Raw genomic sequence first — 57,482 nt, 5'->3', positions numbered from 1 at the left:
TCGTCCGGTCCGACCGCGGACGCGAGGGAGGGATCGACGTACACCGGCGAGGTGCGCAGTGCGTCGGCGATCTTCTGCCCGGGGCTCGGCGCGGCGGTGGCGGACCCCGCAGCGGCACCGAGCAGTGCGACGGAGGCCGCGCCCACGGCGAGGACGGACCGCAGCGAACGGCGGCGACGAAGGTCAGTTGACACCGAAGGACTCCCGTACCTCGCGGGTGAGTTGATCTATGCCGGTCCCCTTGGCGAGCGTCGCCAACGGACCGGGGTGCCCCGGGTAGGGGCTGTGGCCCCGGCGCCCGGACGCGTCCGGCTCCGGGAGCCGCAGCATCTCGCCGGGCGTCTCCCGGCATGCCGCGCACACCGGCCGCGGCACCGCTCCGCGGCCACCGGCCGGCCGTTTGCCCGCCGGGCCGGCGGCCGCGCCGTGCAGCGGATTGCGGTGGCAGACGTGGGTCGCGGCGGACGGATCACTGGCCGCGGTCCGGCCGACCCGGGCCAGCACGATCGCACAGGCGAGGCTGGCGGGGGTGGCGTCGTCGTCGATCAGGCCGTCGCTGTCGCCGTCGATCAGGAGCGCGGCGGCGTCCAGGCACTCCCACGCCCGGCGACGCGCCGCCTCCGACAGCTCCGTGGCCGGCTCCAACGCGACCGTCAGGGCGGCCAGTTCCTCCCGAGCGGTGCGCCGCAGCCACGCCGGTCGGGGCTCGACCGGTGCCGCCGCGGCGGCCGCGGCCCGGGCGCCCCGCCGGCCCACCGCCCGCAGGATCGCTCCCACGGCCACCACCAGCCCGAAGAGCAGCAGCGCCGCGAGCGCGCCGATGAACAGCCCGGGGTGGAAGTCCCCGGTGAACAGACCGGGCAGCTTCCGCTGGGCGACCGGGTCCTCCACGGGGGACGGCGGGAGCGGCGCGCCCGCCGTCTCGGTCTTCGGGGCCTTGGCGACGGAGGCGAGGAGTTTGTCCAGGCGCGGGCCGAGGGTGCTGAGGTCGCGCTCACCGGCCGCGGGATCGCGGGACGCGTCGTAGAGCGCGCTGGTGTCCACGTGGGTGCCGTGGTTGGCGACCGAGACATAGCCGCTGGGCAGCTCGGCCGTCACGAACAGGGCGTCGCGGTGCAGCCGGTCGTGCAGGGCCGCGGCCAGCCGTTCCTGGTCGCCGCCGGACTCGTCGTCCATCGAGCTGGGCAGGGCGACGACCAGGACCGGGACGGGCAGGGCCGCCAACCGCTCGCGCAACTCGGCGCGCTCGGCGGCGTCCAGAGGCGACGGGCTCTCGGGATCGACGTAGAGCGGGTCGTGCCGCAGTCCGGCGCTGACCCGGTCGATCCGGGCCCGCAGGTCGGCGGCGGTCGGCACCGAGCCGTCCCCTGTGCTGGTGTCGGAGAAGACCTGCGAGGCGGCCAGGGCCAGCAGGCCGGCCAGCACCACCGCACCGACCGGCAGCGGCCAACCGCGGCGCGGGACGGACCCGGGTCGGGGCCGGCGCCGGCCCCGCGCGTGGTGCGTGATCAGCAGTGCGCTCAGCGGCACCCCGGCCACGAGGGTGCCGGTGAGGAAGCTCTGGTTCTCCCGGTCGGTCTGCGTGGTGTGCAGCGCGGGCGGTTCGTGGCTGTTGTCCGCACCGCCGTACGCGGCGCGGGCGGCCTCGGCGCGCTGGTGGGCCCGCCCGGAGGTGAGCAGGTCGACGAAGTGCCGGAACACCTCGCGGGGCGTGGCGTCGTAGGGCAGTTCGTACAGCGTCGCGGTCTTCGCGTCCGCGGCGCCCGGGACGCTCACGCCGTAGCTCTGCACCTCGGACAGGCCCGTCTCGGAGACCGCGACGTAGAGCCCCTTGCGCCCCAGGTGGTCGTGGATCGCGGCGAGCAGGCCGGAGCCCGAACCGGAGGAGGTGAACGGCAGGACGACGACGTACGTCGGGACGCGCAGCCGCTTCGCCTGCGCGGCGAAGGCGGGGGCCGTCGACCGCGGCACCACGCGCGGCATCTGATCGCTGACGTAGACCGGGGCGTGCCGGAGCTGCTCGGCGAGATAGGCGGGCTGGCTCGGGGCGTCCGCTCCCGCGGGCGCGGCCTGCACCGCACCGGCGGTGAACAGCACCGCCAACCACCCCAGCACCAGCACGATTCCGGCGCGCCGCACCACTGCCACCACCCCCCGTTCGCTCTCGACGCCATGACGCTACCGCTCCGGCGGGCCGGTCGGGGAAGCCTGTGGATAACGTCCCGGCAAAGCCGTTGGGGGTGGTGATCTGGGGTTTTGCCGGGCGGGGCGGCCTCGTTGCGGCGCGTTCGTCGTAGCGGCCTGGACGGCGGACGGCGGACGGCCGGCAGGGGGAGCTCCCGGGGGAGGAAAGCATCGGGGTGCCGACCGTGCACCGGTCGACACCCCGCGAGGTCGGCCCCGAGGGCCGTCACGTCACCCCTTGCTGACCGCCGCCAGGATCTCCGGCAGCCGGGCCACCACCCGGGGAGCCGCCAGCTTCAGCCCCAGCGTCGCGATGCCCAGCGCGTACGCCGCGCCGACCGGCAGCAGCACCCACAACAGGCCCTGGAGGCCCGCCACATGGAGCCAGACGGTCAGCGCCAGCAGCGGCGAGGCCAGCACCGAGGCCACCAGGAACCCGCCGAACAGGCTGATCCAGGCGATCCCGGCCTGACCGGGCGCCACGCTCTTGTTGCCGTCCGACGGGATGGAGTACGGGAACAGCGCCGACGCCATCGCCCCGGTGGCGAACAGTCCGCCCAGCAGGCCCAGCGAGAGCCCGTAGACCTGGAAGAAGTCCGACCACGGGCCGATGAAGGCCGCGGTGCCGACGACGACCAGCGTCACGTACGGCACGGCCACCAGCGCCAGGGTCAGCGCCCGGGCCCGCAACTCCTCGAAGGCGTCCCGGGGGGTGGCGATCGTCGAGGCCACCATCCAGAACGCCGAGGTGTCCTGGCCGAACTGGTTGTACATCTGCAGGCCGAGCAGCGCCGACGCGGAGAACGAGGTGTAGATGCTGCCGTTGCCCTGCGCGGCGTAGAGGATCGGCACCAGCAGGCCGAAGCCCAGGGACATCGCCCAGGACATCTTCGACTTCGGGTCGCGCCAGGCGTAGCGCAGCGTCCGCAGCATGACCGTGCCCGTCCGCCCGCCGGGCAGCAGCCGGGCGAGCCCGCGCTCCTCGCCGCCGGCCCGGCGCGCGCTGTCCTTCTCCACGGCCTGGAGGGTGGAGGAGTCCGGCGCGGTCATCAGGGTGGTCAGGGTCCGCTGCCACCACCACAGGAGCAGCCCCAGGGCCAGTGCCGTCAGTGCCAGGCCGGCCGCCGCGCGCCCGTAGGCGCCGTGCCCGACGTCGTCGACGGCGCCCAGGGCGGCGGCCGGCGGCACCCAGCGCAGCACCCCGCCCATCGGCTCCAGCACGGACAGGCCGTCGGGGCCGCCCAGCCGCTGCGCGACGATGTTGATGCCCTGGAAGCCGAGGGCGACGAACAGGCCGCCCAGCACGGCGAGATCGCGGCCCCGGCGGCTGGTCAGCAGCCGTACCGAGGCGGTGGCCACGGCCCGCGCCAGGGCGACGCACACCAGCACCACCAGGACGACGGCCAGGACGCCGACGAGCGCGGCCGCCGTCCCGTCCGCGACCGCGACCACCGCACCGGTCACCACGGCGAGCGTGCCGAGCGGGCCCACGCCCACCAGCGACGTCGCCAGCAGCGCGCCGATCAGCGGGCGGGGCCGCAACGGCAGCATCACCAGCCGGGTCGGGTCGAGGGTCTCGTCGCCGCTGGGGAAGAACAGCGGCATCACCGCCCACCCCAGGGTGAGGAGCGCGGTGAGGATGACGGTGAGCGCGCCGGCGTGCGCAGTGCCGCGCAGCGCCACCAGGCCGAGGACGACGCCGGCGGTGAAGAGCAGGCCGAAGACGGCCGAGACGATGTAGGCCACGGTGCGCCCGGTGGACTGGCGCAGGCCGTTGCGCAGCAGCGTCAGCTTCAGCCGGACGAAGACCGGGACCAGCGAGGGGGGAGCGGCGGCGGTGGCGTGGGTGCTCATCGGGCGCCGCCGCCCAGCCAGTCGAGGTTCTGCCCGGCGGCGCGGCCGCGCGCGCCGACCAGTCCGAGGAACGCGTCCTGGAGGGAGGGCGCCTCGCCGCGCACCTCGGCGAGCGGGCCCTGTGCGCGGATCCGGCCGGCGGCCATCACCGCGACCCAGTCGCAGAGCGACTCGACCAGCTCCATCACGTGACTGGAGAAGATCACCGTCGCCCCGGAGGAGGTGTAGCGCTCCAGGACGCCGCGGATGGTCTGCGCGGACACCGGGTCGACGCCCTCGAAGGGCTCGTCCAGGAAGAGGATCTCCGGGTTGTGCAGCAGCGCGGCGGCCAGGCCGATCTTCTTGCGCATGCCCGTGGAGTAGTCCACGACGAGCTTGTGCTGTGAGCCGGCCAGGTCCAGCACGTCCAGCAGCTGGGCGGCGCGCTTGTCCACCTCGGCGCCGGGCAGGCCCCGCAACCGGCCTATGTAGGCGAGGAGTTCGCGCCCGGAGAGCCGCTCGAACAGCCGCAGGCCCTCGGGAAGCACCCCGATCCGGGACTTGACCGCCACCGGGTCCCGCCAGACGTCGTGCCCGCCGATCTCGACCAGCCCGGAGTCCGGCCGCAGCAGGCCCGTCACCATGGACAGGGTGGTGGTCTTGCCCGCGCCGTTGGGGCCGACCAGCCCGATGAAGTGGCCCGCGGGCAGCGTCAGATCGATGCCGTGGACCGCGGTCTGCTCGCCGAACCGCTTCCACAGGCCCTCGATGCGGACCGCGGGCGGGCCGGTGACGGCGCCGCCCGGGGTCGCGGACGACCCGTCCTGCTCTTGCTTCTCTACCGGTTCGCTGGCCACGGCCTGCCCTTCGACGTCCCCGCAGGGGCCTGGTCCCGGCCCCCGTCCAGGCGTCCCACGATACGGGCAGGCGCTGACAAACCCGCTCGGCCGCGCGTCAGCGGGCGCGCAGCGCCGCCGCGTCGCGCGCGCAGGCGTACGCCAGCGGGCTGATCAGCTCCTCCGCGTCCGGCAGCCAGCGGTTGCTCGCGGTGGGGCGGCGCGCCCACTGCACCGCGCCGTGCGGGCCCACCCGGGTCGGCGGTGCGGCGATGTACTCGCCCTCGCCGCGGCAGATCAGGTCGAGTGCGGCCGGGGCCCAGCCCAGGGTGCGCACCAGGACCGGGACCTTCGCGGCGGCGCCGGGGAGGACGAGGAAGAGCATCCGGCGGTCGGGGGTGCGGGTGACCGGGCCGAGCGTCACGTCCAGTCGCTCCATCCGGGCCAGCGCCAGGCAGCCCGCCGTCTCGGGGACGTCGAGCGCCTCGAAGGTCCGACCGGTCGGCAGCAGGATCGAAGCCCGCGGGTGCTTGCCCCACATCCGACGGAGCGCCGTGGCGCTGCCGGTGGCCGTGCCCGCCCAGCCCGGTGCGGTCGGATGGGCGCCCGGCGAGGGGCAGTTGACGGCGCTGCACGAACAGCGCGGGCGGTCGCCGTCGTGCTCCAGCCATGCGCCGGGGAACACCTCCCAATGGCGTTCCTCGGCGTAACGCACCGCAGTGTCGATGAGCTGCTCGCCGCGCTGTTTGGGGATCTGCGGGGCTCCTGTGACTCCGATGGTCTCTTCCACGCAGAGGACAACTCCCCTTGTCACCAAGGGTTACGGCCGAACGGGTGACAGCCCCGGCGCATCATTCCGGCACGTGGGGCGCATGGATGCACCAGTGGGGGCGCGTGTGCGGATGGGGCCCGGGGAGCGGGTAGCCACCTGCGTGACGGGCGGAGAGGCCGCCCGACGGTCGGCCGCGGAGCACCAGGGGAGCCCTGCGCCGCGGCGCCGTGACCGGTGCACGGACACCGCACGCCCCCCTTCTCGTGGACCAGCCCTTCGCGGTGCGGACTTCGGGACGCCGCGCCCCGCACGACGATGCACGGGCATCGGGCACATCGCACGCATCCCGGGCATCCACTGCGAAGCGCGTCCCTCACTCCGTACCACGCATATCCCGGATTTCTCGGATATCCGGGATATGTACGGGGAATTGATCGCGAGGACGGCGTTCGCCGGTGAACGTGCAGCAGCAGTACAGGGGGTACCACCATGGCCGCCAGGCCACTCGTCGCGCGCCAGCCCAACGAACGGCTGCAAGCGCTCATCCAGGAAGCCGGCTGCTCCAACGCGGGGCTGGCCCGCCGCGTCAACATGTGCGGCGCGGAACACGGACTCGACCTGCGCTACGACAAGACCTCCGTGGCGCGCTGGCTGCGCGGGCAGCAGCCACGGGGCCGCGCGCCGGCCATCATCGCCGAGGCGCTGGGCCGCAAGCTCGGCCGCGCGGTCACCATCGACGAGATCGGGATGGCCGACGGCAAGAACCTCGCCTCCGGGGTGGGGCTGCAGTTCTCGCCCACCGTCCTGGGCGCCATCGAGCAGGTCTGCGAGCTGTGGCGCAGCGACGTGGGGCGGCGGGACTTCCTCAGCGGGTCCACGGTCGCCGCCTCCGCGCTGGTCGAGCCCAGCCGGGACTGGTTGATCACCGGCGCGGACAGCCAGGTGTCCCGCAACGCCGGTGCCAGGGTGGGCGTTTCGGACGTCGCGGCCGTACGGGCGATGACCTCGGCGCTCAGTGAACTGGACCACCGGTTCGGCGCCGGGCACGTCCGGCCGGTCGTCGTGCACTACCTCAACAGCGTCGTCTCGGGGCTGCTGGCGGGGTCGTACCGTGAGGCGGTCGGGCGGGAACTCTTCGCCGCGGTGGCCCGGTTGACCGAACTGGGCGGTTACATGGCCGTCGACACCGGTCAACCGGGCCTGGCGCAGCGCTACTACATCCAGGCGCTGCGGCTGGCGCAAGCGGCCGGCGACCGCGGGTACGGCGGTTACGTGCTCGCCGCCAGCATGAGCCACCTGGCCGCCTCCCTGGGCAATCCGCGGGAGATCGCGCAGCTCGCCCGGGCCGCCCAGGAGGGTGCGCGGGGGCAGGTCACGCCCCGGGCGGAGGCGATGTTCTTCGCCGCTGAGGCGCGCGGTCACGCCCTGTTGGGCGACGCCCGGGCCTTCCAAGCGGTGGCGGGCCGGGCGGTCTCCGCGATGGAGCGCGCCGAGGCGGCGGCCGACACCGGTGACGACCCGGACTGGATCGGTCATTTCGACCCGGCCTACCTGGCCGACGAACTCGCGCACTGCCATCGCGATTTGGGCCAGCCGGCGCCGGCCGCCCAGCGGGCGCAGGAGGCGTTGGACGGCCATCCGGCGGGCCGGGCGCGGCGCCGCGCCATCGGGCTGGTGCTGCTGGCCAGCGCCCAGGTGCAGCAGCGGGAGGTCGAGTTGGCCTGCCACACGGGCACGCGGGCGATCGAGCTGTTGGGTGGTCTGCGCTCGGATCGCGGTGCGGAATACCTGGAGGACCTCCGGCAACGCCTGGAGCCGTATCAGGACGAACCAGTCGTAAGGGAATTCGCCGCACGGATGGAACTCCGCGCCGCAGCGTGAGCAATGCCTCAACCCACGCCTCAAGGGGCATGCCGACGGTGTCCGCCGGTGGGGGAAAGGGGGGACGGGCCGAGGTGCGTTCGGCCCTGTGGCGCCGGGGCGGGCCGGGTTTCCGGCCCGCCTCCCGCGCGTTCGGCGGCGCCGACGGCGCTCGGTGTCCGGGGCCGGCGCGGTGACCTGGACACATGGTCGAACGTTGCTGCGAACCGGTAGCGTGCAGCCGACGATTCCGTAGGTCTGCACGATGGTAGGAGTCCCGGTGACGCAGAGCGGACAGGGTCACGACCCGCAGAATTCTGCGGCCGGACCGGCCAGGGAGGGCATAGTGCTGCCCGCCGGCGGCGGCGACGCATGGGCGCCCGACCAGCAGGCCGCGCCGCCCGCCGGGCAGCCGTGGGGCCAGCCCTGGGGGCCGGGCCAGCAGCCGTCCGCGCAGCAGCCGCCCGCCGTGCCCGGCGGGCCGCAGACCTACGGACAGGGAGTGGGCTACCCGGCCGAGCAGTCGCCGGCCCCGCAGGGCCCCGCCCCGTTCCAGCAGCCCGCCGCTCCGCAGGCGCTGCCGCCGCAGAACCACGCCTTCGCACCACAGGACCAGGGCTTCCCGCCGCCGGCCCACGGGCAGCCGCCGATGCCGGCCGCGCCGCCCTCGATGCCGCCGCAGGCGCCCCAGCCGGGTGCGCCGGCCGCCGGGCCGCTGCCGCCGATCGCCACGGCCCCCGAGGCGCCCGCCGGCCTCCCCTTCGGCGGCCAGCCGGGCCAGCCGGGCCAGCACGGTCAGCCCGCGCCCGGCGCCCTGCCGCCCCAGCAGACCCCCTACGCCGAGCAGCCCACGGGCCCGTCCGGCGAACTGGTCCGCGCGACCCCGCAGACCGGCGCGCCACTGCCGCCGGTCGCGAACGCCTCGGAGGCGACCACGGTCCTGCCGCCGGTCTCGGGGGGTGCCGCCCCGCCGGTCGGCGACGCGGCCACCCAGATGCTGCGGCCGATCAAGGCCGACCAGGGGCCGCCGCGGCCCGGCCAGCCCCTGCCGCAGTCCCAGCCGATGCCCGGGGCCGACGGTTCCGAGGCCACCCAGCTGATACCGCCGGTCGGCGGTGCCGCGGGTGCCGGGATGCCCACGCCGCCGCCCGGCGGGCCGTTCGGCGGTCCGCCCGGGGCGCCCGCCGACCGGCCGACGCCCGCCGAGTTCGACGGCCTGTTCCGTGACGGGCCGGGCGCCCCCGGTGCCGTCCCGGCGCCCGACGCCACCGCCCAACTGCCGCGCTTCGACGACCAGGCCCGTCCGCCGTACGGCGGGCAGCCCGGCCCCGGTGGCCCGTTCGCCCCCGCCGGCGGGCAGGACCAGTACGCCTCCTACGACGACGGCGGCGGCCGTCGCAAGCTGCCCCCCGCCGCGATCATCGGGGGGATCGTGGTCGTGCTGGCCGGTGTCGGCCTCGGCGTCGGCTGGGCGCTCAGCGGCGGCAGCGACGACGGCGGGCAGAAGAAGGACCCCGGCACCAGTGCCGCCAAGTCGGCCAAGGACGACACCTCCAAGCCGGCCGGCAACCCGGCGGGCGATCCGGCCGAGGGCCAGGCCAAGGGGCTGGACGCGTTGCTCGCCGACAGCAACAACAGCCGCTCGGCGGTCATCGGCGCGGTGCAGAACATCAAGACCTGCACCAACCTCGACGGCGCCGCCAACGACCTGCGGTCCGCCGCGGGGCAGCGCAACGACCTGATCAAGCGGCTCCAGCAGCTTCCCGTGGACCAGATACCCAACAACGCCCAGTTGACCGCCGCGCTGACCAAGGCGTGGCAGTCCTCGGCCGCCGCCGACAACCACTACGCGGCCTGGGCCGACAAGACCGCCGGCAAGGGCGGCTGCGACAAGGGCCACGCCAAGGGCGGCAAGGAGCCCGCCCAGGGGAACGCGGCCAGCGGCGCGGCCACCCAGGCCAAGCAGCAGGCGGCCGCCCTGTGGAACCCCCTCGCGCAGAAGTACCACCTCCGGGAGCACCAGCCCGAGCAGCTGTGACCGCCGGCGGCGGTGCGGGCGTCACTCGTCGTCGGTGCGCCGCCGCTCCAGCGTCGTGGTGACGTCGACGAACCCCTCCTGGGCGGCGACCAGTTCGCCGTGCCGGACGACCTGGTACGTCACGTCCGCGTTGACGATCCGCGGGAAGTCCGCGACGGCCAGCATGTCGTCGTCGCGCCAGCGCAGCTTGGGCGTGAGTCCGCCGGTGTCGATGGCCTGGTCGCCGCGGTCCAGGGTGGCCTGGAGGGCGTGCGCGGTGACGTCGCTCACGCTGGCGTCGGCCAGTTGCTGCACCGCCGCGTGCAGCACGGTGTAGGCGATCCAGGTCGTCTGGACGCCCTGGTCGGCCGGGTCGAGGCGGGCGTCGTCGAACGCCTCCTGGGTGATCACCTGGCGCATCGGCCGCCACCGCGGATCGCTGGCCACCGGGTACCAGCCGGTGACGTCCGCGCCCTCCAGCGGGCCGGAGGCCCCGCCGCTGCGGTTGACCATCGACTGGTCGACGCTGCCCAGGACGGACCCCAGCTGCACCGTGGGGCGGGACTCCTGGAGGCGCCGGAACGCGTCGAAGAAGGTGTCGGTGCCGTCGCCGAGCGAGGCCGCCACGCAGGAGCCGGGCGCCTGCCCGCCGGTCCTCGCCGTCCCGTAGGCGGCGGGATCCGCGCCCACCGCGTCGAGGGCGGCGGCGACCTGCGGCGAGTAGTCGGTGCTGACCTCGGGCGCCTTGACGTCGGCGGCGCCCTTGCGGCCCCCGCCGTTGAGCCCGGCGTCGAGCAGCCCGGTCATCTGGTCGCCCTGGATGGTGTCCGGACGGACCAGCGCGACCCGCCGGCAGTCCGCCGCCAGCTGGCGGCCGTTCCCGGCCAGGAGCGCGGCCTGGCCGCCGTTGACAGGGTAGGAGAGCGGGCTGGCGAACTCCTCGGCGGAGGCGCCGTACCCGCCGATGAACGGGATGCCGGCCACCTCCAGCGGGGACATGAACGAGCGGCCCCACTGGCTGTACGAGCCGACCACCGCGACCGCCCCGGCGTCCACCGCGCGCTGGGCGCACTTGGTGGCCTCCGCCGAGTCGTTGTGCTCGTTGCAGGTGAGGACCTTCAGGGGGTGGCCGGCGAGGCCGCCGCGGGAGTTGACCCAGCGGGCGTACGCCTGCGCCATGGCCGGCATCCCCGGCATGTTGGTCGTGCGGGTGCCCTCCGGGGCCCACGTCATCACCGTGATCGGCTCCTGCCCTCCGGCACCCGCGCCGGGCAGGGAGCCGCAGCCGGACAGCAGCGACGCGAGGACCGCCGTGCACGCCGCCGCGGCGGTCGCGGAAGCGCGTGGGAAGGGGCGGGGGGAGGAGCGTCGCCGTCCGGTCATGGCCCCGCAGCCTTCCGCTGCGGCCGGAACGGGTGCGTGACGGGGGGACAACGGATGGTGACGCCGCGGTGAACTCCGGGGGGCCGATCGAGATCAATCGGGAGGAACGTACGATCGCTTGCTGTGCAAGGTTCGGAGAAGTCTTCCCGTCGCGGCCGCCGCTCGACCACCATGGACGGCATGCCGTTCTCTGACATGCCGTGGTGGCGCTGGCGCAGCAACGTGCGCTCCGCGCTGCACATGCTCTCCGACCCCGCCTTCCAGCAGCACACCTGGCTGACCGGCCGGCCCGGGTACGGGGACGTCACCGACGCCGTCTACCGACTCGTCGAGGACACCTGGTTGGACAACTGGTCCGCCGAGAAGTACGTCGGCACGATCTTCCGCGACGCCCAGGAGGCCCAGCTGGTGGACCTCGCCGTCCTCCGGGTGCTGCGCATCATGCACCAGGTGGGGGCGGACGCGCCGGTCACCGCCTACATGGCGCACCCGGGATGGCCGGACGCCGTGCGGGCCGCCCGCGAGGCGCACGTCCACCTGGCCACCGCGGACGGCGAGGACCCGGACACCGCCCCGCACTCCCTCGACGCGCTGGCCGCCCTGACCGGGGGACCGCCGGCCCCGGCGTGAGCGCGCCCGGGGGCCGCCCTGGTCCGACCTGCCCGGCGGATATGGGACCCTATGAGGTCATGAGCGAGTCGCAGCCCACCCAGCCCGATCAGCGCGATCGGAACGATCAGTACGTCCTCACCCTGTCCTGCCCGGACAAGAAGGGCATCGTGCACGCGGTGTCCAGTTACCTCTTCATGACCGGCTGCAACATCGAGGACAGTCAGCAGTTCGGCGACCGGGACACCGGCCTGTTCTTCATGCGGGTCCACTTCACCGCGGAACCGCAGGTCGACGTCGCGAAGTTGCGGGCCAGCTTCGCGGCGGTGGGCGACTCCTTCGGCATGGACTGGCAGATCCACCGGGCCGACGAGAAGATGCGCGTCGTGCTGATGGTGTCCAAGTTCGGGCACTGCCTCAACGACCTGCTCTTCCGCTCCCGGATCGGCGCGCTGCCGGTCGAGATCGCGGCCGTGGTGTCCAACCACACCGACTTCGCCGAGCTGGTCGGGTCCTACAACGTGCCGTTCCACCACATCCCGGTCACCCGCGACACCAAGGAGCAGGCCGAGGCGCAACTGCTGGAGCTGGTGGAGAAGGAGCACGTCGAGCTGGTGGTGCTCGCCCGCTACATGCAGGTCCTCTCCGACGACCTCTGCAAGGCACTGGCCGGCCGGGTCATCAACATCCACCACTCCTTCCTGCCGAGCTTCAAGGGCGCCCGCCCCTACCACCAGGCGCACGCCCGCGGTGTGAAGCTCATCGGCGCCACCGCGCACTACGTGACCGCGGACCTCGACGAGGGCCCGATCATCGAGCAGGAGGTCGAGCGGGTCGGCCACGACGTCACCCCGGACCAGCTCGTGGCGATCGGCCGCGACGTCGAGTGCCAGGCGCTGGCGCGGGCCGTGAAGTGGCACAGCGAGCGCCGGGTGCTGCTCAACGGCACCCGCACGGTCATCTTCGCCTGACGCGGACGACCGTGTACGGCCGCGGCGCGGGGCGCCGCGGCCGGCCCGGCGGCGTCCCGCCTCACAGCCGGGACAGCGCCGCCGTGGCGAACAGCACCTCGCGGATCGCCTCGCGCTCGCCGGTCTGACCGGCCGCGGCCTCCTCCGGGGAGATGTGCCCGGCGGCCAGCTGGCAGAACTCGTCGCTGTCCAGCGCGATGTGGGCGACGGTGTACTCGGGCGAGCCGACCGCCGCCGGCGAGTCCAGGGCTATGTACCAGTCCCCGCCGCCGCTGCCCTCGACCTCCAGGTGCAGCGAGCGGCCCGGTGCACCGGCGGCGACCAGCCCGTGTGCGGGTGCGGCCAGCCCGGCCTGCCGGCGCTGGGCGAGCGTGCTCGGCAGCAGCCGGGCGGCCAGGTCCACGAGCCGGTGGAGGTGGCCGGCGGCGGGCGGTCGGTACGGGTAGTCCACCGCTTCGGCGATGTCCCCGGCGTGCACCCACGTCTCGAAGGCGCGGTCCAGGAACGCGTCGCGCAGCGAGAGGCTGAACTTGCCGTAGGGGACGGAGAGTTCGGCCACCCCGCCGCCGGCGAACGACGCCGTCCTGATCAGTGCCTGGCCCTGCTCGCGCCACGGGTCGTGCGGTGCGTGCGGGTCCGCGTCCTCGCCCACGGCCTGCCAGTACGCCTCGGTGCGGCGGCGCGGACCGGGGTGTTCCGGGGCGGCGGCGCCCAGCGGGTCGGGCAGCCCGAGGGCCGTCGCGACCATGCCGTCCACCGCCATCAGATGGCCGATCACCCCGGCGACCGTGGTCGGGTGCTCGACCGGCTCCCGGCCGTCGAACCAGCGCAGCCGCACCGGGGCCCGCCACTCCGCCTCGCCCATGTCGCGCAGCAGGGCGTCCAACTTGGCGGTCTCGGCGTCGTACGGCGTCACCCAGTCCGGCACCGGGATGCGCGCCGGCCGGCGGCCCAGGCACCCCTCCAACACCCGCGACCGCAGCAGCGGATCGAGGTCGAGGCTGTCGGCGGGGTGCAGCAGCCCCACCGCGTCGCGCAGTCGCAGCGCCTCGTCGGCGCAGGTGGCACAGTCCGTCAGGTGCTCCTCGACGGCGGCGGTCTCCTCCGGCGAGCAGGCGGACAGCGCCCAGGCACCCAGCAGCGACTTGAGCACCTTGTGGGACGGGGCGGCCGGTGCCGGGTGGCGCGGGCCGGTGGCGTCGCCGGTCACGGGGGCGTCATCGCTTTCGTACTCCGCGGGGACGTGGTGGGGCGGGGCGGGATCCGGGACGGTGCCTGGCGGGTCGGTGCGGACGCGGGCGGCGGACGGCAGGTCCGGGAGCGGGCCGTGGTCCTCCGCGGCGGGGCGCGGGCCCGGTATCCGGGGGCGCTCGCCGGAGCCGCCGGGGCGCCCGCGGTCGTCCCACTCGTCGGGGCCCCTCACAGCGACCGTCCGTGGCCCGGGCCGGGCGGGGCGGAGTGCGGCGGTCGCGGGGCGTGCGGCCCCCGGGCGGCGCGGCGCATGGGGACCGCCGGCAGGGCCTGGTGGTTGTGGGCGGTGGACAGCAGTTGGAGGCCCAGGCGGAGCCGGCGGCGCGCCTCGTCCTCGGTGACGCCGAGGTCGGCGGCGGTCTGGCGGTAGTCCCGGCGCTGGAAGTACGCCAGCTCCAGGGCCTCGCGCAGCGGGGCGGGCATGGAGGTGACGATGTAGTCGGCGCGGGCTGCGGTGGACGCCTCGTGGATCTTCCGCTCCAGCGCGCGCTCCGACTCGGCGGTCGCGGGGCCGTCCTCGCCGTGGTCGCGGGCGGAGTCGGACTCGGTCTGGCGCAGCCGCTGGACGGCCTGGTGGCGGGTGATCCCGGCCACCCAGGAGCGCAGCGAACCCTGCTTGGGGTCGTAGGAGTCCGGGTGCTCCCAGACGTAGGCGAACACCTCGCGGGTGATGCGGTCGGCGGCGCGCTCGTCCTCCAGGACGCGGTAGGCGAGGCTGTGCACGAGCGAGGCGAACCGGTCGTAGAGCTCACCGAGCGCGGCCGCCTCGCCGCGGGCGAGCCGCTGCTGCATCCGCCTGTCCCAGCGCGGTGGTGCGTCGTGTGCCATGGGACCCCCATCCCTGCCCGTCGCGGCCGGGCTCACACCTCGGCCGGCGCTCTGCCGGGACCTCGGCCGCGTGTCGTACGACGGCCCCGGTCCCTCCGGGGCCGCGCTCGGTCGGGCCCCGTGCTGTCACTCCCGCCCACTCTCGTACCCTTCCGTACCCCTCCGCTCACGATCGCCGGGCCGTCACTCGATCCGGCGGTCGCCGGTGCGGACGGTGTGACGCCGGACGTGCGCACGCCGTGACGGGCGCCGTGTCCTCGAATGTAGTGGGCGGGTCCGACAACACAGGCACCTTTGCGGCAAAGCTGGTCGGAACGGTGTTGCGGATGGTAAGGGCGGCATGACGTTGTGGCGGATCTGGTGACGCTTCCTGCTCGAAGTGGACCGGTGCGGACCGTTCGTGCCTGTATCGACGCATGCGTTATGCGGGTGTGACCGGTTGCGGGCGAAAACCCGCCGCGCTCTGGGCATAGCCTTGGGGAGGGTTGGCCCGCCGCGCCATGGAATCGAAAGCGTTTCACGGGGGAGAGGCCGGGCAGTCGAGCCGGGAAGGGTGGGTTCCGTATTGCAACCGGGACACATCCGGTCCGAAAGCGAGCGAAAGGCTTCGAGCGCGTGTCGTTGAAGGTGGCAGAGGACGAAAAGGGCCCCTGGGCCGTACTCCAGGTCTCCGGAGAAATGGACCTGGTCACATCGCCCGCGGTGCGCCAGCACGTGCACGACGCGGTGGCCGACGGCCGGCGGTCCCTGGTGCTGGACCTGTCCGAGGTCCGGTTCTGCGATTCCAGCGGGGTGGGCGTGCTGATCGCCGCCCGCCGCCTGATGCGCTCCTGTCAGGGGCGGCTGAGACTGATCCTGCCCGCCCAGGGCGCCGTCGACGGCTCGCACGTCAACCGCGTACTCGCCGCCCTGGGTGTGCGCCGGCTCTTCGAGGTCTACCCGGACCTGTCCACCGCGGTGGACGAGGCGGCAGCGCCCCTGTCGGCCTGAGGCGGCCGGCGCCGGCCGGTCGCGCGGTGCGCGGGCCCACCCCGGCCCCCGCAGCGGTTGCCCCGCCCTCACCCCGCCCCGTACGGCAACTCCGCCCGTACGACGAAGCCCCCTTCTGACGTGGGGCGCGCCTCCAGCGTCCCGCCGAGGCTCTGCGCCCGTTCGCGCAGTCCCACCAGCCCGTGCCCGCCGCCGGGCAGTCCCGGGACCGTCGCCGTCGCGTCCGGCGGCCCGTTGCGGATCTCCACCCGCAGCCCCTCCCGGGCCCGTTCCGCCGCGTCCGTGCCGGCCGGTGCGCCCAGTTCCACCGCGTCGACCCGGACCCGCACCCGCGCGCCCGGCGCGTGCTTGCGGACGTTGGTGAGCGCCTCCTGGACGGTGCGGAACGCGGCCCGCTCGACCGTCCTGGCGCCGCGCGACCGGCCCACGCCGGACCCGCCGTCGTGCGCCGCGGCGAGCCCCTCGTACGTCACGTCCAGCGCGCTCATCTCGATCAACCGGGGCAGTTCGTCCAGGTCGGGCTGCGGGGCCAGTTCGCCCGCCACCCGGGCGTCGCCGCCGGCCGCGCGCAGGACGCCGACCATGTGCCGCAGCTCCTCCAGGGTGCGCACGGACAGCTCCCGGATGGTCCGGGCCCCGTTGCGCGCCGTCTCGTCCTCGGTGCTGACCTGCACCGCCCCGGCCTGGAGGCTGATGAGGCTGACCTGGTGGGCCACCACGTCGTGCATCTCGCGGGCCAGCCGGGCCCGTTCGGTGGCCTTCACCCGCTCCGCCAGCAGCCGGTCCTCGCGCCGCATGCTGCGGGTCAAGTCCTCGACGCGGGAGGCGAGTTCACGACGGGTGCGGACCAGCAGGCCGAGCGCGATCGGCGCCGCGGAGGTGACGCAGGCGTCGATCAGGACCAGGGTGTTCTCGCGGTACGCGGTCGGCTCGAAGTCCGAGATCGGGTACGGCAGGAAGTGCGCGGCGACCAGCAGCAGCGCACAGACCCCGAGCCGGGCCGGACCGGGGGCGCACCGCCGCCGCACCGGTCCGGCGGCGGGGGAGGCGGCGAGGGTGTACAGGGCGATCATCGGCGCGAACCAGATGTAGCCGATGTAGAGCCCCGGCAGGGTCACCAGGAACACCAGCAGCGGCCAGCGGCGCCGCAGCAGCAGGGCGGTCGCCGCGACCACCGAGACGCCCAGCTCCAACGCCATTTCCAGGCCGTTGACCAGCAGCGCGTCGGCGATCGCCAGCAGTACCGGCACCACCACCGGGACGATCCGGCGCAGCCGGCCGGCCAGCGGCGTGCGCAGCAGCCGGCGTGCGCCCCGGCGCAGCCGCGCCCGGGCGGCGGCCCGGCCGGGGTCCGTCGCGTCCCGTGCCGCGCCGCCCGGGCCCGCCTCGCCGTCGGATCTCACCCGGTCCCCCGCGGGGCCCCGGCCACCAGGCCCGCCCGGTCGGCGACGATCGCCGCCTGCACCCGGTTGATCCCGCCCAGCTTGGCCAGGAGCGCCCGCACGTGGTCCTTCACCGTGCTGGGCGCCAACCCCATCCGCTCCGCGATCTGCGCGTTGCCCAGCCCCTCGCCCAGCAGCGCCAGCACCTGCGACTCGCGCGGCGTCAGCCCGCTCACCGCCCGGGCCGCCGCTGCCTGGTCCTCGGCCGTCAGGTAGCCGCCGATCACGGCCCGGGTCACGCCGGGGTCCAGGACGCTGCCGCCCGCCGCCAGCGTCCGCACCGCCCGCACCAGTTGCTCCGGGTCGGAGTCCTTGAGCAGGAAGCCGGCCGCGCCCTCCCGCAGCGCCGCCGTCAGGTACTCCTGGGCGTCGAAGGTGGTGAGCATCGCCACGGCCGGCGGCTCGGGCGCGGCGCGCAGCTGGCGTAGCACGGTCAGCCCGTCCACGTCCGGCATCCGGATGTCGAGCAGGACGACCTCGGCCGCGCACCCCAGTACGGTCTCCGCGGCCTCCGCGCCGCCGCAGTCCGCCACCATCTCGATGTCCGGGGCGGTCCCCAGGATCATCCGCAGTCCGGACCTGACGAGCCGTTCGTCATCCACCACAGCGACACGGATCACCGGCCGCCCCTTTCTTCCACACACCGTCCGAGCCCGGAACCGCCCGGCGCTGCGCGACTCCGTTCCCCTGCCGCCGGGTCCCCCTCCAGAGGGTCCCGCACCCCCGCCGACCGGCGGGGGTCCTCGCCCGACCTGCGGACGATGGTGCGGGGCGGACCCCGCGGGCAGAGTGGTTCTCATGCTGCACCACTGAAGAGGCCACAAGCCCGGGAGGCGTTGCAGTTCACATCGACGGCCGCCGCGGCCCCCACACGCGGCGGACGTCCCCGGCGTGCGGGGGCGGCCCGGCGGGAGACCTCTCCCAGCCGGTCGCGGGGGCCTACGAGGCCCCGTCGCTGCCGCCCTCGCCGCCGTCCTTCCGCCCCGCCGGCCCGTCCGCGCGCCCGGCCGCCTCGGTCACCTTGGCTCCCTCGGTCACCTCGGTCACCTCGACCGCCTCCGTGCCCTCCGCGCCGTCGCGCCACCGGTACTCCGCCAGCAGGTCCCCGCGGCTCTCCGCGACCCGTACGGCGTCCCGCAGCGCCGTGCTGAGCTGCGCCGACAGGAACCGCAGCTGCCCCGCGTCGGCCGCCGGATCCTCGATCAACGGCTCGGCGTGCTCCAGCAGCCCGAGGCCCATCGCCAAGTGCACCTCCTCCACCTGGTCGGCATGGCGGGACACGCGACCGGCGCCCGCGCGGTCGGAGAGCAGGTAACAGGTCTGGCCGTCGGGCCCGGTCCAGGGCAACAGCCGGGCGACGGGGCGGTCGGAGAGGTGCGACACGTGGCCTGCCTTTGTGGGGTGGGGTGGCCGGGGGCCGGGGGCCGGGGCCGTCGGCCTGACGGGCCAACACGCTAGGCGGCTGCGGACCGCGCGGACAGGGACGCCCCGTGCCACTTCGCCCCGGGGGTAGGACGCCGCGTCCCACCCCCGGGTCGCGGCTACGCGTCGAGGTCGAGGCGGTCGGCGAGCTCCGCCAGCGGGGAGGTCCGCCGCCGTTCCCGCCCGCGGAGTTCGGACACCAGGCGCAGGCTGGTGGAGTGGTACCGCATCCACTCCGGGGCGGTCCGCTCGGCTGTCAGCAGGGCCGTCACCGCCGCGTCGTCCTGGTTCAGGTCGGCGTGGGCCAGGGCCCGGTCGACGTGGAACCGGGCACGCCAGGTGGGCGGCAGCGCCCGCAGCTCCGGTACGGTCCGCGCGGTGCGCAGGGCCTGCGCGCTGTCCGCCATCTCCACCAGGAAGTTGACCTTCGCCACGCCCACGTTGGTGGGGCCGAACGGCGTGGCGTAGTCGATCCGGTCCGCCCCGAGGCCGGCCGCCGCCGCATCCGTCAGCGTGAGCAACTGCCGCACGGTGTCGTGGCGCTCCCTGCGGACGGCCGCCGTCGCCGCGCGGAGCAGCAGGATTCCCCACAGGGCCAGTTCCACCGGCGGGGAGCGGAAGCCGGGCTCGATGCGCTCCGCGGTGCCGAGCGCGACCCGTTCTGCGTCGGCCAACCGGCCCTGCTTGGTCAGGACCCAGGCGAGGCTGGCGAAGCCCACCGTCTCCAGGTGCGGGTCGTCCCCCTTGGCCGCGGCCGTCCGCGCCCGTTCGAGCGCGGTGAACGCGGCGTCCTCCTTGCCCAGTGCGGCCAGTGTCGTCGCGGCGATCTGGTACGCCTCGGCCAGCACGGACTGGGCGGCGGCCGCCGTGTCGCCGGTGGAGGCGTGCGCCACCGCCTTGGCGTCGCGGATCAACTGCGGGAGCAGCGTACCGATTTCCGCCATGCGGCCTTCCCGGCGGATGCGTTCCGTCGAGTGCAAGGAGGCCCGCAGCGACGCGAGGTCCGGCGGCTCCTCGGGGTCGGCTTCGTCCCCGAGGAGTTCGGACACCGGAGCGACGGCCTGACGCAGCGCCAGTACGGACGGCTGCTCGCCGTCGCTGCGCACCTCGAAGGTGGCCGGCTTGCCGACCAGCGTGGACGTCTCCACGTCCAGTGCGGCGGCCAGGGCGTTGAGCGTGCTCAGCCGCGCCGTCCGGCGCACGCCCTGTTCGAGTTTGCGCACGATGTCGACGGACAGCCCGGCCCGCTCGGCGAGCCCTTCCTGCGTCAGCCTGCGCCGTGCGCGCAGCCGGGCGATGCGCTCCCCGATGTCAGGCTCCTGGTGGAACAACTCCATGGCGACCCCCGCGAGACGGACGTATCGACCACGCTACGCCTGTGGGCGAACGGGCGCGGCGTCACGGAGCACGGTCGTCGCCGGGGACGTCGTCGCCCCGTCCCGCCCCCGTCCCCATCACCAACACCACCGCCGACGTCATCGCGGCCAGTTCGAAGGCCGTGGTGGCCATGGAGAGGGCGCCCTCGGGGGTTTCGAAGGACTGGTTGAAGAAGTCGGTGACGGTCAGCCAGACCACCGTGCGGACGGTGAGGTACAGCTGGATCGACGCGAAGACCAGCAGCGCGCCGCGGACGTCGCGGCGGGCGCGGAAGGCCAGGATGCCCAGCACGAGGAAGCCCAGCACCGAGCCCAGGGTGGTGAACTCCGTGGACGCGGCCAGGTTGAGGGTGCCCAGCACCGAGCCGTCGACCGCGCCGCGGAGGTAGCGGGCGGTGTCCATGCCCGCCGTCGTCAGGTCGCGGACGGTCCAGGCGAGCCGGGCCAGCCCCATGACGAGGAAGAGGACGCCGCAGATGCGGGAGAGCCGCCGGTCCCGGGCGCAGGGGGCGGGGCGGGGCGCGGCGGGGGCGGACTCCGCGCGCCGGCGCCGGCGGTGCTCGGCCGCCGGGAACATCGTGGTCAGCACGGCCACCGCCACCACCAGGCCCAGCACCCGGGTGGCCAGCGCCCACCCGCCGAGCGGGTCGGTGGCGTACTGGTCCCGGTAGGCCGCGTCGAACAGGCCGACCGCCTCGCGCAGCGAGACGGCCAGCAGGAAGCACCCGGAGAAGAGCGCGGCGCTGCGGGCCGCGCGCCGGTGGGCGACGGCGAGTCCGGCGGTCGCGAGGAACGCGGCGGCGAAGGCCCACTCGTAGGGGCCGACCAGTTGGGAGGCGGGGGAGGCGCCGGGGTTGAAGAGCCCCTCGACGAAGTCCCAGAGGGAGCCGTCCCCCTGGACGATGCCGTAGACCGTCCAGGCGGCGAGCGCGGACGCGTAGAGCGTCAGGAAGAACGCGGTGGTGTGGTACGCGCCGTGGTCCTCGGGGGCGGCGCGGGAGGGGGCGCCGCCCGGACGGACGTCCAGCACGTCGCCGTCCCGCATGACCATGCCCGATCCCCGTTTCCGTGCCGCTCGTCGCCGTGGCGGAGTCGTCGCCGGTGCCGCCGCTGCCGCCGCCTCACTGTGTCAAGGACGGGTCCGGGGGCGGGGGAGGTTCCGCTCCGTGTGTCGCGAGTTGATCAAGATCCGTGCGGGGGCTCACGGTACGCGGTGCGGCAGGGCGTCGATCCGTTCCGCGCGGGCCGCGGTCACCGCACGCGGCGGGCGGTGACCGCCACGAAGTCGCGGATGCCGCGGCGGGTGGCGTCCCGCAGGCTGGTGAAGGCGGCGAGGTCCGGGGCCCAGTGGATCTCCGTCACCTGCTCCAGGATCTGTTCGCTGGATTCGAGGACGGCCGGGTCGTCGGAGACCATCTGGGCGCGGAACATGGCTTCTTGGGCCGCGCACCGGGCCTTGTAGACCTCCTCGCGCAGCTCCACGGTGTCCTCGCCGCAGCGGCCCTCCTCGTGCCGCACGAACCAGCGGTGGACCAGGACCCGCCGGTACTCCAGGAGCGCCGCCGCGTACGCGCAGTACGCGTCCATCCGCTCCTGGCGGAGCCGTTGCGCACGGGCGAACTGCTCGCTGCGGTCGGCGGACCGCCGCTGGAAGTGGTGGGTGATGGCGGAACCCAGCAGGGTCCCGAAGACCGCGACGACGCTCGCTATGACTGCCTCCATGGCAGCCAGTGGATCACAGGGGCGGGGGGTTCCCGGCCCGTTTCGCCGCCGGCGCAGGCGGGCGGGAGATGCGTCCCAATGGTGGTAACACGCGCTGATAGGTGAGGAGTTGGGGCGTGCGCGGGGCGGGAGCCGCCCCCGTCCGCCCGGTGGCCGTGCGGCAGGATGTGGCCATGGGGATCTTCGGGGGAGAAGGCCGACTGATCGGTGACCGGTACCGGCTGGAGATACGCCTGGGCCGCGGCGGCATGGGCACGGTCTGGCGGGCCACGGACGAACTGCTGGGCCGTCATGTGGCGGTCAAGGAACTCAACGTGGACGACCTGGTGGCGGAGCCCGAGGCGCGGGTGCAGCGCGACCGGGCGATGCGGGAGGCGCGCACGGTCGCCCAGGTCAAGCATCCGCACGTGATCGTGGTGCACGACGTGGTCGAGCAGGACGGGCGGCCGTGGATCGTGATGGAGCTGGTGGAGGGCGCGTCGCTGGCCGACCGGCTGGCGTCCGGCGGACCGCTCCCGCCGGCCGAGGCGGCCCGGATCGGGCTGGCGCTGCTGGGCGCGCTGCGGGCCGCGCACGCCCGGGGCGTGCTGCACCGCGACGTCAAACCGGCCAACGTGCTGCTGGAGCGCGGCACCGAACGGGTGGTGCTCACCGACTTCGGGATCGCCCGGGTGCCCGGCGTGACGACGTTGACCGATGCCGGCGGCTTCGTCGGCTCGCCCGAGTACACCGCCCCGGAGCGGATGTCCGGACGCGGCGCCGGCCCGGAGGCCGACCTGTGGTCCCTGGGGGTGCTGCTGTGCGCCGCCCTCAGTGGCGCGACGCCGTTCCGCCGGGACTCGATGGCCGGGGTGCTGCACGCCGTGGTCTACGAGGACATCGAACTCCCGCCGACCGCCGACCCGTTGGCGGACGTCGTGCGGGGCCTGCTGGAGCGCGATCCGCGGCGGCGGCTGGACGTCGACGCGACGGAGCGGCTGCTCGGCGGTGCCCCGCCGATGGCCGGGGCCGGGCCGGTGGTGGCGCCCCGCTCCGCCGAGGGCGACCCCTTCCGGCCCCCCGGCACGCCGGTGCTGCCCACGCCGGGCGCCGGAGCGGGGACCGGCACCCCCGGGGTTTCGGCGGCCCCTGGTGCCGCAGGTGTCGCAGGCGCCCCGGGCCGTCCCGTCCCCGACCGTCCCGCGTCCGCCGGCACCCCCGCCGACCGGGCGCCGGGCGCCGCCCGCCCCCAGGCCCGCCGTACCCGCCTCGCCCTGATGGTGGCCGCCGCCGCGGTCGTCCTCGCAGGGGCCGCGGCGGGCACGGCCGCCTACCTGGCCGACGGCAACGGCGCGGGCACCACCGACGAGCCGACCGCCCCGCACCCCGGCGCCTCCGAGCAGGCCGGCGCCCACAAGGGCGAGAAGGGGCAGCGCGACCCCCAGGGACCGGCGGACCCGCAGGGCAGCGCCCCGGACGGCCCCGCGCCCACGGTCACCGTCACCACGTCGATCGCCCCGGGCGGCGACGGATCCGCACCGCCCGGATACCGGACCGTCCACGACCCGGCCGGCTTCAGCATGGCGGTCCCGAGCGGCTTCGCCCGCTCCTACGAGAACGACCGGGTCTACTACTACTCCGAGGGCAAGCGCTTCCGGATCGGCGTGCAGCTCCAACAGCCGGTGCCCGAGGGCCCGATCGGCGCGATGCGCACTGCGGACGCCAAGGGGCCCACCACCTACGACGGCTACCGCGACGGGCGGGTCGTCGAGACCACCCACAACGGACACCGAGCCGGTCGCTGGGAGTTCGTCTGGGACGGCAGCGCCCAGGACGGCGACGCGCGCTACACCTACGACCTGAGCTGGGACGAGGGCGGCCGGATGATGGACGTCTGGATCTCCTCCCCGGTCGCCTCCCGGACCGAGGCCGAGCGGCAGTTCGACGCCGCGATCACGTCCTTCCGGCTGGCCGGGCGGTGACCTTCCCAGGCCCGGCCCGCCCCGGCGTGCCGCGGCCGTCGAGGGCGGCCCGTCCCCGGCCCATCCCCCCAGACCAGCCCGGTTGCGGCCAGCAAACGCTGGCGTGATTGTGCGCAGCCCGTGAAAACCTGTTACTCCCGGGTACACAAAGCGGTCCCGGGCGCATACGCTCGCCGGCATGACGGACTCGCAGGACACCGGTACCGCCTCCGCCACCGACGAGGCCCCCCAGGACGCCCCGGCATCCCCGGCGGCCCCTCAGGCCGCAGCCGGGGACGCCCCCGGCCCGGGCGCGGCCGAGGGTGTCGGAGGCAACCCGGTGGTGCGCGCCGCGCCCGGCACCCGCACCGCCGCCGACGTGGTCCCCCCGGAGGTGGCCGCCCGCCTCACCCGGTGCGTGGTGGGCAGCAGGCGCACCGCCAACCACACCCCGTTCACCGGGGAGAAGCTGGCGGACCTGCCCGAGTCCACCCCCGAGGACGTCGCCACCGCCTTCGAGCGGGCCCGCGCCGCGCAGGAGCGTTGGGCGAAGGTCCCGGTCCGGCAGCGCGCCGCGGTCCTGCTCCGCTTCCACGACCTGGTCCTGCGCCGCCAGGCCGAGGTCCTCGACCTGATCCAGCTGGAGACCGGCAAGGCGCGGCTGCACGCCCACGAGGAGGTGCAGGCGGTCGCCGTCGCCGCCCGCCACTACGGCCGCAAGGCCCCCGCCTACCTCCGCCCCAAGGGCCACACCGGCGTCGTACCGACCCTGACCAAGGTCACCGAACTCCGCCAGCCGCGCGGCGTGGTGGGGCAGATCGCCCCCTGGAACTACCCCTTCGAGCTGACCGTCGGCGACGCCCTGCCGGCCTTCGTCGCCGGCAACGCCGTGGTCATGAAGCCCGACACGGAGACCGCGCTGACCGCCCTGTGGGCCCGGGAGCAGCTGATCGAGGCCGGGCTGCCGGAGGACGTCTGGCAGGTCGTGATCGGCGAGGGTCCGGTCGTCGGCCCGGAGGTCGTCAAGCACGCCGACTACGTCTCGTTCACCGGCTCCACCCGCACCGGCCGCGAGGTCGCCCAGGGCGCCGCCGCCCGGCTGGTCGGGGTCTCCCTCGAACTCGGCGGCAAGAACGCCATGGTGGTGCTGCACGACGCCGACCTCGACAAGGCCGCCGCCGGCGCCGTCCGCGGCTGCTTCTCCTCCGCGGGCCAGCTGTGCATCTCCATCGAGCGGCTCTACGTCCACGAGTCGATCGCGGACGCCTTCGTCGAGCGGTTCGCCGCCCGGACCAGGGCGATGCGGCTGGGCAACGCCCTCGCCTACGGCGCCGACATGGGGTCGCTGGTCGGCGAGCGCCAGTTGGAGACCGTCACCCGGCACGTCGAGGAGGCCGTCGCCAAGGGCGCCCGGGTGGTCGCCGGCGGCCGGCCCCGCCCCGACGTCGGCCCGCTGTTCTACGAGCCGACGATCCTCGAAGACGTCGAGGCGCCGATGGCGGTCTGCGGCGAGGAGACCTTCGGCCCGGTCGTCTCGATCTACCGCTTCCGCGACGAGGACGAGGTGGTCGCCCGCGCCAACGCCACGCCGTACGGCCTGAATTCGAGCGTCTGGACCAAGGACGGCCGCCGCGGTCGGGCGATCGCGGCCCGCCTGCGCACCGGCACCGTCAACGTCAACGAGGCGTACGCCGCCGGCTACGGCAGCGTCCAGTCCCCGATGGGCGGGATGGGCGACTCGGGCCTGGGCCGCCGGCACGGCTCCGAGGGCATCCTGAAGTACACCGAGGCGCAGACCGTCGCCCAGCAGCGGCTGATGCCGCTGGGGCCGGCCTTCGGGATGGACGACGAGAAGTACGCGGCGTTCATGACCCGCAGCCTGCGCGTGATGAAGGCGTTCCGCCTGCGCTGAGCCGCACGACGCGGCCGTCCCGGGGACCGGTGGCCCCGGGGCGGCGAACAGTCAGCCCCTCCGGCGTTTTCAGGAGCGGGGTCCGGGGCGGCGCCCCGAACACGGATACGGAGGTACCGGTGCCACAGGAGAACTCTGCCCACCACCACGCCCCGACCGAGGAGAGCGGCACCCCCGACGCGACCGCCCCCGACGGCACCGCGGCCGACGCGACCGCCCCCGACGACGCCGGCCACGACTACGACGTCCTCGTCATCGGCTCCGGCTTCGGCGGCGCGGTCTCGGCCCTGCGGCTGACCGAGAAGGGCTACCGCGTCGGCGTCCTCGAAGCCGGTCGGCGGTTCACCCGCGAGACCCTGCCCAAGAACTCCTGGGACCTGAAGAACTACCTGTGGGCCCCGGCGCTCGGCCTCTACGGCATCCAGCGCATCCACCTGCTGGGCAACGTGATGGTGCTGGCCGGCGCCGGGGTCGGCGGCGGCTCGCTCAACTACGCCAACACCCTCTACGTCCCGCCCAAGGCGTTCTTCGACGACCCCCAGTGGCGCGGGATCACCGACTGGCAGCAGGAGTTGACGCCGTACTACGACCAGGCCCGGCGGATGCTCGGGGTCCGGCTCAACCCGACGATGACCCCGTCCGACGTCCACCTGAAGGCGACCGCCCGGGCCATGGGCGTCGGCGACTCCTTCCACATGGCACCGGTCGGGGTGTTCTTCGGGGACGGCAAGGACGCGATCGCCGACGGCGCCGACGGCGCGGCCGGCACGGACGGCGGGGGCACCGAGGACGCCGCCGCGGGGGCCGCCGGGCCGGTGACGGCGCCGCCCGGCGGTGAGGTCCCCGACCCGTACTTCGGCGGCGCCGGCCCGTCCCGCCGGGCGTGCACCGAATGCGGCGAGTGCATGACCGGCTGCCGGCACGGTGCCAAGAACACCCTCAACGAGAACTACCTCCACCTCGCCGAGCGGGCCGGCGCGGTGATCCACCCGATGACCTCCGTCGTCGCCGTCACCGAGGACTCCCGCGGCGGCTTCGCGGTCCGCACGCTGCCCACCGACAACAAGAAGAAGGGCGCGGGCCGGACCTTCACCGCCCGCCGCGTCGTCCTCGCCGCCGGCACCTACGGCACCCAGACCCTGCTGCACCGCATGAAGGACAGCGGTCTGCTGCCGTACCTCTCGGCCCGGCTCGGCACCCTGACCCGCACCAACTCCGAGGCCCTGGTGGGCGCCCAGACCACCGGTCGGCGCTACCGCAAGGCCCACGGCACCGACCGGGTCGACTTCACCAAGGGCGTCGCGATCACCTCGTCGATCCACCCGGACGAGAACACCCACATCGAGCCGGTCCGTTACGGCCGGGGCTCCAACTCCATGGGGAGCCTGACGATCCTCCAGGTCCCGTACCGCCCGGCCGGCCGGGTCCTGGGCTGGGCCGGCAACATGGTCCGCCACCCGGTGCTGGCGCTCCGCTCGCTCTCCAACCGCCGCTGGTCCGAGCGCACCATCATCGGCCTGGTGATGCAGTCCCTCGACAACTCCCTGACCACGTACCGCAAACCGGGCGGCCTGGGGAAGGGCCTGCTCACCGCCCGGCAGGGCCACGGCGCCCCCAACCCCAACCAGATCCCCGAGGCCACCGAGGCGGCCACCCTGCTCGCCCAGGAGATCAACGGCTTCCCGGGCAGCAACGTCGGCGAGCTGATGGGCACCCCGCTCACCGCGCACTTCCTCGGCGGCTGCCCGATCGGCGCGGACGCCGACCACGGCGTCATCGACCCCTACCACCGGCTCTACGGCCACCCGGGCATCTCGGTCGTCGACGGCGCCGCGGTCTCCGCCAACCTCGGCGTCAACCCGTCCCTGACGATCACCGCCCAGGCCGAGCGCGCCATGTCCCTGTGGCCCAACAAGGGCGAGGCGGACCCGCGCCCGGCCCCCGGGCGGCCCTACGCGCGGGTGGCGCCGGTCGCACCGGTCCGCCCGGCCGTCCCCGCCTCGGCGTTCGGCGCGCTCACCCTGCCGCTGCTGGCCGTGCCGGAGGTCCCGCCCAAGAAGTAGCCGCGGACGCGCCAGAGGGCCGCCCCAGGGGGACGGCCCTCCCCGCCGTCAGCGCGGGCGCGCGTCAGACGTCCCGCGGCCCGTTACGCGGCGATGCCGCCGGTGGCCTTGCGCCGCCGGACGACGAAGATCGCCCCGGCGCCCACGGCCATCGCCACACCGCCCACCAGGCCGATCGTCGGCAGCGCGGAGGAGGCACCGGTCTCGGCGAGGTTGCCGGTCACCGGCAGCTTGTCCAGGCCCTCCTTGGGCTTGCCGGTGGCGACCGGCTTGGCGGTGCCCTGCGGCCCCGGCTTGTTGCCGGGCTTGCCGGGCTTGGCCGGCGGGACCTCCCCCGGCTTGCTGCCGGCCGGAAGGATCGCGAAGTCGTACCAGTTCTCCTTGGACGTGCCGCAGGACCCGTCCCCGTTGAAGTAGTCGCCGGCGATCAGCGCGAACCCGTCACCGGGCTTGGCCGTCTTGTCGGCGCGGATCCGCAGCGTCAACTCGGCGGTCTGGTGCGCGTCCAGCTCGAACCAGCCGAAGTAGTCGCCGTCGGACCACTCGCCGAACGTCGTCCACTTGCCGGTGTCCGGGTCCTGGTACTCCAGGTGCAGTGGGGACTCGGCGCGGGTGTCGTCGTCCTCCAGCGACACCGCCAGGATGAACGGGTAGACCTCTTCCAGCTTCTTGTCGGTGGTGTTGCGCAGCTTCACGCTGAACCGCGACCAGTCGGCGCCGGCGACCAGCTTCGAGGGCAGGCCGGCCACGCTGACGTCGAGCGCCGCGTCGTCCAGGGTGCAGTCGCCGTCGTCCGACGGGCTGGGGGAGGGGGAGCCGGGCGCGGTCGTCGGCGTGCCCGACGCGGTGGGCCCGGGCTTGGCGGTGCTGGCCGGGGCGGTCGGGGTGGCGCTGCCCCCGCTGCCCCCGCTGCCGGCCGTGGGACCGGTGTCCTCGGCGGGCGCGGTCTCATCGCCGGACGCGTCCTCGCCGTCGGTGGCGGTGGGCTCGGCCGACGGGGTGGCGTCGGCGCCCTGCTCCGGGCCGGGGGCGGCCGGCGTCGGCTCGGCGCTCGCGGTGGCCGCGGTGTCGGAACCGGTCGCCTGCGCGGCGGGTGCCGCCAGGAGGGCGGCGGGGGCTATGACGGCCGTCGCGGCGACGGACGTCAGGGCACGGCGAAGCTTCATCCAGAAGACCTCTCGGGGTCCGAAGTGCCGCGGCGCGGCACTTCGTGGTGGTGCTGGCCGTCGCGGTGGGGCGCGGTATGGCCGTGCGATGTCAGGTACGTGACACCGGATGGCCGAAAAAGGTTGTCCACTCCTCCAAGAAGATCGTCGTGATCTCGCTCACAGACGTCACAGCATTCACACAGGCACCACATGGCCGGCACACAGCGAAGGGCCCCGGGAAATCCTCCGCGAGGGGGGAACGCGGAGGCCACGGGGCCCTTGGCTTTCGGTGCCGGCGTCAGGGCAGCGCCGGCACCGACGGGCGGCGCTGGGGGGGGGTAGCGCCGCTGGCTCTTCGGGGTGGTGCGGAGTGGTGCGGGATGGTGCGCGGTGCGTCGTTCCCGAGCCGGTGTGGACCAATGGCGTGCACGGTAAAGATCCGTACCGGAAGCGGTCGACGGTTCGTCAAGCATCGTCCTGGATGCGCCTCACCTGGCGCAACCGTTTCGACGGATGCGGTCGGTCCCGGGCGTCCCCAGGACCGACCACCCCATCGGTGTGACCGGGCTGCTGTCCCCTGCTGACCGGTCACGGCCCGGAACGAGGTCCCACGACGCGGGCCGCTGCCAGCGGCCGGCGTCTCATCGCTCCGGCTTTCCGCCCACGGGGCGGCGTCTACGCGTAGTCCTGCAGGCCGCGCCTGGCTGGCGTGGCACCGGGAACAACGACCCCTCTCCGGGCGCGGTCACGCGCCGTACGGGTGAGTCGGCACCCGAACTCAGATCCAGCCGGTTCCCCGCACGGAACGGGTGCTCCGGGCGATCGGATCCGGCCGCGGACGCGCGCCCGCGCCGGCCTCAGGCCCGGCCCCGGGACAGTTCCAGCAGCGTCATCGCCAGCGCGGTGCCCGGGCGGCCGAGCTGCTCGCTGTAGTGGGCCAGCACCTCCATCTCGCGGGAGAGGCTCAGCCGGCGCCCGCCGGAGGCGATCCGCTCGCGCTGGATGACCGCCGAGACGGCCATCCGTTCCTGCACGAGCCCGATGATCCGGCCGTCGAGATCGTCGATCCGGCGCCGGGCGTCCCGGATCGTCCCGGCCGCCTCGGGGGTGCTGGCGCCGGTGTCCGGAACGGCGGTGGGGGCGGTCGGCGACGTCGTCGATGCGGTGTTGCTGGTCATGGTCGTTTTCCGTTTCTCCGAGGGGCGGGTGGGCCCCGGGAGCCGCGGAAGCCGCTGACGGTCCCGGACAGACACAGGCGCCCCGGACCGTTGTCGGCCCGGGGCGCCTGGGGAAGTCGCGTGTCAGTTGATCAAGCAGCACGACCATGGCAGCCGGACGGGCCGGTGCCATAGGTAAAGGCGAAGCTGTACTGCTGGAACATGGTGTTCAGTATGGGCCCGTTAGAATCGAAAGTCCAACCCCGCTCCACACCGCCGGAAGGCCGCCGAAGTGCCATCAGCGCCCCCTGCCGCCGCACCGGACGTCGTCCTCGTTGTCGACTTCGGCGCACAGTACGCCCAGCTCATCGCCCGTCGGGTCCGTGAGGCCCGGGTCTACAGCGAGATCGTGCCGTCCACCATGCCGGTGGCCGAGATGCTCGCCAAGAACCCCAAGGCGATCATCCTCTCCGGCGGTCCGTCGTCGGTCTACGCCGAAGGCGCCCCCAGCCTCGACCGTGCCCTGTTCGAAGCCGGTGTCCCGGTCTTCGGCATGTGCTACGGCTTCCAGCTGATGGCGACCACCCTCGGCGGCACGGTCGACAACAACGGTGCCCGTGAGTACGGCCGCACCGCACTGACCGTCAGCAAGCCCGGCTCCACCCTCTTCGAGGGGACTCCGGCCGAGCAGTCCGTGTGGATGTCGCACGGCGACGCCTGCTCCGCCGCCCCCGAGGGCTTCGCCGTCACCGCGTCCACCGACCTGGTCCCGGTCGCGGCGTTCGAGAACGACGAGAAGAAGCTCTACGGCGTCCAGTACCACCCCGAGGTGCTGCACTCCACGCACGGTCAGCAGGTGCTGGAGCACTTCCTGTACCGCGGTGCGGGCATCGAGCCGACCTGGACGACCACCAGCGTGGTCGAGGAGCAGGTCGCCGCGATCCGCGCGCAGGTCGGCAGCAAGCGGGCGATCTGCGGGCTGTCCGGCGGCGTGGACTCCGCGGTGGCCGCCGCCCTGGTCCAGAAGGCCATCGGCGACCAGCTGACCTGCGTCTACGTCGACCACGGCCTGATGCGCAAGGGCGAGACCGAGCAGGTCGAGAAGGACTTCGTGGCGGCGACGGGCGTGCAGCTCAAGGTCGTCGACGCCGCCGAGCGCTTCCTGAACGCGCTCAAGGGCGTCTCCGACCCGGAGCAGAAGCGCAAGATCATCGGCCGGGAGTTCATCCGGGTCTTCGAGCAGGCCCAGGCGGAACTCGTCGCCGAGGCCGGCGCCGAGGGCGAGGAAGTGGCCTTCCTGGTCCAGGGCACGCTCTACCCGGACATCGTCGAGTCCGGCGGCGGCACCGGCACCGCGAACATCAAGTCGCACCACAACGTCGGCGGCCTGCCCGACGACATCGAGTTCGAGCTCGTCGAGCCGCTGCGCCAGCTGTTCAAGGACGAGGTCCGGATGGTCGGCTCCGAGCTGGGCCTGCCGGAGGAGATCGTCCACCGCCAGCCGTTCCCCGGCCCCGGCCTGGGCATCCGCATCGTCGGCGAGGTCACCCAGGAGCGCCTGGACCTGCTGCGCGAGGCCGACGCCATCGCCCGCGAGGAGCTGACCGCGGCCGGCCTGGACCGCGAGATCTGGCAGTGCCCGGTGGTCCTGCTCGCCGACGTCCGCTCGGTCGGCGTCCAGGGCGACGGCCGCACCTACGGTCACCCGATCGTGCTGCGCCCGGTCTCCTCCGAGGACGCCATGACCGCGGACTGGACGCGCATGCCGTACGAGGCCCTGGCCCGCATCTCCACCCGGATCACCAACGAGGTCGCGGACGTCAACCGCGTCGTCCTGGACGTCACCAGCAAGCCGCCGGGCACCATCGAGTGGGAGTGACCTCCCGCTGAGGCCCGACGGCGACGCCGCCGCCCCTGCTCGGGGGCGGCGGCGTCGCCGTTTGCGGGGGTTTCGCGAGGGGGCCGCGCCGCGGGTGGTGGTTGACGACCGGCGGGCGGGAGCGGAAGATGGTTTCCGTATTACGGCAATCAAAATCCGCGATGTGGAAGTGAGTGGGTCGCGCGCTATGAGCACCATCGGTTTCCTCGGCCTCGGCATCATGGGCAGTCCCATGGCGGTGAACCTCGCGAAGGCCGGGCATGCCGTGCTCGGCTGGAACCGCAGCCCCGGCAAGGCCGACGCCCTTCTCGCCGCGGGCGGCCGGGAGGCGTCGTCGATCGCCGAGGCGGTCCGCGACGCGGACGTCGTCATCACCATGGTCCCGGCGTCCCCGCAGGTCGAGGCCCTCGCCTACGGCCCCGACGGGATCCTGGCCCACGCCAGGCCCGGCACCCTGCTGATCGACATGTCCTCGATCACCCCGCAGACCTCCATCGACCTCGCGAAGAGGGCCGCCGAGCAGGGCGTCCGGGTCCTCGACGCCCCCGTCTCGGGCGGTGAGGCCGGCGCCGTGGAGGGCGTGCTGTCGATCATGGTCGGCGGTGAGCGGGCCGACTTCGAGGCCGCCCGGCCCGTCCTGGAGGCCGTCGGCACGACCCTCGTGCACTGCGGTCCGCACGGCTCCGGCCAGACCGTCAAGGCCGCCAACCAGCTGATCGTGGCGGTCAACCTCCAAGCCGTCGCCGAGGCCGTGGTCTTCCTGGAGAAGTCCGGGGTCGACCTCGCCGCGGCCCTCGACGTCCTGGGCGGCGGGCTGGCCGGCTCCGCCGTCCTGGCCCGCAAGAAGGACAACTTCCTCCAGCGCGCCTACGCCCCCGGCTTCAAGCTCGAACTCCACCACAAGGACATGGGCATCGTCACCGACGCCGCCCGCACCGTCGGCGCCCCCCTCCCGGTCGGCGCCACCGCGGCCCAGCTCATCGCCTCCGCGGTGGCCCGCGGCGACGGGGCGCTCGACCACTCCGCGCTGCTCCGCGGCGTGGAACTGCTCAGCGGCTGCGCGCCGGAGCAGTAGGCCCGATCCTTCGGCACGCGGGTGCGGGGCCCGGCCCGGGCCCCGCGAGGGCACCGCGGTGCGGTTCGTGACGGCGCGGGCCTGGCCTTGGCGGGATGCGGCGGGTAGCTTCCGCCCGAGCGCCGTGAGCCGTGCGCGCCAGGAGGAGGACCGCGATGCCCGAACCGACGCCGATACCCACCGAACACCTGCAGTTCGCGATGCCGCCGACGCACGCCGGCGTCGAGGAGGAGCGGCGCCACCGCAAGGAACGCCTGGTGGCGGCGTTGCGGCTGTTCGGACGGTACGGGTTCGAAGAGGGCGTCTCGGGCCACGTCACCGTGCGGGACCCGGAGTTCGCCGACTGCTTCTGGGTCAACCCCTTCGGGATGTCGTTCGCGCTGCTGACCGTCAGCGACCTGGTCCTGGTCAACGGCGACGGGAAGGTCGTCGAGGGCCGCCACCACGTCAACCAGGCGGCGTTCACCATCCACGCGCAGGTCCACCGGGCCCGCCCGGACGTCGTCGCCGCCGCCCACTGCCACTCCACCTACGGCCGCGCGCTCTCCGCCCTCGGGGAGCTCCTGGACCCGATCACCCAGGACGTCTGCGCGTTCTACGAGGACCATGCTCTCTACGATGCCTATACAGGCGTGGTGGTGGACGAGGAGGAGGGCCGCCGGATCGCCGCCGCGCTCGGCCCGTACAAGGCCGTGATCCTGCGCAACCACGGCCTGTTGACGGTCGGCGACTCGGTCGACGCGGCGGCCTGGTGGTTCCTCACCATGGAGCGCTGCTGCCAGGTGCAGCTGACGGCGAAGGCGGCCGGCAAACCGGTGCTGATCTCCCCTCAGGACGCCGTGCGCACCCGGGAACAGCTGGGCACCGACCTGGTCGCATGGATCAACTACCAGTCGCTGTACCAGCAGATCGCGCGCAGCGAACCGGAGATGTTCGGCTGACCGGCCGGCCAACGGGCGAGGGCGGAGCAGCGACGGGGGCGGTGCCGTGCGGACCACCGGGCCCGCACGGCACCGCCCCCGTCGGTCACTTCTGCGGGAACAGCGCCAAGAACGGGTCGGCGGCCGCCGCCAGCCCGCGGCTGAACGGCGCGTCGAAGTCCCAGACCAGGAAGAGCAGGAAGGCGATCAGCGCGCTGAACACGCCGGCCATCAGCATCTCCCGCCCCGAACGCCGGATCTGGAGCGTGTACATCACGCCGATGGAGATCACGCCCCCGGCGATCAGTCCGAACCACACCACGCCCGGCAGCGTCGAGTCGGCCGCGTCCGCCCGCGCCATCCGGGCGCTGTCCGCGGCCGCGACCTGGTCGACGAGCGGCTGGTAGGACTCCCGCTCGAAGTCGTCCCGGGGGTGGTAGTCGGTGACGTCGGCGCGGACCTTCTGCAGCAGGTCGGCGCCGTGCTGGGTGAGTTCGCCGTGCTCGGCCATCACCGGCCACTCCTTGTGGACGACGTAGCTGACGTAGGAGTCGACGTCCGCGCGGATGGTGTCCCGCACGGGCGCCTGCCAGGCCCGGGCGCGCTCGCTGACCTCGTGCAGCGCCTGCGCCTCGGCCCGCACGGTGTCCTCGGCGGTGCTCCTGGCCTCCCAGACTCCGGCGATGGCCAGGCCCAGCACGATCGCGTAGACCACCCCCACCATCATCGTCAGGTACTCGATCACGTCGGGCGTCTCGGACGGGTCGTCGTCCTCGCCGATCCGGCGTTCCTTGAGGACGGTGATGGTCAGGACGACGCCGCAGACCGCGGCCATGGCGATGGTCAGAACCAGCCATTGCGACATGGGGACCTCCTACGAGGAACTGCGCCCGCTGGAACGGGACGTGGAGCGCGAACGGGGACGGAGGGCGACGCCGGCCAGGACCGCCGGGGTGGTGATCAACAGCGTCCTGGTCACCACGGAAGGCCCATGGGACGGCTGGTGGCGGGTCGCGGTGTAGTGGAAGGGGCGCGCCGGCGTCGGACCCGCCAGGGGCCGCGCGGGCTGCGGGGCGGGCGGTGGCGGTGGCGGCGGCGGTGGGGTGCGGTGGACCGGCGGGGCCGGTGGCGACGGCCGGGGCGCGGGGGCGCGGTCCGGGACGTGCGTCGGATGGGGGCGCGGCGCCGCGGTCCGCGGGGGCGGCGGGACGGGCGGCGGCGTGGGACGGGGCGGCGGCGTGGGGGTGGTGCAGGGGATGTGCCAGCCGGGCGGGACGGGGAAGTCGGTGGGCAGGTGGACGGGGGGAGTGGTGCCGGCGTAGGCGCAGTTGTCGCCGGACGGCCGGTTCAGGAGCCCGGGGCGGGCGGCCGCGGACGGGGACGCGACCAGGGCCAGTGCGGCCGCCAGCGTCGCGGTCGCGGCCGCGGCCAGCGCCGCGGCCCGGACCGCGGTGGCGAACGGCCACCGGGTCCGGCGCCGGCCGGTGCCGCTCTCGTTTCGGGGAGGTCCGTGTATCTCGCGCACGGCGGGAAGCTTGCGCCGCGCCCGGCCCGTACAGCCGCCGACCGGGGGCGATTCGCCCGAACGGGGGAAGCGGGCGCCGCCCCGTCCGGACGCCGTGCGGATCGCCGGATCGCCGGGCGCACAGGTGAGCGTCAACCTGCCGCCATCGAAAGGGACTTCCGTGACCTGGACGATTACCGGCCGGGCCGGGGTTCTGAGGCACAATTCCCGTCTGAAGACGAGAAGTTGATACGAGTGGCGGCGGGGCGGTACGGACGTGTCGGTGGAGTCGGCGAGCACAGTGGCCGGAAGGGGCGAGCCGGGTGGCGGCAAGAAGCCCGGTGACGGCGGCGCGTGCGGGTGCGGACAGTGCCCGCACGGGGCCCGTGAGGGGCATCGGCAGGCGCTCGCCGCGTTCGTCGCGCTCCGGGAGGACTTCGCCGTCGGGCGCGGGGTGCCGGCCGGACTGGCGCACTCCGCCGGGGCCGCCCGGCAATGGGTGTCCGACGAACTGACCCTGTCCGCGCGGATACTGGCCGAGCGCGGCGCGGCCGAGGGCGCCTCCTGGACGGTGACGGTCCGTCGGCGCACCGTGGTGGCGGTGTGGGCCGCGGTGCTGGCGCTGCTCCTCGGGCAGGCGTTGACCGCCGTCGGCGCCGGCTGGTCGGTGGGCCGCACCGCCGCGCTGACCGCGGCCGTCGTGCTGGCCCTCGGGACGACGGCGACGGCCTGGCTCCACCGCGAACAGGGCGGCGCGCTGGGTCCGTTGATCGGCGAGGACCGCCGACTGTCCACCTCCCGGGCGGTGGCCGCGGCCTGGGTGGCGGCGGTGCTCTACGCGGTCCTGACGCTCGCCGTCCACCTGGCCGTCGGCGGCGGCCCGGACGCCCGGCGGCGGCTGCTGTCGGGGCTCGGCCTGGTGCCCTCCGGCGGACTGCTGGCCATACTGGCCATCGGCTGCGGGGTGGCGGTGCTGGCCTACGGGATGACCGCCGGGCGGGTCCGGACCGGGCGGGTGCAGAAGATCCCCGCCGACCGCCCCCGGGCGACCGACCTGCTGGCGGACGACGGCGGCCGCGGCAGCTTCACCGACGCGCAGTACGCGCTGGTGAACGCGGCCCTGCTGGCCTTCGCGCTGGTGCGGCTGGCCACCGACCCGGCCCGACTGCCGGCGCTGCCCTGGGTGTTGGTCGTCCTGGCGGCGCTCTCCGGCGTCACGTACCTGGCGGGCAAGGCCGTCGGCGGCGGCCGGCCGGTCATCCTCTCCGTCGTGCGCTCCCGGGAACTGGGCGACCTCGCCGCGCCCATCCGCACCGGCGACGACATCGAGATCCGCGGCACCGGCTTCGTCCCGCCGGGCGCGGCGACCCCGGACCGACTGGCCCGCACCGTCGTGCGGATCGGCGGGGTGCACGTGCCGGTGCCGCTGATCCCGGTGCCGGGCGGTTTCGCCAACCCGACGGACGGGGTGCTGACCGTGCCGGTGCCCGTCGACGTGGAGCCCGGTCCCGTGGAGGTCCGGGTGATCACGGCGGCCGGGGCGGAGACGCGCGGCTACCGCATCGAGGTCCAGGACTGAGGCCGCCGCGCGGGGCGACCCGCGCGGCGCCGGCCGCCAAACGCCCCGGACCGCACGCCAATTGGGTGCGAACCGGGCAGCGGTCCGCACTACGGGTGATCCGGTGGTCGGCGTGCGGGGGAATCTCGCGCGCACCCGCGTACGCATCTCGCCAAGCCGTGCGGGCGGCGGCACAATCGTTCGCTCCCGGTGGCAACGGAGAGGCGGACGTCATGGCTCACGCACAGCGCACACGCCCGGTCGACGTGGGCGGTGCCCGGGCCGGCGGAGTCCGGGGCGGGCTGGCGCGCCACGCGCTGCTCCCGCTGCGGCTCTTCCTCGGCGGCACCTTCCTCTACGCGGGACTCCAGAAACTCACCGACCCGGCCTTCCCCGCCGCCAGCGGGAAGGGGTCGCTGGGCGAACTGCTGGGGCAGGTGCACGACACCGCCGCGCTGCCGCAGCTGGTGGGGTTGGCCCAGCACGGCCCGGTGGGCTTCGCCTACGCCCTCGCCGGCGGTCAGGTGCTGGTCGGGATCGGGACGCTGCTGGGGCTGCTGGGGCGGTTGGCGGCCTTCGGCGGCGCGCTGATCTCGCTGAGCCTGTGGCTCACCGTGAGCTGGCCCGCCAGCCCCTACTACTACGGCAACGACCTCGCCTACCTGCTGGCCTGGACGCCGCTGGTGCTGGCCGGCACCGCCACCTTCTCACTGGACGCGGCGCTGGCCAACCGCCGGGAGCGGCACGGGACGCAGCTCTACGGCTGACTCCGCACACGGGCCCACCGGCGCCGCCACCGGCCGTTCATGACGGGGGCGGTGGGGCGTGCCGTTGGTGGTGGCGGCGGACCGTGGCCCAGACGGCGGTGGTGATCCCGGCGAGCAACAGGCCGGCCGGCAGGGTGCAGAACAGCCAGGGGCCTGGGGCGTGCCAGAGGCCGAGGGCGTCGAGGCCGTAGCCGACGCCGACGACGAGGGCGGCGGCACCGGTGATCAGCCGGCCGGGTTCGAAGGGGTGGCGCTTCACTGCGGGGCTCCCTGGGGGGTCGGGGCCGGGGAGGGGGAGGGTGCGGACGGGGTGACCGGAGGGGCCCGCCGGACGTCGATCTGGCCGGCGCCGACCTTCAGGTCCAACTCCAGCGCGCCGTGCGGACGCTCGCCCTTCTTCAACCCCTCGGCCGGCAGGGTGATCTGCCGCTCGCGGTGGCCCGCGACGATCTCCACGTCGTTGGCCGCGTCGCCGGGCAACTGGATGTCGCCCACGCCGAGCGAGAGGCGGAGGGTGGCGGTGGTCCCCTGCGGCAGCGTCACCTGAAGCCGTCCGGCACCGACGTCGGCGCCGGTGCGGACCGTGCTGCCGGGCTTCAGCGGGAGCCGGGTGAGGTCCAACCGGCCCTCGCCGGAGCCGACGGCGTAGTGCGGTAGGACGTCGGCGACGGTGGTCGGGGCCCAGGTGCGGCGCTGCCAGTCGGCGGTGATGCCGGCCGGCAGCACCGTCGCGCCGGCCAGCAGCGCGGCCGTCAGCACCATCAGGAAGACCGTGCCGCCGCCGGTGCGGCCCAGCCAGGCGCTCAGCACCAGGCCCAGGCCGAACACGGCCAGCGCGCAGGCCAGGCCGGCCTGGAGGGACGGGGCCAGCGCGGCGTGCCGGGAGACGGCGAGCGCGGTGCCGGCGCCGGCCAGCACGGCCAGCAGGAACGTCCGGCCGCCGATGCCCCGGCCGCGGTCGGGCGGCCGGACGTCGGCGACGGCGGGGCGCGGGGCGTCCGCGCGGGTGGTGCCGACGGGCGGGCGCGGTTGCTCGGGCGCCCCGTGGGTGGGTTCGTAGCCGATGTCGAGCCGGGTGTCCTCCGGGCCCCAGAGGTAGGCCCGCTGGAGCAGTGGCTCGGTGCGCGGACCGCGCCACCAGGACGGGGTGTTGGGCGCCGGGGGCGCGGTGGTCTCCGGCGGGGCGTCGGCGACCGCCTGGGCGGTGGCGGCGTCCACCGATCCCGGGCCGCCGGACTGGGCGCGGCGGCGCTGCTGCGACCAGTAGGCGGCGCCGGCCACGGCCAGCGTCACCATGATCGCGAAGGACATCATGCTGCCCTTGCCCAGCGTGGTCAGGAACAGGGCGCACCCGGCCAGCGCGCACAGCAGGGCGGTCAGCGCCGAACCGTCGACGCGGCCGGAGAGCAGCCGGCGGCCCTCGTTCTCCTCCTCGCCGTCGAGGGGGACGAGGAGCCAGGCGAAGCCGTAGGAGATCAGGCCCAGGCCGCCGATGGACAGCACGGCGAGCACGACCCGGAAGATCACCGGATCGATGTCCCACTGCCGGCCCAGACCGCCGCACACCCCCGCGACGACCTTGTGCCGCCGGCTGCGGCGCAGCGCGGCGTGCGGCGGGGTGGGGCCGGCGGGGCCGGAGTCCGCCGGCTCCGCGGCGGTGGGCGCATCGTTCATGGAGCCATGGTGACAAGCGCGGCGGGGTCGCGGTATCGGTGACAACCCTGGCTGATCCCTGAGATCCCCCGAAGCGACCCTGAGGCTCCCCCCGATGCGCCGCCGGCCAGCCGACACCGGGAACGGGCCGGACCGGACCGGGGCGGCGTCCTGAAGCGGTCCCGGTCCGCCGGCCAGGGCTTCCGGGCCGTTGTCGGGGTGGCACAAAAGCGGCACCGTGCGGTGCGCGGCGGCGTCACGTGCCCCGGGAACGGGCCGCGAACGCCCGGCGCACAGTGGTTCATAAGCGAAAAAGACCCGTCGCGGCGGTGGCCGGCGGTCTCTTCGGCCCTGCTGAAGACTATCGTTGCGACCTGAATACGTACGGGTTTCCGGAGGGGCGTGCGGTGGCGGAAGCGGCGTCGGCAGAAGAGGGGCGACTGGTCGCCGGGCGATATCGCCTGGTTGAGCGGATAGGCCAAGGGGGCATGGGCACCGTCTGGCGGGCCAGGGACGAGGTGCTCGGGCGTCAGGTGGCGGTCAAACGCCTGCACGTTTCGCCCCAACTGGGCGCGGACGAACTCGCCACCCGTCACGAGCGCACGACCCGGGAGGCACAGGCCGCCGCGCGCATCAACCACCCCAACGTCGTCAGCGTCCACGACGTCGTGGACGACGAGGGGCTGCCGTGCATCGTCATGGAGTACGTCCCCTCCGCGACGCTCGGCGACGCCATCAAGGAGGCCAACCGGTCCGGCACTTACCTCACGCCGCGGGAGACCGCCCGGATCGGCCGCGGCATGATCGCCGCGTTGCGCGCCGCACACTCCGCCGGTGTGCTGCACCGCGACGTCAAGCCGGGCAACGTCCTGCTCGGTGAGGACGGCCGGGTGGTCCTCACCGACTTCGGGATCGCCGTCGCCACCGGCACCTCCACCCTCACCAAGACCGGCGAACTCGTCGGCTCCATCGACTACCTGGCGCCCGAGCGGGTCAAGGGCGCCACACCGGGACCCGCCTCCGACCTGTGGGCACTGGGCGCGACGCTCTATCAAGCCGTCGAGGGCAAGCCCCCGTTCCGCAAGAACACCGCGGTGGAGACGGCGTACGCGATCGCCGTCGACCCGTTGGAGGCACCGCGCAACGCCGGCCAGCTCGCCGCACTCATCGAGGCGCTGCTCGCCAAGGAGCCGAACGACCGGCCCACCGCCGAGGTCGTCGAGCGGGCACTGCGAGCCGCCGAGGCCGAGGCGGACACCGCGCTGATGGGCTGGCCCACGCTGGCCCTGGGGACGGTCAGCCGCGGCCGGCCCGCGACGGGCGAGTCCGCCGAGGCGACCACCCGTCCCGTGGCGCACTCCGGCGCGCCACCGGCCACCGGCAGCGCCACCGGGACCAGCCGCGCGACCGGCTCCACCGCCGGCGCCGACGCGGGCAGCCCGACGATCACCGGAACCGTGCCCAAGAGTCAGACGGGCCACGGCTCGGTCACCGCGAGCACCGTCGGGGCCGGCGCCACCGGAGCGGTGGCCGCGGCCGCCCCTGCCACCCACCCGCCCGCCGCCCCGGCCGAGGCCACCGGCCCGGTGCCGATGGCCGGCGCGGCCCCGGAAGCGTCCACCGACGCACGCACGGACGTGCTGCCCTCCGCCCCGCGCCCCAAGCGGCGCCGCGGCCGGATCGTGCTCTGGAGCGTCGTCGGCGTCCTCGTCGCCGGCGGCGGCGGAGGCACGGCCTGGTACTTCACCCACCGCGGCGACACGTCCTCGCTCGGCAACGGGCCCAGCGACAACACGTCGGTCACGCCCAGCGAGCCGCACACCACCGTGACGCCGCCGGCGCCCCTGCCCGAGGGGTACCGCAGGGCCAAGGAGGCGGGCCTCGGGGTCAGCTTCCCGGTGCCGTCAGGTTGGAAGCGTGAGTCCAAGGACAACGGCCGGCAGATCATCTACACCTCCGAAGCCGACCTGGCGCAGCTGACGATCAGCGGTCTGGACTTCGCCTCCGCCGACCAGGTGGAGCACTTCAAGAGCGTCGAATCGGACCTCAAGGTCCAGTACCCCAGCTACAAGCGGCTCCGTCTCCAGGACACCATCTTCCAGGGCGACCCGGCCGCCATCTGGGAGTTCTCCTTCCAGGGCCGGGCCCGCGAGTACCGCGGCATCGACCTGGGCTTCGGCCGCGAGGGCGACAAGGAGTACGCCATCTACGTCTCCGCCCCGTCGGCGAACTGGACGAAGTTCGAGCAGATCTTCTCGAACGTGAAGGACGGCTTCCGCAAGGACGGGTCGGCGGGCTGAGCCACCCGCACGAGATCCCTGAGCAACGTCAGGGACGGGTTCAGGGTCGTCCCTGATGTCCCCGGCCCCTCGCGCGTGTGACGATCTGAGGCATGACCACAGCGCCGCCCCGCGCCGAGACGATCTACGCCCCGGCGCCGGACCCCGACGATCCGCCCGTGCGCAAGCTCTACCGCAGCGCTGAGGGGCGGCTGCTCGGTGGTGTCGCGCGGGGGCTGGCCGGGCACCTCGGGTTGCCGGTCACGTGGGTGCGGATCGTCTTCGTGGCGCTCTTCATGGCCGAGGGCATGGGCGCCCTGCTCTACGCCGCGTTCTGGTTCTTCGTGCCGCTGGGCGTCGGCGGCGTGGAGACCCGGCAGCCCGTCGCGGGGGAGGAACGGCGGCGCCTGCTGGGCCGCAAGCCCGACAAGGGGCAGCTCCTCGCGCTGGTCGCGCTCCTGGTGGGGGCCTCGATCGTGGCCTCCCGCTTCCAGCCCGGCCGGGCCAACGCCTACCTCTGGCCGGTGCTGCTCATCGGTGCCGGCGTCGCGCTGGTCTGGCGCCAGGCGGACAACGCCCGCCGCGCCCAGTGGCTGGAGCTGGGCCGCCGCAAGGGCCTGCTGCCGATGGTGCGCGGCGCCGCCGGCGTACTGCTGGTGGGCGCCGGGGTCACCGGCATCGTCGTGCTCCAGGGCTCCGTGCAGAACCTCGGCTCGGTGCTCCAGGCCGCGCTCGCGGTCGTCGTCGGCATAGCCCTGCTGGCCGGCCCCTACCTCGTCCGGATCACCCAGGACCTCTCCGAGGAGCGGCTGATGCGCATCCGGGCCCAGGAGCGCGCCGAGGTCGCCGCGCACGTCCACGACTCCGTCCTGCACACCCTCACCCTGATCCAGCGCAACGCCGACGACCCCCGGGAAGTGGCCCGGCTGGCCCGGGCCCAGGAGCGCGAGCTGCGCGCCTGGCTCTACAAGCCCGAGGGCCGCGGCAAGGACGAGGACGAGGAGCCGACGACGCTGGCCGAGGCGGTGCGGGCGGCCGCCGCGGAGGTCGAGGACCACCACGGGGTGCCCATCGAGGTCGTGGTGGTCGGGGACTGCCCGCTCGACGAGGCGCTCGGTGCCCAGATGCAAGCCGCGCGCGAGGCGATGGTCAACGCCGCCAAGTACGGTGGCGAAGGCGGGGCGGTGCAGGTGTTCGCCGAGGTGGAGGGCCGTACGGTCTTCGTCTCGGTGCGCGATCACGGCCCCGGCTTCGACCTGGACGCGGTCCCCGCGGACCGGATGGGGGTGCGGGAATCCATCATCGGCCGGATGGAGCGCAACGGCGGCACGGCCCGGCTGCGCGCCGCGCCCGACGGCGGCACGGTCGTCGAGCTGGAGATGGAGCGGTCCGAGGAGCGCGGGCCCGGCGAGCGTCGGGCCGGCGGGGCGGGGAAGCCGGAATGAGCGCGGCCGTTCCACCGGCCGTCCCGGAGCGCACCAGGGGCGGCGGACCGGCGGCACCGGGGCAGGGATCATGACGGGGCAGACACCGAAGGACGGACGGACGAGATGAGCAGCGACGACGCACAGCAGGCCGAGACCGGCGGCGAGGACGGGGGCCGCACCGTACGGGTCGTGCTGGTCGACGACCACCGGATGTTCCGGGCCGGCGTCCAGGCCGAGATCGGCCGGACCGAGGTCACCCGGGTCGAGGTGGTCGGCGAGGCCGCCGACGTCGACCAGGCGGTCACGGTGATCACCGCCACCCGCCCCGAGGTCGTCCTCCTGGACGTGCACCTCCCCGGGGGCGGTGGCGTCGAGGTGCTGCGCCGCAGCGCCGCGATGATGGCCGACGCCGAGCGGCCGGTGCGGTTCCTGGCGCTCTCCGTCTCCGACGCGGCCGAGGACGTCATCGGGGTCATCCGCGGTGGCGCCCGCGGCTACGTCACCAAGACGATCACCGGTGCCGACCTGGTCGACGCGGTCTTCCGGGTGTCCGACGGCGACGCGGTCTTCTCGCCGCGGCTGGCCGGCTTCGTGCTCGACGCCTTCGCCTCGACGGACGCCCCGCCGGTGGACGAGGACATGGACCGCCTCACCCAGCGTGAGCGCGAGGTGCTCCGGCTGATCGCCCGCGGGTACGCGTACAAGGAGATCGCCAAGCAGTTGTTCATCTCCGTGAAGACGGTTGAGTCACATGTCTCGGCCGTCCTGCGCAAGCTCCAGCTCTCCAACCGCCATGAGCTGACCCGCTGGGCGGCCGCGCGACGCCTGGTCTGACCTGCGGTTTCGTCGGGAACGGGGGGCGCGGGGGCGGATGATCGGGTTCCGCCCCCGCTGTGAGGGGCGTGCAGGGGGCGCGTAAAGAAGGGCCCAAGGCGGGCAACCGGGATCGCGCGGATCGCCATCTAAGGGCGCGGAGAGGCTCGCTGCCCGAAGGCGGGGCCGGAACCACGCCCACGCCCTGCGCGCATACGTCCTGGAAACGAGATCCCGATGAGCCTGACGGGTACGCCCTTCTTCCTCTTCTCGATCCTGCTGCTGATCGTCGCCCTCGTGCTGCCGTTCGCGCTGTGGGGTCGAGTGGCCGGACCGGCCCTGATACGCGGCCTGGCACGGCTGTTGATGTTGTTGTTCGCCCAGGTGATGGCCATCACCGTGGTCTTCGTCATGGTCAACAACGCCAACAACCTCTACGACAACTGGGGCGACCTGCTCGGTACCGGCAACCACATCGACCAGGCCCGCAACCTCGGCCCGGACGGCCTGGGCGGCAAGAACCTCAACGACGAGCCCAAGGTCCACCAGCAGTTCCGGCCCGCCGACGACCCGGTGATGGGCCCCGGCGTCCAGATGACCGACCTCAAGGGCCAGGTCTCGGGCGTCAACGGCGAGGTGTACGTGTGGCTGCCGCCGCAGTACAACGACCCCGCCTACCAGCACAAGAAGTTCCCGGTGGTCGAGCTGCTGCCGGGCTACCCCGGGTCCGCCAAGTCCTGGTTCGGCTCGCTCAAGGTCAACGAGCAGCTGGGGTCGTTGATGCAGAGCGGGGCGATCAAGCCGTTCATCCTGGTGGCGCCGCGGACCAACGTCCTGCCCAACGCCGACAGCGGGTGCGTCAACATCCCCGGCACGGTCAACGCCGACAGCTGGCTGACCGTCGACGTCCGCCAGATGATCGTCGACAACTTCCGGGCCGGCGACAAGCCGGACTCCTGGGGCCTGGCCGGCTACTCGGCGGGCGCGCACTGCGCCACCAAGCTGGCGCTGGCCCACCCGGACCGGTACCGCGCCGCGGTCGGCATGTCCGGCTACAACGACCCGGCGATAGAGCGCGATTCGCTCGCCGGCAAGGACCCCAAGCTGCGCGTCGAGACCAACCCGCTGCACCTCCTCAAGGCCGCCAACGCGGCCGGCAAGCCGCCCCGCACCGCGCTGTACATCTCGGGCGCGAACGGCGACGGCTACCAGGCCGGGATCGGCCTCAAGCAGCTCGCCAAGAACCCGACGACGGTGACGGTCCAGCAGATCTCGTCCGGTGCGGGCGGTCACACGGTGCCGGTGTGGAAGCACCAAGTGCCGGAGATCTTCCGGTGGTTCGGGCTGTTCCTGCGGGGGTGACCGGCCGGGTGGTCGGCGGAGTTCACCGTTCGGGTGAACCTCCGCCGGAACCTGCGGAAGCGGGCACAGAGCCGCGCCCGGGAGCGTTGTGCGAGTGACGGAGATCGCGCACGACGGAATCGGGGGTGGCGGATGCGGAGCGACGACGGTGGGCGCCGCGGCGGGCGTCGACGCCGAGGGGGCGCAACTCGCCCCGGGCGGGCCGAAGACGGCCGGGCGGCCGGCGCCCGTGACCGCGGAAGGGGCTCGGCGGGAGCGGCCCGGTGCGCCTATCCCGGACGGGTCGCGCCCGCGAAGGGCAGTCGGTCGATCGGGGCGATCTCGACGGGGGCGCCGGCGTGCGGGGCGTGGATCATCTCGCCGCCGCCGATGTAGAGGCCCACGTGGCTGATACCGGCGTGGAAGAACACCAGGTCCCCGGGGCGGAGCCGGGGCCAGTCGACGCGGGTGCCGGAGGTGATCTGCGTGTAGGTCGTCCGGGGCAGGGTGACGCCGCCGGCCCGCCACGCGGCCAGGGCCAGCCCGGAGCAGTCGTACGCGGCCGGTCCCGTCGCGCCCCAGGCGTAGGGCTTGCCGAGGGCGGCGTGGGCGAAGGCCACCGCGCGGGCGGCCCGGTCGTCCACGGGCGGGACGGGGGCCGCGGGCGCGCCGGGTGCGAGCGGCGCGGTGCCGGCGGTGGGCGTGGGCGGTGCCGGGCGTTCCGGGGCGCGTTCCGGGCGGGGCGTGGCCTCGGGGGCCGGGGCGCGTTCCGCCAAGGGCGTGGGACGGCTGCCGAGACGGCGGACGCTGCCGAGGCGGCGGGCCCAGCCGGCCACCGCGGTCGCCTGGTGGCTGCCGGTGCGCTCCAGCACCGTGGCGCCGTCCAGGTAGCGCTGCGGGTCCGCGGCGAGCAGCAGCCCGCCGCGGGTGCTGCGGGCGGGGTGGGTCCGGGCCGGCGGGGGTGCGAGCGGCGGCCGCTCTGTGGCCGTGTGGTGCGACGCCATGGCGGCCGTCACTTCCTTCCCTGCGGGGCGAATGCGACCGGTGGGGTGCGGGTCCGGTCGTCTGCAGGAGGAAGCTAGGCCCGGGGTCACGGCGTCGAACCCCCTTGCCCGGCATTGTCCGTTTCCGAGCGGCCGCCGCGCAGGGATGACCGATCGGCGGTCGGCGGGGGGTCGGGAGCGGTGGGCCCTGACCGAAGCCGGCATCACGGGCGCCCTGCCGGAAAGGGCGTGCTATGGGGCGGATACGATCCAGCACTATGGACGTAGTAATCAATGTCTTCGTCGCCCTGCACATCATCGGCATCGCCTCCCTGCTGGGTGGCTTCCTGACCCAGATGAAGGCCATGGGCGCGGGCACCGCCCGCTTCGTGCCGGCCATGCTGCACGGCGCGCTCACGATGCTGGTCACCGGCATCGTGCTGGTCGGTCTGAACCAGATGCAGGACCACTCGCTCAACAACATCAAGATCGGCATCAAGATGGCCGTCCTGGTGGTGATCCTGGCGCTGGTCTACGTCAAGCGCGACGAGGAGAAGCTCCCCAAGCCGCTCTTCGGCGCGGTCGGCGGGCTCACCATGCTCAACATCTTCATCGCGGTGCTCTGGACCTGAGCACCCAGGCGCCCCGGCCCCGGCCCGACGGCCCCGGCACCCGCCCGGCGGCCCCGGCGCCGCACCGCCGCACCAACGGCTCACCGCGCGGTCATCCCGCTCCGTACCTTCCGGAGGCGGCGGATGACCGCGCGGTGGCGTGTGGGGGGTGGCTGTGGGGGGTGGGTCCGTCGCGGGCGCGCGGTGCGCGCCCGCCCACCGGCTAGGCGGGCCGGACGCTGCCGTAGATCGGCATGCCGTAGATCGACTCCACCCGGACGCTGGCGCCCGGGTGCGGGGCGTGGATCATCTCGCCGCCGCCGATGTACATCCCGACGTGGCTGATGTCGTTGAAGAAGAACACCAGGTCGCCGGGTTGGAGATCGCTGCTGGAGACCCGGGTGCCGACCTTGACCTGGTCCCAGGTCGTCCGCGGCAGGTCGACCCCGGCCGCCCGCCACGCGGCCTGCGTCAGCCCCGAGCAGTCGTAGGAGCTGGGCCCGGTGGCGCCCCAGACGTATGGCTTGCCGATCTGGGTGCGGGCGAAGGCGATCGCCTTGCCGGCCTTGGTGGAGTACGTGCCGCCGTCGGACGTGCCGCCGCCGGAGCTCTGCCCGGAGCCGCCGCCACTGGGCTGCTGCTGCCGCTGCTGGGCCTCCTTGCGGGCCTGCTCGGCGGCCTTGCGCTGGGCCTCGGCCTCCTTCTGGCGCTCCAGTTCGGCCAGCCGCGCCTTCTCCTGGGCGGTCAACCGGGACAGCAGCTGGCGCGCCTCGGCCAGCTTGGCCTGAACGTTTCTCTTGTTCTCCTTCAGGGACGTCTGCGACTGCTGGAGGCTCTCCAGGCTGCTGGTGGCCTCGGCCCGCTGGCGGGTGGCGGCCGCGGCCTGTGCCTGGTAGTCGGTGATCGCCTGCTTCTGCTGGGCGGTCAGCTGCTCCATCAGGTGGTTGCGGTCGACGAACTGCTGCGGGTCCTTGGCCAGCATCAGCTGGGCGGTCGGGTTGATCCCCCCGCTCTGGTACTGCGCCGAGGCGAACGCGCCCAGCCGGCGCCGGGACTCGTTCATCTTGTCCGCGCGCCGGGCCGCCTCGTCGAGCAGGCGGTTGACCGTGCGCTGTTGGCCGTCGGCCTTCTCCTTGGCGCCGTTGTACTTCTGGGTGGCGACCTCGGCCTGCTGGTAGAGGTCGTCGACCTTCGTCTTGACCTCTTCGATGGAGGGCTGGGGCGCCTTGGGGGCTGCGTTCGCGGTCTGCGAGAGCAGGGTGACCGAGGCGAGGGCGGCGGTGGTGAGCCCGGTCGCCGTACGACGGCCGCCGGGGGTGGCGAGTATGGGGGTGCGCGGCTTGCGATGGGACGCCAAGGCCGGCGACTCCTTCCGTGGACCGCCTACCGGGTTAGCTGTCGGGTTCGGGCGGTCTGCTGACGGAAGGCTTGCCCTACGGCTGCTGCGTCCGCCTGGCGGCGGGCGCACCGGTCGATTCACCCCGGTGGTGCTGGTGGGTCCCCGGCTCCGGGTGCCTCGCGGCGGGACCGGACTCGGCGGGGGCGGCCCGTGCGAACGCTGTCGTCCGCGGGGACTGCGGGCTGCCCGAGCGAGACCGTAGCCAACTCGTGTGGCCCCTGTGAAGGCTGGTGTTCGATATGCCCGAAACCTTTTCGTGACCTGAACGCGAGCGGTGCCGGTTTGCGGGCAGAACGGACACGGTAGCGCCCGCGGCGGAGCGGTGCCGGCCAATCCGGTACTCCGGGACCGGTTGTCAGTGCGGCGGCCTAGACTCGGTGGGCGATGAGCAGCCTCTTTGACGACAGCTTCCTGGCGGATCTCGGCCCCCCGGACGAGGAGCCCCCGCCGCCGCCCGAGGACGAGCCCGGCCCGGCCCCGGAGGAGGTCCCCGCCGACCTCTTCGGCGGGCGGTTCGACGCGCCCGTCTCCAGGGAGTCGTACTACCGCGACGGCGCCGCCCGCCCGGCCATCGATGCGGCGGCGCTCCTGGAAGGGCTCAACGACCAGCAGAAGGCCGCCGTGGCGCACAGCGGCGGCCCGCTGCTGATCGTCGCCGGCGCCGGCTCCGGCAAGACCCGGGTGCTCACCCACCGCATCGCCCACCTGCTCGCCGAGCGCCACGTCCACCCCGGCCAGATCCTCGCGATCACCTTCACCAACAAGGCCGCGGGCGAGATGAAGGAGCGCGTCGAGGAGCTGGTCGGCCCGCGGGCCAACGCCATGTGGGTCTCCACGTTCCACAGCGCCTGCGTACGGATCCTGCGCCGGGAGTCCAAGCGGCTCGGCTTCACGTCGTCCTTCTCGATCTACGACGCGGCCGACTCCAAGCGCCTGATGGCCCTGGTCTGCCGCGACCTCGACCTGGACCCCAAGCGCTTCCCGCCCAAGTCCTTCAGCGCGAAGGTCTCCAACCTCAAGAACGAGCTCATCGACGAGGAGAGCTTCGCCGGCACGGCCGCTGGGGGCACCTCCCAGACGGGGTCTGGGGGAGGCTTCGAGGAGACCCTGTCCCAGGCGTACACGATGTACCAGGCGCGGCTGCGCGAGGCCAACGCCCTGGACTTCGACGACATCATCATGACGACGGTCCACCTGCTCCAGGCGTTCCCGGACGTCGCCGAGCACTACCGCCGCCGCTTCCGCCACGTCCTCGTCGACGAGTACCAGGACACCAACCACGCCCAGTACACCCTCGTCCGCGAGCTGGTCGGCCCTGGCACGGTCGACACCCCCGCCGCCGAGCTGTGCGTGGTCGGTGACGCCGACCAGTCGATCTACGCCTTCCGCGGCGCCACGATCCGCAACATCCTCCAGTTCGAGGAGGACTACCCGGACGCCACCACGATCCTGCTGGAGCAGAACTACCGCTCCTCGCAGACCATCCTCTCCGCGGCCAACGCCGTCATCGAGCGCAACGAGAACCGCCGCCCGAAGAACCTCTGGACGGACGCCGGCGCCGGCCCCAAGATCACCGGCTATGTCGCCGACACCGAGCACGACGAGGCCCAGTTCGTCGCCGACGAGATCGACCGGCTCACCGACGCCGGCGACGCCAAGGCCGGCGACGTCGCGGTCTTCTACCGCACCAACGCCCAGTCCCGGGTCTTCGAGGAGATCTTCATCCGGGTCGGGCTGCCCTACAAGGTCGTCGGCGGCGTGCGCTTCTACGAGCGCAAGGAGGTCCGCGACATCCTCGCCTACCTCCGGGTGCTCGCCAACCCCGAGGACGCCGTCCCGCTGCGCCGCATCCTCAACGTCCCCAAGCGCGGCATCGGCGACCGCGCCGAGGCGATGATCGAGGCCCTGGCGCTGCGCGAGAAGATCACCTTCCCGCAGGCGCTGCGCCGCGTCGACGAGGCCTACGGCATGGCCGCCCGTTCCGCCAACGCCGTCAAGCGGTTCAACGCCCTGATGGAGGAGCTGCGCACGATCGTGGAGTCCGGGGCCGGCCCGGCCACGATCCTGGAGGCGGTCCTGGAGCGCACCGGCTACCTCGCCGAGCTCCAGTCCTCCACCGACCCCCAGGACGAGACCCGGATCGAGAACCTCCAGGAACTCGCCTCCGTGGCCCTGGAGTTCGAGCAGGAGCGCGGCGAGGGTGCAGCGCCGGCGGCCGACGCCGGTGCGGTCGACGCCGAGGCGGGGGACGTCGAGGCGACCGCCGCGGGCCCCGGCACGCTCGCCGAGTTCCTGGAGCGGGTCGCCCTGGTCGCCGACTCCGACCAGATCCCGGACGAGGACGAGGAGGGCGCCGGCGTCATCACGCTGATGACCCTGCACACCGCCAAGGGCCTGGAGTTCCCGGTGGTCTTCCTGACCGGCATGGAGGACGGCGTCTTCCCGCACATGCGGGCGCTCGGCCAGACCAAGGAGCTGGAGGAGGAGCGCCGGCTCGCCTACGTCGGCATCACCCGCGCCCGCGAGCGGCTCTACGTCACCCGCTCCACGATGCGCAGCGCCTGGGGCCAGCCCTCGTACAACCCGGCCTCGCGCTTCCTGGAGGAGATCCCGGGCTCGTTCCTGGAGTGGAAGCGCACCGGCCCCGCGACGCCGTCGGCGTCCATGGGCGGGCTGTCGTCGGGCGGTTCCTCGGGCGGCGGCTTCGGCGGCGGCATCGGGGCGTCGTTGTCGTCGACGCGGTCCAAGGGGCCGAGCGGCTTCGCGACCCGGCGTACCGCCGACCGCCCGGTGGTCTCGCTGGCCGTCGGTGACCGCGTCACCCACGACAGCTTCGGCCTCGGCACGGTCGTCGGCGTCAAGGGCAGTGGCGACAACGCCGAGGCCACCATCGACTTCGGCGGCGAGAAGCCCAAGCGGCTGCTGCTGCGGTACGCGCCGGTCGAGAAGCTCTGACCCGCGGGGAGGCCCCGGCGCCCGCCCGGGGCCTCCCTCTGGAGCGACGACGAAAAGACGGCAAAAGGACGACGAAAGGGGCCCGCCGCGGTGTGCGGTGGGCCCCCTTTCCGGTGCGCGTGGGGCGCGGGGTTCAGTTCGGGTTGAGGCCGTGGGCGCGCAGCCACGGCAGCGGGTCGATCGCCGCACCGCCGCCGGGCCGCACCTCGAAGTGCAGGTGCGGGCCGGTGGAGTTGCCGGAGTTGCCGGAGTAGGCGATGGTGTCGCCCGCCTTGACCGAACCGGAGCGGATCTTGGTGCTGCTCAGGTGGCAGTACCAGGTCTCGGTGCCGTCGGGCGAGGTGAGGATCGCCATGTTGCCGTAGGCGGAGTTCCACTGGGTGCGGATGGTGCCGTCGGTGGCGGCCACGACCGTGGTGCCGTAGCTGACCGGGAAGTCGATGCCGGTGTGCACCGACATCCAGTTGACCCCGGCCTGGCCGAAGAGCGCGCTCAGGCCGTGCTGGGTGACCGGCAGGACGAACTTGGGGCGCAGCGCCTCCTTGCGGGCGGCCTCTTCCTCCTTGCGCTTGCGCTCGTCGGCCTGCCGCTGCTTCAGATCCAGCCGTTCCTGGGTGCGGCTGGCCCGTTCGCGGAAGTCCTGGGCGCTGGCGCTGAGTCCGGCGAGTTGGCTGTCCAGCTTCTTGTTGGCGGCCGTCGTCCGCTTCACGGCACCGGCGTCCGGCGCGGCCTGGGTCGTCTTGCCGTCCTGGTCGTCCCCGCCGAACTGGCTTACCGAGGCCGCGGCCGCCGCGCAGACGCCCATCGCGGCGACCGAGGGCACCGCGACGGTCAGCAGCGCCGAGCGCTTGGCCTGGCGGCGCCGGCCGCGGTTGCCGCCGCGGACCGCCTTGCCGGCCGGGGGACCGCTCACCCGCCGGCCGGTGGGGGCGTCGTCGTCCGGGACGACGGTGACGGGCATCGCCTGGGTCATCGCGTCGGCGATCGCCGCCGAACCGCTCGCCGCGGCACGGGTGTCGGGCGCGCTGTCGGGGTCGTCGGCGCCGTCGGTCTCCGGGGTGTGCGCGACGAGGGGGGCGTCCCACAGGAGGGTGTCCTCCGCGGGCGGGCCCGCCTGGGCCGGGATGCCGGGTGCCGGGTCGGGCGTCCGGTCGGGGTAGTCGGCGTAGTCCGTGGTGGACCAGACCGCGGTGGCCTCGTGGCCGACGGACTCCTGGACGGCGGTGGCGGCGGCCGCGAAGGCGGCGGAGTCGTAGCCCGCGGCCCCGTAGCCGGTGTCGTACCCCGCGGTGCCGTACCCCGCGGTGTCGTGCCCGGTCGTGGCGTAACTGCCGGTGGTGTAACCACCGGTGAGGCCGTCGCCCGTGCCGTACGCGGCGCCGGGGTCGTGGCCTCCGCCGTACGCGTCGCCGCCGTAGCCGTCGGTGGCGAAGCCCCCGGTGGGGTAAGCGGCGGTGGCGTAGGAGCCGGTGTCGTAGGTGTCGCCCGCGTACGCGGCGGGGGCGTGGGTGCCGGTGTCGTAAGCGCCGGGGTCGTACGCGGTGCCGCTGTGGTGGGCCGCGGCGTCGTAGCCCCCGCCGGGCCCGTAGGCCGCGCTGTCGTAGCCGCTGGCGTACCCGGAGTTGTCGTACCCGGTGGCGCCGGTGTCGTAGCCGGGGGCGTCGTACCCGGTGTGGGCGTACGGGTCGTAGCCGGTGCTGCCGTAGCCCGCGTCGTACCCGGCGTTGTCATACCCGGTGGTGGGGTAACTGCCGCTCGCGTAGGCGTCGGTGGGGTGGCCGCCGGGGGCGTGGGCGCCGTGCCCGTAGCCGCCGGGGTGCGCGCCGAAGAGGGGGTCGTCGTCGCCGTATGCCGAGGGTGCGTAGGAGGCATCGGAAGCGGGGGCGGTCGGAAGCTGAGCCCCCGACGGGTGACGGTCGTCCACCAACTTCTCTTTCGCCTCGGCTGCAGGAGAATTAGCGGCGACTGTACCCGGCGGTACGCGACGGCGACAATCTTCCCGAGGTTTCGGGCTCGGCGGGGCCGGGCAATTGGCCCGCTTTCGGCAACGGCCATGCGCGTTCTTGGCGCCCCGTTCGAGGGTCGTTCGACGAGGCGGCCGGCGCGCGGCGCCCAGGGGACGCACGGGCGTCGGGAACGTTGCCGTCCGGGGGACCGGTCGCGACCCGGCCCGGGCCCGGGCGCACCTCGCCGCTCAGGCCACCGACACCGCGCCCCCGGTGGCCTCGTCCGCCGCCGTGCTGGCCAGCGCCGCCCGGATGCCGGCCGCGACGGTGGCGTCGACCGGCAGCGCGAGGTGGCCGACGCCGATGACGCGGACGTTCTCCGCCCACAGGTCCGGGTGCTCGATCCGGGCGGTGGCGGCCGGCACCATCACCTGGTCCTGCTGGCTCCAGAAGGCCACGAAGCGCGTCCGACACCGCGGTGCCGGCAACGCCAACTCGGCGACCACCGCGGAGTCCGGGCGCATCTGCCGGACGATCGGATGCGCCGACATGAGCGGCGCGACGCGGGTGCCGGCGTGCGGGGTGCCGAGCGTGACCAGTGTCCGGACGCGGGCGTCGCCGCCGCACCGCTGTACGTAGTAGCGGGCGACCAGGCCGCCGAGGCTGTGGCCGACGACGTCCACCCGACGGTGTCCGGTCCGGGCGCAGAACTCCTCCACGTGGCGGCCCAGCAGCTCGGCGGCCCGCCGCAGATCGGAGGTCAGCGGGGAGTAGTTGAGCGCTTCGACGTGGCGCCAGCCGTGCCGGTGCAGGGAGCGGCGCAGGGGGGCGAAGACCGAGCGGTTGTCGACGAACCCGTGCAGCAGGAGTACCGGCGGGTGCGCGCGGCCCTCGGTGGGCAGGCGGGCCGCAGAACCGTCGGCACCGGTCCCGGCCGGCGCCGGCAGCGGCCGTTCCTGGGCCATCCCGGTGGGATAGCGGAGGAGGTGGGTGACGAGTACGCCCAGCTCCACGAGCGTGCTGCGCAGGAGAAGGGGTGCGGAGAGAACAGGCAGGGCCCCCATGGCCGACCTCCCGAACGGCATGCGGAAGGCGGCGACGACCCCCGAATGCCCTTGTGGGGAAGCCGTGCACGGCGGCGGCGCTGCGGCGGCTCGCGCGCCGGCCCGGCTGCGGCTCCCCGGGCGCCCGGCCCGCGCGCCTCGCCGGCCGTCCCTGGCGGCGGTGCGGCACGCGGGACGCGGCGCGTGGCGAATGTGTCCCAGGTGCAGATGTCCCGTGTGTGATTTCCCCCTCGCCGGATGTCACGAAACGGTTGGGTACGGGATGCTGTAGATAACGTTCGTTCACGCTCGTGGCCGCCGGATCGCGGTGGCGCGACCGGATGTCGGCTCGGCGGCCCCGCCCTGGCGGTGCCGCGCATGGCTTGGAGGCAGTGATGAGTGTGGCGCGGCAAGACGGGGTGCAGGCGGAGGGGCAGGGCGCGGGCCGGTCGGGGCCGATCCGGGTCGTCGTCGCCAAGCCGGGGCTGGACGGACACGACCGGGGCGCCAAGGTCATCGCCCGGGCGCTGCGCGACGCCGGCATGGAGGTGATCTACACCGGGCTGCACCAGACGCCGGAGCAGATCGTCGACACCGCCATCCAGGAGGACGCCGACGCGATCGGGCTGTCCATCCTCTCCGGGGCGCACAACACCCTCTTCGCGAAGGTGCTCGCCCTGCTGGAGGAACGGGACGCGGCGGACATCAAGGTCTTCGGCGGCGGCATCATCCCGGAGGCCGACATCGCTCCGCTGAAGGAGCAGGGCGTCGCGGAGATCTTCACGCCGGGGGCGACCACCGCCTCGATCGTGGAGTGGGTCAACGCGAACGTCCGCCCGCTGGCCGTCTGAACCCTCCGGCCACCGGGCGTCGGACGTCCGCGGCGCGCGCCGGCCCGGGGCTGCGGGCCGGCGGCCGTGCGTCATGACGGCGCTCCGGGCCGCAGCTCGGCGTGCAGGGTGGCGCGCAGGCGGAGCGTGCCGACCAGGCGCAGGAACGCCTCGGACCAGTAGCCGCTGGAGCCCGGGGAGGCGCCCTCGGGCTCGTCGGTGACGGCTGTCAGCATGTCCAGCCGGCCGGCTTCCGCCGGGTCCAGGCAGCGCTCGGCCAGGCCCATCACGCCGCTGAAGCTCCACGGGTAGCTGCCGGCGTCGCGGGCGATGTCCAGCGCGTCGACCACCGCCCGGCCCAGCGGCGCGGACCAGGGGACCGCGCAGACGCCCAGCATCCGGAACGCGTCCGAGAGGCCGTGGACGGCGATGAACTCGGCCACCCACAGGGCCCGTTCGTCGTGCGGGAGCACGGTCAGCAGCTTCGTCAGGTCCCGGGCGGAGCCGGCCGGTGCCATCTCCGGCGCGGCCAGGACCGGGTCGCCGGGCGCGCCCAGCAGTGCCCGTGCCCACTGCGGGTGCCGCTGGCGGACCGCGGCCCGGCACCAGGCGTCGTGCAGCTCCGTCCGCCAGTCGCCGGCCACCGGGAGCGCGACGATCTCCGCCGGGGTGCGGCCGTCGAACCGTCCGGTCCAGCGGTCCAGCGGCGTGGCCTCCACCAACTGGCCCAGCCACCACGCCCGTTCCCCACGTCCCGAGGGGGGCTTGGCGGCGACGCCGTCCCGCTGCATCCCGGCGTCGCAGGCGCGCGGCGGGTCGACGGCCAGCATTTCGTGGTGTCCGGCGCCCTCGGCGGCCGGGGCCAGCCGGACGCAGACCAGGCTGCGCTCGGCCATCCGTGCCGCGAGCGCGGAGCCGGGCAGGGCGGAGAGGAGCTCCGCGGCGGTGCTGCGGACGGTGCGGCTGCGGTCGGACAGGGCCCCTTCCAGGAACGTCTCGTCGGTCGGTGCGAGGGCCTCGCCGAGGGAGTCCACGAACATCAGGCGGTCCTCGGCGCGTTCGGTCGCCCAGGTGGTCGTCAGCAGCTCCAGTCCGGCCTGCGGATCGCGGCGGCGCACCGCGGTCAACAGCGCCACCCGCTCCGCGAACAGGCCCTCCTCCCACCGTCGGCGGACCGCCTCGGGAGCATCGTCGCCCGGAAGGGCCAGCGGGCCGCCGACGCCCCGGAGCGCGAACCGCCAGGAGTCGTTCAGCCGCGCCAACCACAGGCCGCGGGGGCCCGCCAGGGCGAGCGCGGCGGGCCGCAGGTCCGTGCGCGACCGGGCGGCGTCCAGGAGCGCGGGGAGCAACGCCGCCGGGGCGCGGTAGCCCTGCTCGCCGGCGGCCGCCAACCACTGGGGCAACAGCTCGGTGAGGTCGGGGTCGGTGCCGCGCCGGCCGGTGGAGCCGGGGCCGCGGTCGGCCAGCAGGAGCGCGAGCCGGCGCCGGGCGGCCGGCGGCAGCGGGGGGCGGGGATCGGCGGGGGCCGGGGCGGGGCGCTCGCCGGCCGGGGCGGGGCGCAGCGCGGCGCGCCGCCGCACGGTGCTCACCGCCGCCGCGTCCAGCAGCGCCGCGGCGGGGCTCTGCCCGGCCCGGACGGCCACCGGCGGGGTGCGCCGCCCGGTCCCGAGGAGCGCGGCGCCGACCAGGTCGGGCCAGGGCGCGGGGGCGGCGGCCGGGTCGACGGGGGTGGCGGAGGTGGTCTGGGGGGTGGGGGTGCTCGGCATGCCCTGCCTCCGGTGGTGGGTGGTGCACGGACGACGGGCCGCGCGCGGGGCGGGACCGGGGGTGGACGAGGGGCGCGGGGCGTCAGGGGGGTGCGTCATGGGGGGGCTTCATGGGGACAGGGACACCGGGGCGGGGTCCCAGAGGGTCAGGGGCAGGAAGCCGCGGTGGCCGCATTCGCCGAAGACCGTGAGCGGCGCGCCGCCCGAGACGGCCGCCAGCTGCCACTGCGCCGTGCGCCCCAGGCAGCGCGGGTCCAGCGGGAGGGCGGACTCGCCGTCCGCATCGGCCAGTTGCCAGTCGCCGCGGGACCGGCCCGGTATCGGGGTGACGTCGGCGAGGACCACCGGCCAGGCGTCCAGCCAGGGGTCGTCGCGCAGCGCGCGGCCGTACGCGGCCAGGGCGGCGTCGATCCCGCAGCCGGACGGGACCGGGCCCGGGACCGCGGGGGAGTGCCGCTCCCCGAGGGCGACCCGCAGCGGCCGGGCTCCCGGGTAGTAGGCCAGGTCGGCGTCGAGCAGGTGGCCCGGCGGCAGGGCCACGTCCAAGGGGCGGTGGGAGCCGCCGAAGGAGAGGTGCAGCGCCATCCGGCCGGTCCGCTCGCCCCGGAGGAAGATCCGGCGGGAGGTCAACGGGCCTTCGGTGCCGTCGTGTTGGGAAAGGACCAGCCAGCGGTCCCGGAGCGTCACGGTGTCCGAGCCGGAGAGGACGTCCGCGGCCTCCGTGGTCACCCCGACGCGGGTGCGGACCGTCGCGGCGAGTGGCGCCGGCAGGCCCTCGACGCCCAGGAAGCCCTGACCGAGGAGGTGCAGCAGGGCGCACTCCTCCAGCAGCCGGGAGGGCCAGTCCGCACCGGTCGACGGAAGTGCGCCCAACTCGCGTACCCGGGCCGCGAGTCCGGGTGCTTGGGCGTCGACCATGCGGGCGGCCGTCTCGTCCCAGGAGTGCCGGTCGCCGGTCGCGGGCCGGCCCGGGCCGGCGGGGGAGGAGGGGGAGAAGGGGGCGTCGGAGGGGCCCGC

The 57,482-nt window shown here is 74.3% G+C and carries 45 protein-coding genes, 1 pseudogene and 1 riboswitch (2 of these 47 cut by a window edge); of the genes and pseudogenes, 20 read left to right on the top strand and 26 right to left on the bottom strand.

Annotated elements, in window-relative coordinates:
- The 5 genes from ACJ6WD_RS05325 to ACJ6WD_RS05305 all read right to left on the bottom strand — a co-directional run.
- Positions 1-194, bottom strand: partial view of a hypothetical protein gene (locus tag ACJ6WD_RS05325; RefSeq protein WP_407615205.1) — the 5' portion only. 1,066 nt of this gene lie to the left of the window's left edge; the window shows 194 of its 1,260 coding nt (coding positions 1-194); the start codon lies at positions 192-194; its stop codon lies beyond the left edge, outside the window.
- The gene (locus ACJ6WD_RS05320) at positions 184-2,139 is read right to left on the bottom strand and encodes a hypothetical protein (RefSeq protein WP_407615204.1); all 1,956 of its coding nucleotides are present in this window, start codon (positions 2,137-2,139) and stop codon (positions 184-186) included. The genes ACJ6WD_RS05325 and ACJ6WD_RS05320 overlap by 11 nt, the downstream gene beginning before the upstream one ends.
- Before the next feature lie 276 nt (positions 2,140-2,415).
- Positions 2,416-4,038 (bottom strand): transporter, encoded by a 1,623-nt coding sequence (locus ACJ6WD_RS05315; RefSeq protein ID WP_233660833.1) that lies wholly within the window; start codon positions 4,036-4,038, stop codon positions 2,416-2,418.
- Positions 4,035-4,874 (bottom strand): ABC transporter ATP-binding protein, encoded by an 840-nt coding sequence (locus ACJ6WD_RS05310; RefSeq protein ID WP_016571475.1) that lies wholly within the window; start codon positions 4,872-4,874, stop codon positions 4,035-4,037. The genes ACJ6WD_RS05315 and ACJ6WD_RS05310 overlap by 4 nt, the downstream gene beginning before the upstream one ends.
- Positions 4,875-4,971: 97 nt before the next feature.
- Entirely contained in the window at positions 4,972-5,643 is a 672-nt protein-coding gene (locus ACJ6WD_RS05305; RefSeq protein WP_233660832.1) for a bifunctional DNA primase/polymerase, read from the bottom strand.
- Positions 5,644-6,114: 471 nt separating this feature from the next.
- On the opposite strand from ACJ6WD_RS05305, the gene ACJ6WD_RS05300 reads away from it, so the two are divergent.
- Complete coding sequence (locus tag ACJ6WD_RS05300) at positions 6,115-7,506, top strand: transcriptional regulator (RefSeq protein ID WP_233660831.1); 1,392 nt, start codon at positions 6,115-6,117, stop codon at positions 7,504-7,506.
- 259 nt (positions 7,507-7,765) lie between these two features.
- On the top strand, positions 7,766-9,523 hold the full coding sequence (locus ACJ6WD_RS05295; RefSeq protein WP_407615203.1) for a hypothetical protein: 1,758 nt from the start codon (positions 7,766-7,768) through the stop codon (positions 9,521-9,523).
- 21 nt (positions 9,524-9,544) lie between these two features.
- Here ACJ6WD_RS05295 and ACJ6WD_RS05290 read toward each other — a convergent pair whose 3' ends face one another.
- On the bottom strand, positions 9,545-10,885 hold the full coding sequence (locus ACJ6WD_RS05290; RefSeq protein WP_407615202.1) for an ABC transporter substrate-binding protein: 1,341 nt from the start codon (positions 10,883-10,885) through the stop codon (positions 9,545-9,547).
- Positions 10,886-11,056: 171 nt separating this feature from the next.
- Between ACJ6WD_RS05290 and ACJ6WD_RS05285 the strand changes: the two genes are divergently transcribed.
- Complete coding sequence (locus tag ACJ6WD_RS05285) at positions 11,057-11,515, top strand: SCO4402 family protein (protein WP_233660843.1); 459 nt, start codon at positions 11,057-11,059, stop codon at positions 11,513-11,515.
- Positions 11,516-11,574: 59 nt separating this feature from the next.
- Positions 11,575-12,465 carry a formyltetrahydrofolate deformylase gene (purU, locus tag ACJ6WD_RS05280; RefSeq protein ID WP_016578128.1) on the top strand — a complete coding sequence of 297 codons (891 nt, stop codon included), beginning with the start codon at positions 11,575-11,577 and terminating at the stop codon, positions 12,463-12,465.
- Between the two features lie 61 nt (positions 12,466-12,526).
- On the opposite strand, the gene ACJ6WD_RS05275 is transcribed toward purU, so the two are convergent.
- Positions 12,527-13,888 (bottom strand): zf-HC2 domain-containing protein, encoded by a 1,362-nt coding sequence (locus ACJ6WD_RS05275; protein WP_233660829.1) that lies wholly within the window; start codon positions 13,886-13,888, stop codon positions 12,527-12,529.
- Positions 13,885-14,544: a sigma-70 family RNA polymerase sigma factor gene (locus ACJ6WD_RS05270; RefSeq protein WP_233660828.1), complete on the bottom strand. Its 660-nt coding sequence runs from the start codon at positions 14,542-14,544 to the stop codon at positions 13,885-13,887. The genes ACJ6WD_RS05275 and ACJ6WD_RS05270 overlap by 4 nt, the downstream gene beginning before the upstream one ends.
- 615 nt (positions 14,545-15,159) lie before the next feature.
- Between ACJ6WD_RS05270 and ACJ6WD_RS05265 the strand changes: the two genes are divergently transcribed.
- Complete coding sequence (locus ACJ6WD_RS05265; RefSeq protein WP_037634995.1) at positions 15,160-15,534, top strand: STAS domain-containing protein; 375 nt, start codon at positions 15,160-15,162, stop codon at positions 15,532-15,534.
- Between the two features lie 68 nt (positions 15,535-15,602).
- Here ACJ6WD_RS05265 and ACJ6WD_RS05260 read toward each other — a convergent pair whose 3' ends face one another.
- The 6 genes from ACJ6WD_RS05260 to ACJ6WD_RS05235 form a co-directional block, all read right to left on the bottom strand.
- Positions 15,603-16,937 (bottom strand): sensor histidine kinase, encoded by a 1,335-nt coding sequence (locus ACJ6WD_RS05260; protein ID WP_376445189.1) that lies wholly within the window; start codon positions 16,935-16,937, stop codon positions 15,603-15,605.
- The gene (locus tag ACJ6WD_RS05255; protein ID WP_016572835.1) at positions 16,934-17,596 is read right to left on the bottom strand and encodes a response regulator transcription factor; all 663 of its coding nucleotides are present in this window, start codon (positions 17,594-17,596) and stop codon (positions 16,934-16,936) included. The genes ACJ6WD_RS05260 and ACJ6WD_RS05255 overlap by 4 nt, the downstream gene beginning before the upstream one ends.
- Positions 17,597-17,915: 319 nt before the next feature.
- Positions 17,916-18,359, bottom strand: a complete 444-nt coding sequence (locus tag ACJ6WD_RS05250; protein WP_331249741.1) for a hypothetical protein — start codon at positions 18,357-18,359, stop codon at positions 17,916-17,918.
- Positions 18,360-18,517: 158 nt separating this feature from the next.
- Positions 18,518-19,735 (bottom strand): helix-turn-helix domain-containing protein, encoded by a 1,218-nt coding sequence (locus tag ACJ6WD_RS05245; RefSeq protein ID WP_233660825.1) that lies wholly within the window; start codon positions 19,733-19,735, stop codon positions 18,518-18,520.
- Positions 19,736-19,796: 61 nt separating this feature from the next.
- Positions 19,797-20,825: a hypothetical protein gene (locus ACJ6WD_RS05240; protein WP_233660824.1), complete on the bottom strand. Its 1,029-nt coding sequence runs from the start codon at positions 20,823-20,825 to the stop codon at positions 19,797-19,799.
- Between the two features lie 200 nt (positions 20,826-21,025).
- Positions 21,026-21,496 (bottom strand): hypothetical protein, encoded by a 471-nt coding sequence (locus tag ACJ6WD_RS05235; protein WP_233660823.1) that lies wholly within the window; start codon positions 21,494-21,496, stop codon positions 21,026-21,028.
- Between the two features lie 173 nt (positions 21,497-21,669).
- Between ACJ6WD_RS05235 and ACJ6WD_RS05230 the strand changes: the two genes are divergently transcribed.
- The 3 genes from ACJ6WD_RS05230 to ACJ6WD_RS05220 all read left to right on the top strand — a co-directional run bounded on the left by ACJ6WD_RS05230 (position 21,670) and on the right by ACJ6WD_RS05220 (position 27,411).
- Positions 21,670-23,457 (top strand): protein kinase domain-containing protein, encoded by a 1,788-nt coding sequence (locus ACJ6WD_RS05230; RefSeq protein ID WP_407615201.1) that lies wholly within the window; start codon positions 21,670-21,672, stop codon positions 23,455-23,457.
- Positions 23,458-23,635: 178 nt separating this feature from the next.
- Positions 23,636-25,348: a succinic semialdehyde dehydrogenase gene (locus ACJ6WD_RS05225; protein ID WP_233660821.1), complete on the top strand. Its 1,713-nt coding sequence runs from the start codon at positions 23,636-23,638 to the stop codon at positions 25,346-25,348.
- A 119-nt stretch (positions 25,349-25,467) separates the two neighbouring features.
- A complete protein-coding gene (locus ACJ6WD_RS05220) occupies positions 25,468-27,411 on the top strand; it encodes a GMC oxidoreductase (protein WP_407615200.1) in 1,944 nt (647 codons plus the stop codon).
- Positions 27,412-27,494: 83 nt separating this feature from the next.
- On the opposite strand, the gene ACJ6WD_RS05215 is transcribed toward ACJ6WD_RS05220, so the two are convergent.
- Together ACJ6WD_RS05215 and ACJ6WD_RS05210 are read right to left on the bottom strand one after the other, a co-directional pair.
- Positions 27,495-28,577 carry an LAETG motif-containing sortase-dependent surface protein gene (locus tag ACJ6WD_RS05215; protein WP_407615199.1) on the bottom strand — a complete coding sequence of 361 codons (1,083 nt, stop codon included), beginning with the start codon at positions 28,575-28,577 and terminating at the stop codon, positions 27,495-27,497.
- A gap of 839 nt (positions 28,578-29,416) precedes the next feature.
- Positions 29,417-29,737 (bottom strand): chorismate mutase, encoded by a 321-nt coding sequence (locus ACJ6WD_RS05210; protein ID WP_233660819.1) that lies wholly within the window; start codon positions 29,735-29,737, stop codon positions 29,417-29,419.
- Positions 29,738-30,008: 271 nt separating this feature from the next.
- On the opposite strand from ACJ6WD_RS05210, the gene guaA reads away from it, so the two are divergent.
- From guaA to ACJ6WD_RS05195, 3 genes are all read left to right on the top strand, one after another.
- Positions 30,009-31,595: a glutamine-hydrolyzing GMP synthase gene (guaA, locus tag ACJ6WD_RS05205; RefSeq protein WP_233660818.1), complete on the top strand. Its 1,587-nt coding sequence runs from the start codon at positions 30,009-30,011 to the stop codon at positions 31,593-31,595.
- Between the two features lie 187 nt (positions 31,596-31,782).
- Positions 31,783-32,670: a 2-hydroxy-3-oxopropionate reductase gene (locus ACJ6WD_RS05200; RefSeq protein ID WP_331249958.1), complete on the top strand. Its 888-nt coding sequence runs from the start codon at positions 31,783-31,785 to the stop codon at positions 32,668-32,670.
- A 155-nt stretch (positions 32,671-32,825) separates the two neighbouring features.
- The gene (locus ACJ6WD_RS05195) at positions 32,826-33,611 is read left to right on the top strand and encodes a class II aldolase/adducin family protein (protein WP_233660816.1); all 786 of its coding nucleotides are present in this window, start codon (positions 32,826-32,828) and stop codon (positions 33,609-33,611) included.
- A gap of 85 nt (positions 33,612-33,696) precedes the next feature.
- Here ACJ6WD_RS05195 and ACJ6WD_RS05190 read toward each other — a convergent pair whose 3' ends face one another.
- Positions 33,697-34,455: a DUF4239 domain-containing protein gene (locus ACJ6WD_RS05190; RefSeq protein WP_016576019.1), complete on the bottom strand. Its 759-nt coding sequence runs from the start codon at positions 34,453-34,455 to the stop codon at positions 33,697-33,699.
- 9 nt (positions 34,456-34,464) lie between these two features.
- Entirely contained in the window at positions 34,465-35,115 is a 651-nt protein-coding gene (locus ACJ6WD_RS05185) for a hypothetical protein (RefSeq protein ID WP_233660846.1), read from the bottom strand.
- Positions 35,116-35,371: 256 nt separating this feature from the next.
- Here ACJ6WD_RS05185 and ACJ6WD_RS05180 point away from each other — a divergent pair, with 256 nt between their 5' ends.
- On the top strand, positions 35,372-36,673 hold the full coding sequence (locus ACJ6WD_RS05180; RefSeq protein WP_374206874.1) for a hypothetical protein: 1,302 nt from the start codon (positions 35,372-35,374) through the stop codon (positions 36,671-36,673).
- Positions 36,674-36,885: 212 nt separating this feature from the next.
- A complete protein-coding gene (locus ACJ6WD_RS05175) occupies positions 36,886-37,419 on the top strand; it encodes a DoxX family membrane protein (protein WP_016574770.1) in 534 nt (177 codons plus the stop codon).
- 37 nt (positions 37,420-37,456) lie between these two features.
- On the opposite strand, the gene ACJ6WD_RS05170 is transcribed toward ACJ6WD_RS05175, so the two are convergent.
- Positions 37,457-37,678 carry a hypothetical protein gene (locus ACJ6WD_RS05170; protein WP_233660815.1) on the bottom strand — a complete coding sequence of 74 codons (222 nt, stop codon included), beginning with the start codon at positions 37,676-37,678 and terminating at the stop codon, positions 37,457-37,459.
- On the bottom strand, positions 37,675-39,093 hold the full coding sequence (locus tag ACJ6WD_RS05165; RefSeq protein WP_407615198.1) for a PspC domain-containing protein: 1,419 nt from the start codon (positions 39,091-39,093) through the stop codon (positions 37,675-37,677). Before ACJ6WD_RS05165 ends, ACJ6WD_RS05170 begins: the two co-directional genes overlap by 4 nt.
- A 467-nt stretch (positions 39,094-39,560) precedes the next feature.
- Between ACJ6WD_RS05165 and ACJ6WD_RS05160 the strand changes: the two genes are divergently transcribed.
- The 4 genes from ACJ6WD_RS05160 (at position 39,561) to ACJ6WD_RS05145 (ending at position 44,953) form a co-directional block, all read left to right on the top strand.
- Positions 39,561-41,372, top strand: a complete 1,812-nt coding sequence (locus ACJ6WD_RS05160; protein ID WP_407615197.1) for a protein kinase domain-containing protein — start codon at positions 39,561-39,563, stop codon at positions 41,370-41,372.
- A 92-nt stretch (positions 41,373-41,464) separates the two neighbouring features.
- The gene (locus ACJ6WD_RS05155; protein WP_233660812.1) at positions 41,465-42,796 is read left to right on the top strand and encodes an ATP-binding protein; all 1,332 of its coding nucleotides are present in this window, start codon (positions 41,465-41,467) and stop codon (positions 42,794-42,796) included.
- Positions 42,797-42,901: 105 nt separating this feature from the next.
- Positions 42,902-43,612 carry a response regulator transcription factor gene (locus ACJ6WD_RS05150; protein WP_233660811.1) on the top strand — a complete coding sequence of 237 codons (711 nt, stop codon included), beginning with the start codon at positions 42,902-42,904 and terminating at the stop codon, positions 43,610-43,612.
- 216 nt (positions 43,613-43,828) lie between these two features.
- Entirely contained in the window at positions 43,829-44,953 is a 1,125-nt protein-coding gene (locus ACJ6WD_RS05145) for an esterase family protein (RefSeq protein WP_233660810.1), read from the top strand.
- 269 nt (positions 44,954-45,222) lie between these two features.
- Here ACJ6WD_RS05145 and ACJ6WD_RS05140 read toward each other — a convergent pair.
- Positions 45,223-45,573 (bottom strand): annotated as a pseudogene (locus ACJ6WD_RS05140) (C40 family peptidase); the annotation flags it as partial.
- Between the two features lie 620 nt (positions 45,574-46,193).
- On the opposite strand from ACJ6WD_RS05140, the gene ACJ6WD_RS05135 reads away from it, so the two are divergent.
- Positions 46,194-46,547, top strand: a complete 354-nt coding sequence (locus ACJ6WD_RS05135) for a hypothetical protein (protein ID WP_016577317.1) — start codon at positions 46,194-46,196, stop codon at positions 46,545-46,547.
- Between the two features lie 202 nt (positions 46,548-46,749).
- Here ACJ6WD_RS05135 and ACJ6WD_RS05130 read toward each other — a convergent pair whose 3' ends face one another.
- Positions 46,750-47,883 carry a C40 family peptidase gene (locus ACJ6WD_RS05130; RefSeq protein ID WP_233660808.1) on the bottom strand — a complete coding sequence of 378 codons (1,134 nt, stop codon included), beginning with the start codon at positions 47,881-47,883 and terminating at the stop codon, positions 46,750-46,752.
- A gap of 7 nt (positions 47,884-47,890) precedes the next feature.
- A riboswitch (cyclic di-AMP (ydaO/yuaA leader) is annotated at positions 47,891-48,060 on the bottom strand.
- 249 nt (positions 48,061-48,309) lie between these two features.
- On the opposite strand from ACJ6WD_RS05130, the gene pcrA reads away from it, so the two are divergent.
- Entirely contained in the window at positions 48,310-50,880 is a 2,571-nt protein-coding gene (gene pcrA, locus ACJ6WD_RS05125) for a DNA helicase PcrA (RefSeq protein WP_376435468.1), read from the top strand.
- Positions 50,881-51,013: 133 nt separating this feature from the next.
- On the opposite strand, the gene ACJ6WD_RS05120 is transcribed toward pcrA, so the two are convergent.
- Together ACJ6WD_RS05120 and ACJ6WD_RS05115 are read right to left on the bottom strand one after the other, a co-directional pair.
- Positions 51,014-52,804: a peptidoglycan DD-metalloendopeptidase family protein gene (locus tag ACJ6WD_RS05120; protein ID WP_407615196.1), complete on the bottom strand. Its 1,791-nt coding sequence runs from the start codon at positions 52,802-52,804 to the stop codon at positions 51,014-51,016.
- Positions 52,805-53,074: 270 nt separating this feature from the next.
- A complete protein-coding gene (locus ACJ6WD_RS05115) occupies positions 53,075-53,890 on the bottom strand; it encodes an esterase/lipase family protein (protein ID WP_407615195.1) in 816 nt (271 codons plus the stop codon).
- A gap of 374 nt (positions 53,891-54,264) precedes the next feature.
- Between ACJ6WD_RS05115 and ACJ6WD_RS05110 the strand changes: the two genes are divergently transcribed.
- Positions 54,265-54,720 (top strand): cobalamin B12-binding domain-containing protein, encoded by a 456-nt coding sequence (locus ACJ6WD_RS05110; RefSeq protein ID WP_016572056.1) that lies wholly within the window; start codon positions 54,265-54,267, stop codon positions 54,718-54,720.
- A gap of 71 nt (positions 54,721-54,791) precedes the next feature.
- Here ACJ6WD_RS05110 and ACJ6WD_RS05105 read toward each other — a convergent pair whose 3' ends face one another.
- Positions 54,792-56,465, bottom strand: a complete 1,674-nt coding sequence (locus ACJ6WD_RS05105) for a DUF5691 domain-containing protein (RefSeq protein WP_407615194.1) — start codon at positions 56,463-56,465, stop codon at positions 54,792-54,794.
- A gap of 108 nt (positions 56,466-56,573) precedes the next feature.
- Positions 56,574-57,482: the 3' portion of an SWIM zinc finger family protein gene (locus ACJ6WD_RS05100; RefSeq protein ID WP_407615193.1), read on the bottom strand. Its footprint extends 579 nt past the window's final position; only the last 909 of its 1,488 coding nucleotides appear in the window; its start codon lies off the right edge, out of view — the gene reads right to left on this strand; the stop codon is at positions 56,574-56,576.

The sequence above is a fragment of the Streptomyces sp. VTCC 41912 genome, from assembly GCF_045799175.1.
GTDB lineage: Bacteria > Actinomycetota > Actinomycetes > Streptomycetales > Streptomycetaceae > Streptomyces > Streptomyces albulus_C.
Note: the sequence above shows the minus strand (reverse complement) of the source record. Positions and strands in the feature narration are given on the sequence as shown.

Excerpts from the sequence above, each read along its gene's own strand:
- ACJ6WD_RS05215 (WP_407615199.1), bottom strand. The coding sequence starts at position 28,577 with ATGAAGCTTCGCCGTGCCCTGACGTCCGTCGCCGCGACGGCCGTCATA.
- ACJ6WD_RS05155 (WP_233660812.1), top strand. The coding sequence starts at position 41,465 with ATGACCACAGCGCCGCCCCGCGCCGAGACGATCTACGCCCCGGCGCCG.
- ACJ6WD_RS05115 (WP_407615195.1), bottom strand. The coding sequence starts at position 53,890 with ATGGGGGCCCTGCCTGTTCTCTCCGCACCCCTTCTCCTGCGCAGCACG.
- ACJ6WD_RS05110 (WP_016572056.1), top strand. The coding sequence starts at position 54,265 with ATGAGTGTGGCGCGGCAAGACGGGGTGCAGGCGGAGGGGCAGGGCGCG.
- ACJ6WD_RS05105 (WP_407615194.1), bottom strand. The coding sequence starts at position 56,465 with ATGCCGAGCACCCCCACCCCCCAGACCACCTCCGCCACCCCCGTCGAC.
- pcrA (WP_376435468.1), top strand. The coding sequence starts at position 48,310 with ATGAGCAGCCTCTTTGACGACAGCTTCCTGGCGGATCTCGGCCCCCCG.
- ACJ6WD_RS05195 (WP_233660816.1), top strand. The coding sequence starts at position 32,826 with ATGCCCGAACCGACGCCGATACCCACCGAACACCTGCAGTTCGCGATG.
- ACJ6WD_RS05240 (WP_233660824.1), bottom strand. The coding sequence starts at position 20,825 with ATGGTCATGCGGGACGGCGACGTGCTGGACGTCCGTCCGGGCGGCGCC.
- ACJ6WD_RS05210 (WP_233660819.1), bottom strand. The coding sequence starts at position 29,737 with ATGACCAGCAACACCGCATCGACGACGTCGCCGACCGCCCCCACCGCC.
- ACJ6WD_RS05235 (WP_233660823.1), bottom strand. The coding sequence starts at position 21,496 with ATGGAGGCAGTCATAGCGAGCGTCGTCGCGGTCTTCGGGACCCTGCTG.
- ACJ6WD_RS05225 (WP_233660821.1), top strand. The coding sequence starts at position 23,636 with ATGACGGACTCGCAGGACACCGGTACCGCCTCCGCCACCGACGAGGCC.
- ACJ6WD_RS05150 (WP_233660811.1), top strand. The coding sequence starts at position 42,902 with ATGAGCAGCGACGACGCACAGCAGGCCGAGACCGGCGGCGAGGACGGG.
- ACJ6WD_RS05300 (WP_233660831.1), top strand. The coding sequence starts at position 6,115 with ATGGCCGCCAGGCCACTCGTCGCGCGCCAGCCCAACGAACGGCTGCAA.
- ACJ6WD_RS05145 (WP_233660810.1), top strand. The coding sequence starts at position 43,829 with ATGAGCCTGACGGGTACGCCCTTCTTCCTCTTCTCGATCCTGCTGCTG.
- ACJ6WD_RS05190 (WP_016576019.1), bottom strand. The coding sequence starts at position 34,455 with ATGTCGCAATGGCTGGTTCTGACCATCGCCATGGCCGCGGTCTGCGGC.
- ACJ6WD_RS05230 (WP_407615201.1), top strand. The coding sequence starts at position 21,670 with ATGGGGATCTTCGGGGGAGAAGGCCGACTGATCGGTGACCGGTACCGG.
- ACJ6WD_RS05135 (WP_016577317.1), top strand. The coding sequence starts at position 46,194 with ATGGACGTAGTAATCAATGTCTTCGTCGCCCTGCACATCATCGGCATC.
- ACJ6WD_RS05200 (WP_331249958.1), top strand. The coding sequence starts at position 31,783 with ATGAGCACCATCGGTTTCCTCGGCCTCGGCATCATGGGCAGTCCCATG.
- ACJ6WD_RS05315 (WP_233660833.1), bottom strand. The coding sequence starts at position 4,038 with ATGAGCACCCACGCCACCGCCGCCGCTCCCCCCTCGCTGGTCCCGGTC.
- purU (WP_016578128.1), top strand. The coding sequence starts at position 11,575 with ATGAGCGAGTCGCAGCCCACCCAGCCCGATCAGCGCGATCGGAACGAT.
- ACJ6WD_RS05290 (WP_407615202.1), bottom strand. The coding sequence starts at position 10,885 with ATGACCGGACGGCGACGCTCCTCCCCCCGCCCCTTCCCACGCGCTTCC.
- ACJ6WD_RS05165 (WP_407615198.1), bottom strand. The coding sequence starts at position 39,093 with ATGAACGATGCGCCCACCGCCGCGGAGCCGGCGGACTCCGGCCCCGCC.
- ACJ6WD_RS05285 (WP_233660843.1), top strand. The coding sequence starts at position 11,057 with ATGGACGGCATGCCGTTCTCTGACATGCCGTGGTGGCGCTGGCGCAGC.
- ACJ6WD_RS05160 (WP_407615197.1), top strand. The coding sequence starts at position 39,561 with ATGGGCACCGTCTGGCGGGCCAGGGACGAGGTGCTCGGGCGTCAGGTG.
- ACJ6WD_RS05175 (WP_016574770.1), top strand. The coding sequence starts at position 36,886 with ATGGCTCACGCACAGCGCACACGCCCGGTCGACGTGGGCGGTGCCCGG.
- ACJ6WD_RS05245 (WP_233660825.1), bottom strand. The coding sequence starts at position 19,735 with ATGGAGTTGTTCCACCAGGAGCCTGACATCGGGGAGCGCATCGCCCGG.
- ACJ6WD_RS05270 (WP_233660828.1), bottom strand. The coding sequence starts at position 14,544 with ATGGCACACGACGCACCACCGCGCTGGGACAGGCGGATGCAGCAGCGG.